This is a genomic window from Psychromonas sp. B3M02 (assembly GCF_003318165.1).
GTDB lineage: Bacteria > Pseudomonadota > Gammaproteobacteria > Enterobacterales > Psychromonadaceae > Psychromonas.
In genome coordinates this window covers 1-53,027 of record NZ_QOCB01000140.1, presented here as the reverse complement: position 1 = coordinate 53,027, position 53,027 = coordinate 1, and the positions used below count along the sequence as shown (strand labels likewise).

The window sequence follows — 53,027 nt, the reverse complement described above, 5'->3', positions numbered from 1 at the left end:
GTTGAATAATACCAATCATAGTAAGTAACTGATCTATTTTACTTGTTAAAACAACTTATTTTTTCGTTGTAAGTTTCGTATAGGGAACAACCATTTACATCAACTTACGCCTCAAACTAAGCCATTTTTCCGGCGCAAAATTTAGATCAGTTATTTAATACAATTGGTATTAGTTATTGAATAAACTAGCGAGTTCACAACAGGTTATATATCCAGACTAATATTATGTTTACAAGAGACTATAAGATGATGTGTTAACAAAAGTAGAATGGTAGGGAACTAAAAACAAAAAAGGCCAAATACATGGGTATTTGGCCTGTTGTTATAATTAGCCACTTAGTGAATGGCCATAACAAAAACTGTTATTGCAAATTAAGCTACGTTAGCTACTTTTGCTACTGGTGCTGGTGTTCTAATTAAGTGGTCAAATGCACTTAGACTTGCTTTAGAACCTTCACCCATTGCAATGATGATTTGCTTGTAAGGAACGGTTGTTACATCACCTGCAGCAAATACACCTGGTAGTGATGTTTCACCTTTTGCATTTACTTCGATTTCGCCACGTGGTGATAAAGTAACACCGCTGTCTTTTAAGAAATCACTGTTTGGCATTAGGCCGATTTGTACAAAGATACCTGAAAGTTCAATTTCACTTTCTTCATTACTTACACGGTCAAGGTATTTAAGTGAAGTAACACGTGTACCATCACCAATTACTTCAGTAGTTTGTGCGCTTTTAATGATATCGATATTAGCGATACTGTTTGCTTTATCTACTAGTACTTGGTCAGCACGTAGTGTGTCAGCGAACTCTAAAACAGTTACGTGAGCTACGATACCAGCTAAGTCTATTGCCGCTTCAATGCCTGAGTTACCACCACCAATTACCGCAACTTTTTTACCTTTGAATAATGGCCCGTCACAGTGAGGACAGTAAGCAACACCTTTGTTGCTGTACTCTTGCTCACCAGGTACGTTCATTTTTCTCCAACGAGCACCTGTTGATAAGATAACGCTACGGCTTTTTAATGTTGCACCGCTCTCTAAAGAAACGTGGATGTAACCATCTTCAGTTTTTTCTGCAGCAACGACTGAATCAGCACGCTGTTCGTTCATGATATCTACATCATATTCTTTTACGTGTTCTTCAAGAGCAGCAGCTAATTTAGGACCTTGCGTCTCTTTAACAGAGATAAAGTTTTCAATGGCCATTGTATCCATTACTTGTCCGCCGAAACGTTCAGCAACAACACCAGTACGGATACCTTTACGCGCTGCATAGATTGCTGCAGATGCACCCGCTGGGCCACCACCAACAACTAATACTTCATAGGGTTCTTTTTCGTTTAGTGCTGCAGCTTGTTTTTTCACAGCGCCAGTATCAACTTTACTTAAAATTTCAGTTAATGTGATACGACCTTGTGTGAAGACTTCACCGTTTAAATAAACGCTTGGTACCGCCATGATGTTACGATCTGCAACTTCATCTTGGAACGCACCACCATCAATCATAGTTGCTTTGATGCTTGGGTTAATCGCAGCCATCATATTTAATGCTTGTACAACATCTGGACAGTTCTGACAGCTTAAAGAGATGAACACTTCAAAGTTAAAATCACCTTCAAGGTTACGTACTTGTTCAATCACTTCAGCATCAATTTTCATTGGGTGACCACCAGTATGCAATAATGCTAATACTAATGATGTAAATTCGTGACCCATTGGTAAGCCAGCAAAACCGATAGCGGTATTTTTAGTTGGGTTAACCACTTGCATGATTGGTTTACGAGTACTTGCTGATTGATCTTCTACTACAGATACTTTATCATGCAGTGATGCAATATCAGTAGCTAGTGTTTTAAGCTTTTTAGCTGTTTCACTATCATCAAGACTAAGAACAAGTTTCACTTCTGTTTTTAAGTTATCTAAGTACGCTTTTAATTGCGCCTTCATATTTTGGTCTAACATAATTCCACCCTTTTAATTTTGATAGCTGTGTTTGTGCACGTTTAATAAAAAACGTGAATAAGCAAATTGGTTTAATTTAAAAATCGACTCTCTCGTCAATAATGCTTTATAAAAATCTATTTTTAAATGACCTCAGCCTTGCTGACTAAGGTCTATTTAGTGCTAAGCAATAATAAAATTGCTTAGCTTTTTAGACTTAGATTTTACCTACTAGGTCTAGAGAAGGAGCTAGTGTTTCTTCACCTTCTTTCCATTTAGCTGGACATACTTCACCTGGGTGAGCAGCTACGTATTGTGCAGCTTTAACTTTACGTAGTAGGTCTTCAGCATCACGGCCAATACCTTCAGCAGTGATTTCCATTGCTTGGATTGTACCTTCTGGATCGATTAGGAATGTAGCACGGTCTGCAAGGCCTTGACCTTCACGCATAACGTTGAAGTTATTTGTGATGTTACCTGATTGGTCACCAACCATGAAGTAGTTGATTTTACCGATAGTGTCTGAACTGTCGTGCCATGCTTTGTGAGTGAAGTGAGTATCAGTAGATACAGAGAAAACTTCAACACCACGTTTTTGTAGCTCTTCGTAGTGATCAGCAACGTCACCTAATTCAGTAGGACATACAAAAGTGAAGTCAGCAGGGTAGAAGAAAAAGATAGACCATTTACCTAGTACGTCTTGCTCTGAGATTTCTACGAACTCACCAGATTTAAAAGCACTTGCGTTGAATGGTTTCAATTTAGTATTGATCATTTTGATATTCCTATTAAGTTTGGGTTATTTACTATTTGAACTCGTTCCCCGAGTCCATGAGGTGCATTATGTGACAAAAGTCGCAATAGGTAAAATTGTTAGTTTCAATGAGTTTAATAGCCAATGACTATTTTTTGTTTCTTGCAGCCATATGACAGGTTTGTGACAATTGGCGTTAAATTATAAAATAAAAGTACCGTAAGTAAAAGTGGGTTTATAAGAAAGCGTGAACTTTCGACTATTTAACGAGTCTATTCTCTGTGACTAAAATTTAAACAAAAAATTGTTATAAATATGTTACACTAGATGCAATTACATATTTAAGACCTTTTTTTTTATGTAATTAATCTTTGAATCAACCTAGTAAGGCAGGACATAAAATAATGGCTCTCATGAGAAATTATCGTATATCAACAAACCTTCCCCCTCCAAGTTCCATCCGTTCCTAAAACACAATCTAACAATATTATTATCCGAATAGAGCTATGAAATTGCCGACATAACATAGTTATCTAAAGCAGTTAATCGCTTCTTACTCTTGCGATTAATCGTCTACATCAGAATAAAGAGTAATGCAGTAAAAAAGCTAAAAGAGAAAATATGAAAAATCATAAGTGGAATCGAATTGTATTAAAAGTTGGTAGTGCATTAATAGCCCCAGAAAGAAAAGGCTGTAGTTCTCGTTACCTATTACATATCGCCAAATTTATTTTACAATGTAGAGACAGAGGCACAGAGGTGATTCTGGTTTCTTCAGGCTCAGTAGCAGCAGGCGCTCACTTCTTTGGTAACATCGATAAGCCTTCATTACCTATTAAAAAGGCAATGGCCGCAGCCGGTCAAAACGAAATGATGGCTGCTTGGGATCGCTTCTTTGATTTCCCATCTGCACAAATTTTATTAACCCATGGTGATTTCCAAGATAGAGAGCGTTACGACAGTGTACGTGAAACAATCTTCGCATTACTTGACCATGGTATTTTACCGGTTGTAAACGAAAATGATGTAGTAACAACCGATGCATTAAAAGTAGGCGATAACGATAACCTATCTGCCATGGTAGCCGCAGCGGCGGATGCAGATGCGTTAATTATCTGTTCTGATATTGATGGCCTATACGACAAAAACCCGCACACCAATGACGATGCGGTAATGATTAAAAACGTAAATACTATCGACCAAAGTATTTTCGATATGGCCGGTGGCGCACACAGCAGTGTCGGCACGGGTGGTATGCAGACTAAAATTGAAGCTGCAGAAAAAGCAACATCACATGGTCTAACAACTTATATTATTAATGGCTTCAAAGAACACTCATTTGAGCAATTAATTTTAGGTAAAAACCCAGGTACTATTTTTGCCCCTTATGCAAAACCAATGGAAGAAGACTTACATTGGATGACACATACATCTAAAGCACAAGGTGAAGTAGTTATTGAAGATGGCTTTGAATATCCATTAGATGAACACTGTGATCAACTAACGAGTAATGAAATCCTTGAAGTTCATGGTGAGTTCTCTGCCGGTGATACAATTTTAATCCGCAGTGATGACGGTAAACATGTAGCTAAAGCGGAAGCTAACTACAGTAGTTGCTTACTTAACTATATTACTGAAGATGAAACTGATGCTCATCATCAAACAGGCCCACTAGTATCAGATAAAAATATCGCGGTATTAGAGCACGAAGCATCTGATTAATTACGCTTAATCAGAGTGATTAAAAAAAGGGGATAACGATTAAATCGTTATCCCCTTTTTAGTTTTAGCAATCTAGTTTATAGCGGTCATACTTAAGCGCTAGCTGCTTGTACATCTGCTTTATTTTTTAAGAAAGCGTAAGTGAAACCAGTCACTAGCGTCCCGGCTGCAATTGCAACTAGGTACATTAATACCGGCGTAATTGCGTTTGGAATAAGCAGAACAAACAATCCACCATGAGGTGCTAATAACTGCGCACCAAATAACATAGATAAACCGCCTGTGATTGCACCACCTAACATACAGCTTGGAATGACACGCATTGGATCTTTTGCTGCAAATGGGATCGCACCTTCAGAGATAAAACATAAGCCTAATACAAAAGAGGCTTTACCCGCTTCCTGCTCTGTTGCAATAAACTTTTGTTTAGCTAAGAAAGTCGCTAAGCCCATGCCTAATGCCGGTACCATACCTGCCGCCATAATCGCAGCCATTGGACCGTATGATTGAGATGCTAGTAAACCAACACCAAAGGTATATGCCGCTTTATTAACTGGACCACCAAGGTCAAAACACATCATACAACCTAACACTATTCCGAGTAACACGGCATTGGTTGATCCCATATTGGTTAGAAACTCTGTTAATGCCGCCATAATTGCTGCCACCGGACCACCTACAATGTAGATCATCACTAGACCGGTCACTAAACTCGCTAAAAACGGAATAATTAAAATAGGTTTTAATGCTTCCATTGATTGCGGTAGTGATACTTTGTCAGCAATAAACTTAGCTGCGTAACCCGCAATAAAACCAGCGGCAATCCCCCCAAGAAAACCAGCACCTAATTGACTTGCTAACATGCCGCCAATTAAACCAGGGGCTAACCCAGGTCGGTCTGCAATAGAAAAGGCAATGAATCCTGCTAAAACTGGAATCATTAACGCAAAGGCCGCACCACCACCGATATCCATTAAGGTGGCCGCTAAGGTGCCCTCCTCTTTAAAGGCTTCAATACCAAAAACAAAGGACAAGGCAATTAATAAACCACCTGCAATCACCACGGGTAACATATGTGATACACCCGTCATAAGGTGCTTATAAGCGCCCTTTTTCTCTTCACTAGGAGCGCTATTTATTTTTCCAGTTCCTTGATAAATACTCGCTTCAGCAAAGGCTTTGTCAATTTCTTTTTGGGTTTTCTTTAACGCAAGGCCTGTACTGGTTTTATATAAGCGTTTGCCATTAAAACGATCTAATGACACTTCAATGTCAGCAGCAATAATCACTAAATCAGCAGAACTAATATCTTGATCGGTTAATTGATTTTTTGCTCCCACTGAGCCACGAGTTTCCACTTTGATGGTATAACCTTGACGTTCAGCTTCCGCTTCTAATGCTTCCGCCGCCATAAAAGTATGCGCAACCCCAGTTGGGCAAGCAGTGATAGCAACAATATGCTTTTCATTACCAGCTTCAGAAGCTTTAGACAAAGATACCTCAGTCACTTGAGTTGCATCTAATACGGTTAGTTTAGTTAACGCTGTTTCTAACCACACTTTTGGGTCGCTAGTACATTCAGAGATATCACCTTGATATACTTTTTTACCAACAAAACGACTGTTATCGACTGCACCATTACTTACAATCAATACCGCATCAGCATCTGCAATTTGTTGCTCAGTTAACGTATCCACTGGTAATACACTTGATTGGCACTCAATAACGGCTTCTAGGTTTAAGGCTTGTGCTGCTTTTTTCAATAAACCAGCGGCAATAATGCTATTTGCAACACCGCTTGGGCAGGCAGTTACCATCACTATATTTTTCATAATCAATCCTTCACTCAATTTCTAAAACGATTAAAAAAGGTTATTCAGCGTTACTTTTTGTTGTAATTCAGTAACGCTTTCGAGACTCTCAACACCCACACCAACCTGCGATACAGCTAATGCTGAAAGTGCAGTGGCAAAGGATAAAATATGTTCAGCTTGCCAGCCTTGCATGTGACCCCAACATAAGCCAGCAACTAAGGTATCTCCAGCACCCACAGTACTAACTACTGTCATTTTAGGTGGTTGAGAGAAATACCATTGAGTTTGCTGTTGCTGATCTTTAGCTAGCCACATCACGCCTTTTTCGCCCAATGAGACCACCACATTATCGATCCCTTTCGCAGCTAAACCCTCTGCAGCTTGCTGGCAAGCCTGTGCGGAAGTCAGTTTTGTTCCAACGAGTTCAGATAACTCTTCATCATTAGGTTTAATTAACCAAGGCTGTGCAGTTAAGCCAGCGACTAACGCAGCACGGCTACTATCAAAAATGACTTTTTTGCCCATTTCATGTAGTTTTTTAATCCAACTTGCACACAATTCAGGCGTAATACCTGTTGGAAGGCTTCCAGCGAGTACAAAAAACTGATGTGTTTCAGCTAATGCCCACAACTTAGATTCAAAGGCTTTAATCGCTTGTTCAGAAACATGTACACCAGGGAAGTTGATATCGCTGACTTGGCCATTTTCTTCAACTAGCTTCACGTTGATTCGTGTTGCACCGTCCACGCGAATAAATTGATCATCAGCACTCATATCAGAAAAAAGTGTACTGAATAGTGCATCGTTATCTCGCCCTAAAAAGCCTGTTACTGTTACCTCCGCCCCTAAGTCAGAAAGTACTCTCGCAACATTTACCCCTTTACCTGCCGCATGCAAGGAACCTTCCTCTGCTAAATTGACTGAGCCTAAATTCAACTTTCCAACACTGCCGGTGAGGTCTAATGCAGGGTTTAAAGTGATAGTGACTACTTTATTATTTATATCTCTCATTTTTATCCCTCACTCAACCCAGAAACAATGGCTTCACTAATCGCAGCAAGCGCTTGTTTCGCATCGTCACCATCAGCAATAAACTGTAATCTATCGCCATACTTAACGCCTAAGCCGATCACTTTCATTAAGCTTTTAGCATTCACTGTTTTATCTTCTCCATCGAGGTTTTTAACCATAATGTTGGCGCTAAATGGCTTAATTGTTGCCACTAACATTGCACTCGGCCTTGCGTGTAAACCATGCGTATTATTAATTCTAAATGTCTCTGTTAAAGCTGAGTCACTGCTTATGTCGTCTTCTTCATGATTGGTAAAGTAAGCAATTAATTTATCTTTAGAAGCAATCAGCAACTCACCTTGTTGTTGTTCGAATATGCAATGGCTAAGAGTCTTAAGAAAACCATGGTGAGTATCATTACAAGCGGCAATCACAATCAGCCCCTTCACCACTTCCCCATTAAACTCACAATGTTCACTGGTAGTAACAAATGCCATCGCAGAACGATTCACTGCTTTGTCACCACTAATCAACCATAAGCCATTACCTAAATGCGTAGGTGCTTTAACGACTAATTCAGCAACAAATTGTTGCGCTACACAGTCTTGATTTTTTAAACAACCACCCGCTACGGCAGCCATTTGAATCATATCCGTCGCAGGGAAATTTAATTGCATCAGCTGCTGGTTAAAATCCGCTTCAAATTGCACATCACCATTTAATAGCGTGATAATGTCTTGTTCAGTGGTTGCTGCTTTTAACTTCTCTTCAACGCCATCCACAGACAAGACTTTAGTTAACTGCTTTAAAATACCTAAATGCTCATCTGACTTAGCGGCAATACCAATCGCCACATAGACGAGATTGTTATCCCCCCAGTTCACTCCATCAGGAAAGTGATGAATGACTACTCCAGTTTCATTAACCAAATCACGTGTATCTGTTGTACCGTGAGGAATAGCAATACCATTGCCTAAGTAGGTAGAGTTTTGTAATTCGCGATTAAGCATGCCAGTCACATATTCACTGGTGACTAAACCTCGCTCATTTAGTTGTTCTGCAATTGTGGTAATCGCCGCTATTTTATCTTTTGCGGCTTGTGCCATTGTGATGTCATCGTTGGTTAGTTTCAGCATCAACCTGAACCTCTTTATTAATAAAAATTAGCCTTTAACTTTAACAACTGAATCGATTCAGCTATTAAGTCAAAAAAATTCAGCCCCTCTATTTAGCCACTTTTAAAAGAATACCTATGAGTATTTATTAGGCTAATAACGTTACTGAATCGTTTCAGCTTTAATAGTGAATCGATTCAGCTTATAATGCAACCTGTAAGTAAAAGAGATCGTCATTAATATGATCTCATCGACAAAAAAGGATCTTTCAGCATGACATTAGATAAAATTGCACAGTTAGCCGGTGTATCAAAAACCACTGCAAGTTATGTTATTAACGGTAAAGCGAAAAAGTACCGCATTAGTGAAAAGACCCAATTAAAAGTGATGGCTGTGGTTAATGAGCATAATTATAGTCCTGACCATGCCGCTTCATCATTACGTGCTGGAAGTAGTCGTTCTTTTGGTTTAATTATTCCAGATCTTGAAAACAGCAGTTATACCAAACTTGCTAAGTTACTAGAGTCAAACTCACGTCAAGCGGGCTATCAAATATTAATAGGCTGTTCGGATGATGATCCAGAAACCGAAAGAAACTTGGTTAAAGCTTTATTAAGCCGCCGTATTGATGCGCTATTTGTAGCTAGCTCATTAACCGATAGCAGTGATTACTACCTGCCTATCCAGCAACAAGGTACGCCGATCATTGCCATTGACCGCGCTTTAGATGATGAACATTTTAGTTGTGTGATCAGTGAAGATTTTGATGGTGCTTATGAACTAACTGCGTCTTTAATTTCCGATCAGGTTAAATCTGTTGGTTTAATCGGTGCTCTGCCTAACCTTAATATTTCTCGGCAACGTCATGCAGGCTTTGAAGCCCAAGTAAAAGAACAAGGTTTAATCGCCATTAGTGATTATGGAGACAATTTTAATAGTGAGTCGGGAAAAGCGATTTTTAGTGCGTGGATAGCCGAAAATAAACTACCAGATGCCATTATTGTCACCTCCTATACTTTATTGGAAGGTATTTTGGATGTGTTAATTGAGCAACCTGCACTAATGGATAAACTGAAGCTAGGCACATTTGGTGATAATCGTTTGTTAGACTTTCTACCAATAAAGATAAACTCCCTACCACAACAGTTTGAGTTAATTGCAGACAGTGCATTAGCGCTCGCACTGAATGCATCAGCAAAACGCTATCAAACTGGTGTTGAGTTAATTCCAAGGAAAATAGTCATACGTCAAAACAGTCATGATCTTTAATAAAAGATACTGTTTATTGGTTTTCTTCCGCACTTAAAAAGTATCTTAAACGTTTATTTGCGTGCTGAGTCGTTAAGTTGGCAATGTTATCTACTGCGAGCGCTTTACCTTGGTCAACAAATATAAAATCAGATGCGACTGCACGAGCATCACCAATATGGTGTGTCACCATTAAGATGGTCACGCCTTCAGAGTCAGCTAAAGATTTAACATGCTCTAACATAGAAACACGTAATACAGGGTCTAACGCTGAAAATGGCTCATCTAATAATAATATAGGCTTGTGTTGAACAAAACAGCGCGCCAATGCAACACGTTGTTGCTCACCACCAGACAACTGCGATGGCAGACGGTCTAACAAATCCTCCACCCCTACTTGTAATGCAGCAGTTTGTAAACGCCTCTTATGTTTCTCATTGAGCTTTAACCCAGGGTGTAAACCTAGCCCAATATTATCAAAGGCAGACAAGTGGCTAAATAGGTTATTATTTTGAAATAAAATAGACAAAGGACGTTGATGTGGAGCACGGTTTAATACCGACTTTCCATGGATCTTAATATCCCCTTTGCTCGGGGTAATAAAACCCGTCAACAAATTCAATAAAGTGCTTTTCCCTGCACCGCTTGGCCCTAATATAGCAACGATACTGCCTTCTTCAACTTGTAAGTCAAAGGTAAAGTTTTGTTGATGATAGTGATATTGGACCTGTGAAAAATCAATCATGCTTTGCTCTTTTTATATGGGGTTGTGTTTCTTTAAATAGGCTTTCGATGACCATAAAAGTCCCCACACTTAATAATAATAAAACCAAGGAAACAACGGCAGCAGATTCTAACTGATAACTCCCAAGAAGTTGAAATAGATATAAAGGTAAAGTGCTAAAAGAATGGCTACCAAATAGCGCTATCGCACTTAAATCACCAATGGATAGAACAAAACTCAGAGACATAGCCTGCAAGATAGGCCTTTTTAATGATTTCCACTCCACCCAATAAATACGATGTAATGAAAAGATACCTAAACTATTGCACAGTAATTCATATTTTTGCGCATTTTGTAACATAGGCACAGCTAAACTTTTAAGTGTAAAAGGTAATGCCATCAAGGCATTCACAGCAATCACAATATATAAGGAGAGAGAAGACAAACTTGAGAACTCTCGTAATAGTAAAAACAACCCAGTGCTAATAACCAACCCTGGAGTCACTAAAATAATCGTGGCTAACATCTCTACTTTATCAGCTCTATTGTTTAACCCTACTAAACGCCATTGGCGACTGGCTAACAGAATAAAGAAGGCAAAAATAACCGCAATCATCCCAGCAAAAGCCGCAATCACAATTGAGTTCTTAAATGCCATCCAAAAACCAAGGTCGTTAAACACCATCCATAATTTATGATTAATACCAGAGAACACCACCATAGCTAAAGGAGGAACCACTAATAGGGTGATCATTGCTATCCAAAAGAGATCCCAACACTTAGACAAGAGCGTGTCATGAGGGAAGGTATTATCGATACCTTGAAAGTTGGTTGTTAATAAAGCCGGACGCGCTACCTTTTGAATTAAGATAGCTAAAATAGCACATAAACAGATTTGCCATAACGCTAGTAAAGCACCTGCCTGTAAATCAAAATCAAATTTAATTGCTTGATAGATAGCGAGTTCAATAGTGGTCGATTTGGGTCCACCACCTAATGCCATGACAGTGGCAAAGCTAGTAAAACACAGCATAAAGATTAACCCTGCTGTGTGAGGAATTTGCCCTGCAATATAAGGCCACTCAACAAACCGAAACTTATTCCAATGTTTTAAACCAAGATGACTGGCTAACTGATGCTGCTGCTCTGGAATCGAGCTTAAGCCTTGTAAAAAAAGACGGCAAGCAAAGGGAAGGTTAAAAAAGACATGCGCTAATAAAATGCCATTTAACCCAAAAATAGAAAAGGGTAATTTCATCTCAAAGTAAGCAAACAGGTTAGCAATCAAACCACTGTTACCATAGATAGCAAGCAAACCAAAAACAGCGACAAGCACGGGTAATACTAAGGTAGTGGCTAACAGCTTTAATAAAAAGCTTTTCCCCCAAAATGAACGTCTAGAGAGAGCATGACTAATAGGAATAGCCAGCAGCACACTTAACAGAGTAGACAAAAATGCCTGATATAAACTGAATTTAGTAATGTGCTGATAGTAAGGGTCTGACCAGACTACACTTATATCTAGATCAGATGAATGGGTTAATAGCGTCCCCACTGCCATCGATACAAACACAAAAATGCCAAGTGAGAGCAATAACCCAGGAATCTGAACTTTTTTAATTTGCTTAATTATCACTCTCACACCTTTTGTTAGGCGATTAATCCGTTAGAGAAGTTAACCACTCTCTAGTCCATGCTTTACGGTATTTATCTACTTCATTACTATCGCAGGTTAGCATTTTAACCGGCAAAGTAAGCTGTTCGAATTCATTAGGTAATAACACATTAGTCACCGGGTACATCCAGTTTCCTGTAGGGATCTCAGACTGGAAAGCATCACTTAACATAAAGTTCATAAAGGTAGTGGCTAGTTGCTTGTGTTTGCTATTTTTGACAATAGCAGCCACTTCCACTTGACGGTAATGACCTTCACTAAAACTAGCAGCAACATATTGTTGCTTACCTTCGGCAATCATATGGTATGCCGGAGAAGTGGTGTACGACAGTACCATGTCTGCTTCACCTTTTAAGAACATGCTATAGGATTCAGACCAGCCTTTGGTCACTGTTACGGTTTTTTCAGCTAGCTTTTTCCAAGCCTCTGGCGCTTGGTCACCATAAATTGTTTTCATCCACAGCATTAAACCTGAACCAGGGGTAGAGGTACGTGGATCTTGATAAATCACTTTCAGATCATCTCGCTCTTCCACTAACTCTTTCATACTCTTAGGAGGATTTTTTAATGTTTCGCTGTTGTAAATAAAGGCAAAATAACCGTAATCAAAAGGAACAAAGGTATCGTCCTTCCAGCCGTCTTCAACATTTACAGGCATCAAATCAATATTATGTTTTGCTAATAAACCTGTTTTTTTGGCGGTTGCCATCAAGCTATCATCTAAACCCAGTAAAATGTCAGCTTCACTACTATCACCTTCTAGGCGAAGACGGTTAAGAATTGTCACACCATCATCTAAGGCAATAAACTCTAAATCACAATCACAAAAGGCTTCAAATGATGCTTCAATCTTTGGGCCTGGTCCCCATTCAGAAGCAAATGAGCTATAGGTATAAATTGTTAATTTTTCTTGTTCGGCAGCAGCTAATGCCGGTGTTAACATCAAAATCCCTGAGATTAATAACCTTGTAAAATTCTTTTTCACTATGTCATCCATTTATAGTTGTTTAGAGGGTATCGATTATATCGAATAAAGAGGCTCTTATTTATCAAAAAGCCAATAGTCGTGCATTGTGATTGATTACTTTTCCTTGAGCAATCTAAAGATCGCTTTTCTTTTCTATAGAGTGAATCAATACGATCTAGCTTGTCACCTATCACCGTTCTACTTGTTGATCTGCTGGATTTCTTTATTACAAATAATATAACTATGATTATAGCAATTACATCAAATAAATGATCAACTTACTGAATTAAATCTAATATTTAGCAGAATAATTGAAGAGATTGTGAAGAATAAAAGCAGATAAGGGTTTAATAAGCGATGCTTTTATTTTTTAGGGATAGCGCACACACAGAAAATAACTTTACCTAATACTCGGGCACGAGGCACCCAGCCCATCTCTTCAGGCTGAACACTGGAGTCATTCTCACCGGTTAACCATAAAGAACCATTAGCGTTAATTTTTTGAACTCGTTTAATAATAGATTGATAAGTAGCGTGGTTAACCACTACAAGGTGACCTACCTTTAACCGTCTGTGAAAACGACTAACAAACACATAGTCCCCGTCTACTAAACGAGGAGCCATGCTCATACCTTTAACTTTAACCACGCTGAGCATTATTCTGTCCACTTAATAAAGTGCAACATATTTACCCTTTTAGATCCGGGTAAACAACTGGTAATGCAGGTGGGTAAGGGCAAGCTGCCGTGTAAGTTTGCACACCTTTTGTTAACCAGAATGCAGCAGCAAATTCATTAACTAGCTCAACTAATTTTTCGCCTTCTTCACGGGCAATGCTTTGCTTACATTTTGAAGCTTGTAACATAATGCTATGCGTTAGTTGATGCGCATTAGGTAGTTGTTCAAACTGAGGTGCTTTAAAGTAATCACCCCAGATGATACGTATGGCTTCCTTCACTTCTGTACTTGCAGACTCTTTTTCACTTACTAAACGCGCTACTTGAGCATAATCAGCGACACCTAACGTACCTTTATCTTCTACTTCTTTAATTAGGTCCATTAAGCGTACACAGCTTAATGCAGCAAGTTGTGCTGTTGCTGGATCATAAATTTTACATGGAATATCACAGTGTGCTTTTACTGTTTTAAAGTTAACTGCTTTATCGATAGATTTAATAAGACGATGAATCATGCCTGCTCTCCTTTTTTTGCTGTATTTTTACCACGACTTTTTTTATAAGCGACACCAACGACAACAACCGCTACAACAGCAAGCACTGTTAATAAATGAATAGAATTACTTGCCCAATGAGAATGATCGTGTCCAGGGTGAGCTTGTGCGACTTGGCTAACAGCCATAAGTGCACTTAACGCCATTGAGCTTTTTACTAGTTTTTTCATCTTTACTTCCTTTTTGGTAAACATAAAAGACCTCTATAGAGGCAGAGAGTTAGTGGTGGGTGATATGTTCAGCATAAGGCACATGGTTCACAAATGTGCTGAACGACTTTTGATCTTGTACAGATTGCTGTTGAGCTTGTTGTTCATTAAACATTTCCCATTCACAGCGAATGCGGGTGACCGTGTGCATCACTAAACAATAGTGTCGATCGTCAACATCTGCACGAGAAAGCACCGCCTGTAAAAAGTTAATGGCGTTCTCATAGTGGCTATTTGCTAATAATGAATTATTTAATGCGTTATAGGCATCAGCAAGATTCAAGAAGCTCACTGCAGCCGCTGATATATAGGATTCAGCATCAAGCAAAAAGTTATCATGGAAAGTGGTTTCTAACATGCTTAGTGCTTGTTGGTTTAAAAAAACTGCATCGGAGAAGTCATTGCTTGAATAAGCTTTATTTGCGCGTTTAGTTAAAATTTCCCAGCTATGCATTGATTCCCTCACTCAATCAACAATAAAGTAATAATAATCATTATCAACAAATAACTGGAAAATTCAACACATTTAATAATAATTATCATTAGCAAATTGAAAGTTGTAAAAATTGAGGCCGTTGAGAAAAGGGGCTAATACTAATTACAATAAATAAGAGCGCTAAAATTTGCGTAGGAAAAATAGCTTAGTTTAAAGCGCAATTAGAGCCTTTCGAAGTTTAACTTGGTTAATTAGTGTGATTGGTGTATCTACAAAATATAAGTCTTTTTAGCCCGTCATAGAATTTAATTAAACGATGAGTGACTATCAATCAGGGAATTTATCGAAGGATTTAGCCTTAAGGCCTTGCTCATACCACTCGGCTTTTTCTGAACAAAAAATATTATCTTGAGGAGTGATATTAGGTACGCCATTAAGGCAACCTACAGGAATGATTAAATCTTTTTTATTACGGGAAAGGTAAGGAACGGGAGCGCCACATTCTTCACAAAATGCAGTTGAAATTGCTCGCCCAGGGACATCAAAACGCTTAACTAGGCTTTCACCACTAAGCCATTTAATGTTGCTAGGCTGAGTGAAAATATTAGCCGCATGCGCTGAGCCAGTTACTTTTTGGCATTGAATACAATGGCATAAATGAAACTCATTAAAGTTATTGTCACTTTCAAAATAAACTTTACCACATAAACAGCTACCAGAAATACTCGACATTTCACCTCCTACATTAACAATTAAAGGCTATTTTACCTGAGAACCCATAGAGTAAACACGACGAATTTATTGGTATATTTCGCCTTTATGCTTTAACCAACCAGCCAGGTGTTTTCCTTTAGGATCTTTATGTGTCCAATGTACCACTCCCCCCTGTGCATTCCATTCATATTGCCCATAAAACTCAATACGGTCACCACGAGCAATAGTATTAATACGCGGCGCTAGGTCGATATTATGAGCAAATAAGATAGTTTGACCAGAGGTTAGCCTTAAAATGAACTTTTGATGGCGAGATCCTTCGTTGTCATCCTTTAATAACTTAACAACGATACCACTTCCTGTTACTTGGGTTTCACGTTTTTTAGCTTGAAAGGCTGTTTCAATATCATCACTCAAATCCGTTTTGACGGTAAGTTCAGCATTCTCTTTTTTATGTTGTGCAGTACTATTGTTTTTACTCTTTTGGCTTATCCATTGGTATAAACCAAAGGCCAAAAAGATCAGAATAATAATTATGTTTTTCATGGTTTTTACTCAATATAGTTCAATACAGTGCCATGATTAAAAGTAATTAATACCATGATCTGTCCCTGAAATTTATAGGTAGGTATGGTGGCGTGTAACGCTAAAACGATTCAGGATAAGATGCATAATATAAACAGCACTTAAACTCACTACGATAGCCACTGAAACAGAACTGAAACGGTATAGAGAGCTGTAAAAAAATGTCTTGTCTGGCCCTAAATACTGACCAAATAAAATACCCAGAGTCGTTAACACACCAAAACCAACACCTGGTGCCCCGCCTCCTACAATATGAAAACGAGCAAAGATAAAAGATAACAACCATAATATAAAAACAGAAAATAATAAAACATCAGCGTGATTATATAAAAGCAATTGCGACGCTATGGCGATATTACAACCAATAAAAGTCCCTATTGCTCTTCGCCAACTTGCCGTTCCAACCGCATTCCAACACAGGGAAAAAAGGATTAAAACTGATGAGGCCTGTGCAGAAATAGAATCATTTAAATCAAATATTTGAAAAGCAACAAATGATAATGTAGCCACACTTGAACATAATAAAACTTCGTGACGAATACTCTCTTTACTTTTACTCGGTAGACTCCTCGCCGCACGAGGGCTGACATCAGGAAAAATAACATGCATCATTAACCCTATCAACACGGTTAATGCAATAGCTATTATATTACTGACAATTAATGGATAAATGCTGCTTGTTTGATCAGCATAGCTAGAATAATGTAGTTGAATCGACAGACTCACTACGCCCAATGCGCCAAATAAAAAAGCCCGGCCATTACTCATTACAAAAAACAGCACACAAAAACTTAAAAAAGCGAGTCCGGTCATCACTATCGGTAAGTGAGAGAACAGCCCTTGCAACACTAATACAACAAAAGCACAGTATATAGATGAGCCAAAAAACTGCCCGATCACACTTTTGCTGATGGTTGGGACCAAACCAAGTATCAACATTGGATAAACCGTGAAAAAGATCCCGTAAGGCCATTCCATCAACTTACAAATAGTAAAGCCAATAGTACAACCACCAGCAACCCTTAATGCTTGACGTAACCCATTCCCATCTAACTCAGGTGGCTTTGCTTTAATTTCTTGTGTCATAATGCCTCCCCTTAATAGATGTAATGTAACCAACTAATTAAGCGAATTTGCAACGCACCAAACCACTGACCAATAAGGTTATCGGGTAATAATTGCACCGTTGCACGCGCACCACTTGGCATTAATGATAGGAATTGATTATCCCCAAGTACAGTAAAGTGAAGACGCTGACGCTGCGCATCTCTCACCCAACGTGTACTAGTCTCTGTTGTGCTCAGTAAACCATTCGCACTTAATTGACCACTGCTCACCCCTGCTTCAATACTACTTATCTTCGCTTCATACACTTCTCCGGGACGGCTATCAAATACTACGCGAGCTAAGGAATTTTTATGCATATTCATCAACGACTTCTCTCTAAAGTCTGCCACTAAATCCGCTTTTTTAGAGACCACTGCTAATAATGGTTGTCCTGCAGTCGCATAAGCCCCATCTAATAATTGTAGGTTAGTCACAACCCCATCACTCAAGGCACTTACTTTAGTATAAGATAAGTTGAGTTCAGCCTGTGATACTTGGTTAAGAGCGTGACGAATCGCTAGATTATCTTCACCCTTATCACCACGTGCTAGTACTGCTTCTGATAACTGTGCTTCTAAGGCAGCCTGATTAGCCTTACTCACTTCATAATTAGCAAGCAAGCTTTCTACATCCTGTTGGGATACGGTTCTCTGCTTAAATAGCTTTTCGCCTCTCTCCTTCAATAGCTTTTGCTGATGAAGCGTGGCCTTAGATGCAGCGATTTTAGCTTGGATTGCTTTGATATTACTGTCATAGCGTTTGTTCTGCAGACGCGCATCAGCCAGTGTTAACTGTGCTTGATGTAACGCTAATTGATAAGGTCCTGAATCAATCTCAAATAATGTATCCCCAGCTTTTACCATTTGGTTATTATCAACAGCAACATTCACAATTCGGCCGCTAATTTGTGGGGAAATTTGTACTACTGAATGGTATACACGCGCCTGTGGTGTAACAGGTAAAAATACATCAGCAATTAAGTAATAGATAAATACGCAGATAAACCCAATGACTGAATATCTAACGTAATGTGTAAACTTTTCTTCTGGTGTCATTTCTTAACCTTTCTTTTTCACTTGCTGTTTAATAGATGTTTGTGCATTTTGCTCTAACTTAATTAAAGTATGCGCCATGGCATCAAGCTGTTGCTGATTTAACCCACTGTAAATTTGTTGCGTTATCTCATCTACCTCCTCTTGCAAGGTGCTTAATATTTGGCGACCTTGCTCAGTGAAATAAATTTTTTTGCTACGTTTATCCTGCTCATCAACACAACGAATAATCAAGGATTGTTCTTCTAACTGCTTTAATGTACGAGTTAAAGATGGCATTTCAATAGATAAGCTATGTGCAATCTCTAACTGCGTCACCCCTTCTGATAACATTTTTATATGCATCAAAGTCGTCCAACGCGATTGCGTTAACCCTAAAGGTTCAACCGCGTGAGTCACAGCTTCACGGCATAAACGGTTTACCCGCCCCATACTACCGATCAGGGTTAAGTCGAGCGTTTCGTAAAAAGGAACTTCTTTATCCATCATTATCTCCAAATATACTTAGCCTGCTAACTAAAGGCGCGCACCTTAACATTAGTTAGCAGGCTAAGTAAATATTTTTTAACAACATATTTACTAAAAAATAACCGAAATAAAAATAGGTACTTAGTGAGCGCATTGAGAGTGAAAAAATAATTTAACTTTAATATCAATCCCTTAAATTTACATGCATAAGTGAATTAGATTTATTGATGTGAAAACAACTTGATTCGAAAGTTATTGTTATTATTTGAGGTAATGGGGGATGATATAAAATAACAAAGGTAAAAAGTAAGGTGGGTGATACATTCACAAGATTAATCCTGTCAAATGCATCACTAAGGTTTCAGCTCAAATAGCGCTGATTTAACTCCAAGGAAAGGTAATTAACCTTGACTAGTGATCGCTACCTTTATGCCAAAACCAATCAACACAGAGCCTACGACCTTTTCTATTTTTTGTTTGTGGACATTAAACTGACTCACCAAGGCTGGGTGACTAAAGAATACAGACACCATTGAAAACCAAACAATATGTGCTAAGCAAATAATCAGACCATATAATAATTGTATTGAAACAGGCGTAGAGGGGTTAACGACTTGAGTGAATAAACTGAGGAAGAATAAAGTCGTTTTCGGATTTAACGCATTAGTAATAAAGCCTAATTTTAACGCCGAAAAATTTGATAATGGTTTATTATCAGTTTGTTGTAGGTCATTAAGTTTGCTTTTAGCAGTCAAGGTTTTATAACCGATATAGATCAGGTAAGCCGCACCGAGATATTTAATCAATGAAAATAACAGAATAGATTTAGAGATAATAATCGCTAAACCAGCAATAGAATAGGCAACATGTATCCAGATTGCTAACCCTATCCCTAGTGCTGAATAAAGTCCGCTTTGCCTTCCATGAAATAAGCTATTACGGGTAATCATCACAAAGTCTGCACCTGGACTAATTGCCATAAAAATAGCAATAACAGTAACCGATAGTAGTTCGGGTAAGTAATTTACAATATCCATTTGCGTACCTTATTTGATGATTAAATAATAAATGGTGTTTTTTGCCAGTGGTATTCCATTTGCTGAGCCGTTTTTTCAGCTAAAGGTAAAGAGTCCAACTCAGACACTAACTGCAAACTCATATCAATACCAGCAGATATGCCTCCGGAAGTGATATATTTCCCTTGTGCAACCCACCGCTGACCAGTGATCACTTGCAATAAAGGGTATGCATCTCTTAAGTCATCAATATCTTCCCAATGCGTTGTCACCTTCAACCCATTTAACAACCCAGCCTCAGCTAGCAGGAATGCACCTGTACAAACAGATAATACCTTGGATGATTGACTAGCAATGCTAGCAACCCAGTTGATGACCTTGGTTTTTTTTACTTCTTCAGTGTGCACACCGCCAACAACAATCAAGAGATCAATACTTGGGTGATCCTCAAATGAATAATGCGCTTTTACCGGAAAACCACCACGTGCTTGTACTAAGTTATCGCTTTCAGAGACTAAAAAGATATTCCAATCCTTGTTCGCTAGTCGCTTTGCAGTGCTTAACACTTCAAAGGGACCAGAGAAATCGAGCACCTCGGCATTATCGTATAGGTATATCGCAATATTCATCATTTACCTTCCTGGTTAAGATCCATAAATTAACGTGATTGGTATTACTATAAAAACAATTCGATATTACAACAAAAAGATAAATTACATTATGATTAAATAAAGCATTAACAGGAGAAACAAGATGGCATCCCTACAAGAAGAAAATATCCACTGTCCCTATTGTGGAGAGAGTATAGTGATCCTATTAGACCCCTCAGATACTGATCAAGAATATATAGAAGATTGTCAGGTCTGCTGCCAGCCTATTAATTTCTTTGTCAGTGATGATGGGAGTGGCGAATTAAGTGTCACAGTCAGTAACGATAATTAATTTAGCGGCATAAAAAAACCGCAATGAATAACTTCACTGCGGTTTACAAATCTAGCTAACGTTGTAGATTATGCATCTAGCTGTTTTAACAGTTTCTCAGCCACCAGTTCTGAACTAGCTGGGTTTTGACCAGAGATAATTAAACCATCTTGCACGGCAAACGCACTCCAGTCCTCTGCTTTGTGGTAATCCGCACCACGTTTAATTAACTCGTCTTCTACTAAAAATGGAACGATATCAGTTAATTGAACAGCATCTTCTTCACTGTTAGTGAAACCTGCAACCGCTTTACCTTTGACAGCATACTCACCATTGCTATCTTTTACATCTAATAACACAGCGCTAGCATGACATACTGCACCAACTGGTTTATCTGCCGCTAAGAACGATTCAATTAATGCAATTGAGGTAGCATCTGTTGCTAAATCCCATAAAGGTCCGTGACCACCAGGGTAAAATACAGCATCAAAATCCGCTTGATTAACGGAAGACAGTGCGACTGTATTGGCTAAGTGCTCTTTAGTTTCTTGATCATTATCGAAACGCTTAGTCGCATCAGTCATAAAGTCATCCATCTCACTTGATGGATCAATCGGTGGTTGACCACCTAACGGTGAAGCTAATGTAATATCTAAACCAGCATCTTTAAATACGTAATAAGGGGCAGCAAACTCTTCAATCCAAAAACCCGTTTTTTTACCTGTATCACCTAGTTGATCGTGAGATGTAATAACCATTAAAATTTTCTTGTTCATCATAATAACCTCAATTGTGAATGTATTAAGTTGCTACTCATTTTAATTAAAATCTCTGTATCAGCAGCAGATGTGGTTATTATAGGCTTACCCTAAAACTAAACAATGCAGGCTTTATTAACATCATTGTATTAAAAATTGATACAATAAAAATTAATGCTCTTCACTAAAGTAATCGATTTATGGAACTCTCATTTGAACAATTAAAAAGTATGGTGGTCTTTGCACAAGTCATTGAGCAAGGGAATTTAAGTGCGGCAGCTAAGCATTTAAAGTTATCACGTGCCGTGGTGAGCTATCATTTAAAAAAACTCGAAACACAATTAGGTATTAAATTACTCAATCGTTCCACGCGAAGCATTGCCTTAACCGAAGCGGGCGAACAATATTATCAACGCTGTAAAGTGATTGTTGAAGCCGCTTTAGCTGCAAATCAACAAATGGAAAATCTTAAAGAATACCCAACAGGTCTGATTAAAATTAGTTGCCCAATGAGTGTTGGTTTACACGCGATTGTGCCGGCTTTAAACGCCTTTGCACAACATTACCCAAGCATACAACTTGAGGTAAGCCTAGGAGATGAAGTGGTTAACATTATTAAAGAAGGCTTTGATATTGCTATTCGCGGCGCGGCATTAACAGACTCTGGATTACAAGCCACCAAGTTATCTAGTTTAACCACTAACCTATATGCTTCGCCGGATTATATAGCCAAACATGGAAAGCCTAAAACACCGGCACAATTAGCTTCTCATCAGTGGGTTATTTATCAATTGGCAGGTAACTCTGTCACTCTGAAAAAAGGCAAACGTTCTTATACGGTAAAACTAAGTGGTAAAGTCAGCACCAATAATGCAGCAGCTCGAACTGCTTTTGTTGAAGGCGGACACGGTATTGGACGTATTCCTTACTATGATGCCCAGCCAAAATTAAAACAAGGCAGCTTGATACAGGTATTAGCAGACTACGAATTAAGTGATATTGATGTGTATGCAGTGTTTCCTCCGGGTGGAGCAGAGTCGAAAAAGTTAAGATTATTGATAGATTATCTAAAAGATCACTTTAAAAAGGATAAACTTGCATTAATCTAACAAAAAATGAAGTTATTTAATGATCAAGTAACAATATTTTTATAAGATCCACACAACTTTTACACAATGCACTTAAATAGCATTTCGCCCTACGCTTTTATCTACTGAGAAAATTTATGATGCCAAATAAACGTCCTTTATATATCCCCTTTGCTGGTCCAGCGCTGCTAGAAGCGCCGCTGCTAAATAAAGGAAGTGCTTTCTCATCAGAAGAGCGTGATAACTTTAACCTAACAGGGTTATTACCTCACACGATTGAAACAATCGAAGAGCAATCACTGCGTGCATACCAACAGTTATCTTCTTTCTCGAGTGATTTAGATAAGCACATTTACTTACGTAATATTCAAGATACCAATGAAACGCTATTTCATCATCTTATCGACCAACATATCGAAGAAGTAATGCCACTGATTTACACCCCTACAGTTGGTCAAGCCTGCGAGAAATTTTCAAAGATCTACCGCCGTAAACGTGGTCTATTTATTTCTTATCCAGAGCGCCATAAAATTGATGATATGCTGCAAAATGCAACTAAGCAAAATGTAAAAGTGATTGTAGTAACAGATGGTGAGCGAATCTTAGGGTTAGGCGACCAAGGCATCGGTGGAATGGGTATCCCTATTGGTAAATTAGCACTCTACACTGCTTGTGGTGGCATCAGTCCTGCTCACTGTTTGCCTATTTTATTAGATGTAGGTACTAACAATACGCAACTACTTGAAGATCCAATGTACATGGGATGGCGTAACCCGCGTATCACTGGTGAAGAATACAACGAATTTGTAGACTTATTTATTCAAGCCGTTAAACGCCGTTGGCCTGAAGTGTTATTACAATTTGAAGATTTTGCACAAACCAATGCAACTCCTTTATTAAATAAATACCGAGATCAATTATGCTGTTTCAACGATGATATTCAAGGTACAGCAGCCGTTTCAGTAGGTACATTAATCGCAGCTTGTTTGAATAAAGGGCAAAAACTCAGCGAACAAAATATTGCCTTTTTAGGTGCAGGCTCTGCGGGTTGTGGTATTGCCGAGCATATTATCCGTCAAATGCAGCGTGAAGGTTTGACCGAAGAGCAAGCACGTAAACAAGTATTCATGGTTGACCGTTATGGTTTATTAACTGACAACATGACAGAGTTACAACCTTTCCAAGTGCCGCTTGTACAAAAAGAAACTGATATTGAAAGCTGGGATAAGAGCCAAAAATTAGGGCTAGAGCAAGTCGTTAAACAAGCTAAAATCACTGTATTATTTGGAGTAAGTGGTCAGAAAGGTCTATTCACTCAACATGTGATTGAAGCTTTATGTGAAAACACTGAGAATCCAATTGTATTACCGCTTTCTAACCCAACCTCTCGCGTTGAAGCGACACCACAAGAGATCACTAACTGGAGTAAGGGTAAAGCGATTATTGCAACAGGTAGTCCTTTCCCGAACACTGTTTACAACGATGAGTCTTTTGAAGTGTCACAATGTAATAACAGTTACATTTTCCCTGGTATTGGTTTAGGTGTATTAGCAGCACGTGCGACAGGTATTAGTGACAATATGTTAATGGTCGCAAGCCAAGCATTAGCTGACGCTTCAATGGAATATGACAAAGCGCCTGGCGCTTTATTACCACCATTAAAAGTGATTCAGAAGATCAGTGAGAAAATTGCCTGTGCCGTTGCATTGCAAGCAATAGAAGATAACCTTGCATTACCTGTGACTAACGAGAATATGCACCGTCGTTTAGAAGCTAACTTCTGGCTACCTCAATACCGCGATTACCGCCGTACTTCTTTCTAAGGACTTTAAAAGTTTTCAACCTTCTAGGCTAATTACCTTAGCTTAGAAGGTTATTAATACTCTATACGCCGATTTAATTAATGCCCATCGCATAACGCATAACACGTGTTTTCAATTGTCCAGATTGCTGAGCAGCCCCTAGAAAGCCTTTTCTCAATACACGCACTACATTTGATTCTGACTTGCTCACTTTATAAAATATATCCATGCCAGTTTGCATCAATAAATTGGCAGGCTTACGTTTACATTGATAACGTTTCAATATTTCAGGTATCCCTAAATCACTACATTCAGTTAATAATTCCACCAAACATTGCACATCTTTAAAACCTAAATTAACGCCCTGCCCTGCTAATGGGTTAATGGTATGCGCAGCATCTCCCAATAATGCAACTCGGCCTTGATAATAATGTTGTGCATGACGACGTGTTAATGGGAAGCCGCCCTTAGCATCCACTTCAAACTCAAAGTCTAAAGCAGGAAATTCATCTTTAATAGCTTGCTTTAACTGTAGGTTATTAAGGCTTTGTAAATGTTTAATTTTTTGTGGGCTGTGGTACCAGACTAAGCTTGCATGATGGCCAGCTAAAGGCAAAAAAGCACAAGGCCCTGTTTCTCTAAACTCTTGCCAGGTAATATCTTGCTGAGCACTGTCGGTAGTGATATTAATTAATAAACAATGATGACGATAATCCCAACTGGTCATCGGCATTTGTAAATGATTACGCACTGCAGAATTGGCACCATCACAAGCTAATAATAATTCAGCTTCAATGACTTGTTGGTTTTGCAGCGTAACAGACACCTGTTTTGCATCTTGTTGAATGGCTATAACTTGCGTTTCTTGATATATATAAACGTTAGTTAAAGCTTGTAATGCTTGCCATAATACGGCTTGAATCCAACGGTTTTCAGCAATATAGCCCAATTGCTCAGCACCAATATCATCACTAGAGAAAACCAGTTTCTGACTGCCTTTCTCCCAGGTTTGTAAGCCCTTGTAAGGACATAGGCGATCTGCGGGAATATCTTTCCAAACATCAGCTTGTTCTAGTAATAGTTTACTCTGAGCACTAAATGCAGAAACGCGTAAATCAACGGGGTCGTCATGAGTTGGCATCTGAAAAACAGACTTTTCAATCAGGTGAACTGTGTTTCCTTGTTGTGCAAGTAATAGAGCTGATAGCGCACCTACCATCCCACCACCTACAATAATAACTTCTGTGTTTGCCATCAATGCCTCAACTTGTTCTTCACTAGAATCTGTAATTGTACGTAAAAGATTGCTATTTGGGTAAAATAACCTAGTTTTTTTAATAGCTTAAAAAGAAGTTTTTTATAACATTCGCGTTAAACGCAATGCTAGCAAACAAACAGTAGCATGATTGCTTTGAAGTGCGTAAAATGCGACCTCGTTTTAAGAAACACACTAATTTAGTCAGCATAATAGGCAGTAGATATGAGCATGAAATTACACGTTAAAACATGGGGTTGTCAGATGAATGAGTACGATTCATCAAAAATGGCGGACCTTTTAAATGCAAGTAACGGTTACACTTCCGTTGATGAAGCAGAAGATGCGGACGTAATTTTATTAAATACTTGTTCTATCCGTGAAAAAGCACAGGAAAAAGTATTCCATCAGCTTGGCCGTTGGAAAAAACTAAAAGACAAAAATCCTAACATCGTGATTGGTGTCGGTGGTTGTGTGGCATCACAGGAAGGTAAAGCGATTCGTCGCCGTGCTCCTTATGTGGATATCGTATTTGGCCCACAAACATTACATCGCCTACCAAAAATGATCCAAGAAGTGCAAGACAATAAAGGCACTGTGGTTGATGTTAGTTTCCCTGAAATTGAAAAATTTGATTCTATGCCAGAGCCAAAAGCAGAAGGTGCAACAGCCTTTGTGTCTATTATGGAAGGTTGTTCTAAGTACTGTACTTTCTGTGTTGTACCTTATACACGTGGTGAAGAAGTTAGCCGCCCATTAGATGATATTTTATTAGAAGTGGCGCAGCTTGCAGAACAAGGCGTACGTGAAATTAACCTATTAGGTCAAAACGTAAACTCTTACATTGGCGAAATGCACGATGGAGACGAGTGTACTTTCCCTGAATTATTACGCTATGTAGCTTCTATCGATGGTATCGACCGTTTACGTTACACAACCAGTAACCCAATCGACTTTACCGATGAGATTATTGATGTTTATCGTGATACACCTGAACTAGTTGATTTTTTACACCTGCCTGTACAAGCTGGCGCAGACCGCATATTAAACCTAATGAAACGTGGTCATAATGTAGCGCAATACAAAGAAAAAATTGCGGCATTAAAAGCTGTACGTCCAAACTTAACCATAAGCTCTGACTTCATTGTTGGTTTCCCCAATGAAACTGACCAAGACTTCCAAGAGACTATGGATTTAATTAACCATATTGGTTTTGATACAAGTTACAGCTTCATCTACAGCCAACGCCCTGGCACACCCGCTGCAGATATGCCTGACGATGTAGATTTAGAGACGAAAAAGAAACGCTTAGCTATCTTACAAGATCGTATTCACCAACATTCGCAATTAATTGGTCGTCGTATGGTTGGTTCTGTACAGCGAATTTTAGTCGAAGGGCCTTCTCGTAAAAATATTATGGAGCTATGCGGCCGTACTGAAAATAATCGTATCGTAAACTTTGAAGGTGATCATCGTTCTATCGGTGGTTTTGTTGATGTTGAAATCACAGAAGTCCATACTAACTCAATTCGTGGTAAGTTTATCCGCGGTGAGTCTGAAATGAACTTACGTGAATCGATTCGTCCAAGTGACATTGTAAATAAAAATACAAACAAACTTGGCGTTGAAACTTTTATCCCAGCATAAATAAGGTCTTTATACTTGAGCACAAAATTAACCACAATTCATCTTGATTTAGTTCCTGCCGACAAAGATCGCTTAGCGGTCTTATGTGGCTCATTTGACGATAATATTAAACAAATTGAACGCCGTTTAGGGGTTGAAGTCATCTATAAAGATGCACACTTCCAAATTGTAGGTGAGCATCGTTATGCGCAAGCTGGCAGTGAGTTAATTAACGACCTGTACATTGAAACACAACCCGTTAAAGGCAAAATTGGCCGCTTAACTGATGAAGATGTACACCTAGCATTACAAAACTTGATTAGTGAACATCGCTTATTGGAAGTGAAAGTCGAGTCTCAAGAAGTGGGTTTCAAAAGCCTCACCATCAAGACTAAACGTGGTGTGATTAAACCACGTGGTGAAAACCAAACTAAATATGTTAGCAATATCCTACGCAGCGATATCAGTTTTGGTGTTGGCCCTGCGGGTACCGGTAAAACCTATTTGGCTGTTGCTTGTGCTGTTGAAGCACTGGAACGTCAAGAAGTACGTCGTATCTTATTAACTCGCCCAGCTGTTGAAGCAGGTGAAAAACTCGGTTTCCTACCAGGTGATTTATCACAGAAAGTAGACCCTTACCTACGTCCACTTTACGATGCCCTGTTTGAAATGCTAGGTTTTGAAAAAGTAGAAAAGCTAATTGAAAAAAACATTATTGAAATTGCACCATTAGCTTATATGCGTGGTCGTACTTTAAATGATGCCTTTGTAATTTTGGATGAAAGCCAAAACACTACAACTGAACAAATGAAAATGTTCTTAACACGTATTGGTTTCAACTCAACAGCGGTTATTACGGGTGATATCACTCAAATCGATTTACCGCGCCATCAAAAATCTGGTTTACGCCATGCGATTGAAGTACTGGGTGAAGTAGATGAAGGCATTAGCTTTAACTTCTTCTTAGCCGATGATGTAGTACGTCACCCTGTTGTTGCTCGTATTGTTAAAGCATACGATGCTTTTGACAGAAAAGCTGAAATCGCAGAAAGTGAAGCGAGAGACGCTTAATGGAATTGTATGTCGATTTACAGCTTGCTAGTGAAGACCAGCAAGCCTTACCTGATTTAGCACAGATGGAAAAATGGGTAAGTGTAGCTATCCTCAAAGCAAGCGCTAAAAAACGAGACCTTGCTGAATTGACAGTTCGTATTGTAGACTGCGAAGAAAGTCAGCAATTAAACGCTGATTACCGAGGAAAAGATAAGCCAACAAATGTCTTATCTTTTCCTTTTCAGAATCCGCCAGGTATCACCTTACCCTTATTAGGTGACTTGGTGATCTGTAAAACAGTAGTTGAACAGGAAGCGACGGAACAACAAAAGCCGTTAATTTCACATTGGGCACATATGCTGATTCACGGCACGCTCCATCTTTTAGGTTACGACCATATTGAAGATGAAGAAGCAGAAGTGATGGAAGGCATTGAAACCGAACTTATGATTGAGTTAGGTTATTGTGACCCTTATATAAGCGAAAAAGAGTAAATAAAATTAATGTCCGAAGATTATCATTCTAGTAACGAGCAACCTAAAGAAGGATTGCTCGATAAAATAGGTAACCTATTTCAAGGTGAACCTAAAAGCCAAGATGAATTATTAGACGTGATCGATAGCGCAAAAGACCGCCAAGTGATCGATCAAAAAACCAAAGAAATGATAAAGGGCGTTATTGATGTCTCTAAACTACGTGTTAGAGATATTATGATCCCACGCTCACAAATGGTAACGCTTGGGTTAAACAAACCTGTTGAAGAGTTATTACCTGAAATTATCAATTCAGCTCACTCTCGTTTCCCTGTGATCACTGAAGATAAAGACCACATTGTCGGTCTATTATTAGCTAAAGATCTACTGCAATACGGTTTTAGTTCTAACCCTGACGACTTTAAAATAGACGACATCCTGCGTGAAGCGGTTGTTGTTCCTGAAAGTAAACGCTTAGATACCCTGTTAAAAGAGTTCCGAAGCCAACGTTACCATATGGCTATCGTTGTTGATGAATATGGTGGTGTATCAGGCTTGGTAACCATCGAAGACATTCTAGAAGTGATTGTCGGTGAAATCGAAGATGAATTCGACTACGAAGAAGCAGATGAAATTCGCAAAATCGGTAAACGTAGTTTTGCTGTAAGTGCGCTTACCACATTAGCCGACTTCAATGAGTTTTTTGAAACCGATTATAATCTAGAAATCCAAGACACTATTGGTGGTTTTATTTTGCATGAGTTTGGACATTTACCAAGCCGTGGTGAAAAGATAACCATTGGAGAGCACAAGTATAAAGTCACACATGCTGATAACCGTCGCTTAATACAACTGCAAGTACGAGTACCTCGAGAACTAAAAAAAGAACTTAAAAAAGATTGAGTAAACCTATGCTAACTAAAATTACCTCTTCTCTGTATGGCCAATTAATTGTGGCTGCATTGTTAGGGACAATTCAAGTATTTGCATTTGCTCCATTTCAACAATGGTGGGTGTTATATCCCTCCTTTGTTGGGATTTTCTTACTATTAAAGCAAGCCCAACGTCACCATAAAAAGCTATTTCTAGTTAGCTTTATTTTTAACCTTTCCATGTTTATTGCCACCTTACACTGGATCTATGTGAGTATGGATCGGTTTGGCGGTATGCCTATTATCGCAAGCGCTTTATTAATTGTTCTCTTATGTGCTTACTTAGCCCTATTCCCGAGTGCCGCTCTTTGGCTAAGTTATCGTATCCCCACTCGATCTAACCTAGTGCGTTTATTACTTATCATCCCAAGTTTGTGGCTAATAATGGATTGGGCTCGCGGTTGGTTTTTAACAGGTTTTCCTTGGGCTTATTTAGGCTATAGCCATGCAGATACCCCGCTAGCCGGATTTGCACCAATTTTAGGGGTGCAAGGTATTACCTTAGCCATCGTAGTAATTTGTGCTTGTTTAACTTTATTACTATTAAAACAGTCTCAGAAATTTGCTTTACTTTTAATGCTAGCCATCGTCATGAGTGGTTATAGTTTAAAACAGTTGTCATTTACTGAATTACAAAAACCAATCAAAGTAGCACTAGTACAGGGCAATATAGACCAAAAGCTAAAATGGGAACCGGATCATCTGTACCCTTCTATTTTAAAATATCTCGGTTTATCAGGCATTCAAAATGATATCACTTCTACAGATTCAGTAACTGAGAGTGTAGATAAACAACAACCCGAGCTACTTATTTGGCCAGAATCAGCTATTGCGGCTTTAGAAATTGATATGCAACGTTTTTTACAATCCTTATCTCGTAAACTTGAAGAGGAAAATAAAGCGTTACTCACTGGTATTATTAATTACGATATTAATAAAGATGAGTATTTTAATAGCATCATCATGTTAGGAGAATTACCTCCTAATCAAGGTTATTCACAAACCAGCCCAAACCGTTACGCAAAACATCAATTGTTACCGATCGGAGAGTTTGTTCCATTTGAAAACTTATTACGCCCGCTAGCTCCCTATTTTAATTTGCCTATGTCTAGCTTTCAACGTGGCGGTGCACATCAAGCGAATTTAAAATTTGCAGATACCACACTGGCAGCAGCACTCTGTTATGAAATTGCTTTTCCTGAACTATTACGTGAAAACATACATGAAAAAACGGGGCTGCTACTTACCCTCAGTAATGATGCATGGTTTGGAGATTCAATAGGTCCAGCACAACATTTACAGATTGCTCGAATGCGTGCCATTGAATTAGGTAGGCCTTTATTACGCAGTACTAACAATGGTATTACCGCTATTTATGACGGCATGGGAAAAGAAGTAGGTCGTCTCCCTGCTGATGTGGATGCCGTATTACGTAAAGAAATACAACCTGCTTATGGTTTCACACCTTATCAGCGTGTTGGTCAAACACCGCTCTTTATCTTCTGTTTACTAGCCTTACTGAGTGCTTTTTTATTAATTAAAAGACCTTTAAAAGTAAAATATTAGATAACAGTAGCAACCCATATTAGCTGCAATGATTTACTCAAGCTAATTAAGTTGCCATCTCCCTAGGAACTTTTTTATAGAGTCTGACTCCAATGCTATTCATGCGTCATCGAATTACAACCAATAAAGTTTATTATGACGCACTTTAAACTTTATTGATGATACCTACGTATTCAATGTGGCGATCATAAATTTATAGCAAATTCACTAAGGTTAATTAGACAACATATGTTTTTGAAATCTCTTTTTTGATACTTATTACATCAAAATTAATCACACTACTTTATGTGTAATTTGGTTGTAAATACCTGTAATAAATCCCCCTTAGCAAGTATTTAATAGGTACTGGATTTAGTGAGTAAAGGTTGCCTTATGTTCGAAAATATTAATGGTCATCAAATAAGCTAAATAAAGGTTAATAAACAAAAAATTCAGAGAGTTTACTATCAATTTATAACTGATATTTATGTGTCAAACTGATACCATATTTTTATTTTTTCACCAGTACTAGAGGAATCTTCATGCTTTTAAAGAGAACGGCCATCATTACACTTTCAACCCTATTTTTGACCGTTGGATGTATCTCTATTTCAACCGATGAAGAAACACAAAAAGTTGAAACAACCCTGCAAGCGCAAGAAACTAAAATTACTGAATTAGAAGCAGCGTTAACAGAATCAAAAGTGGATGCTGAGCAGAAGCAACTTGAGTTAGCTGAAGCCAAAAGTAATTTAGAACGACTCAAGCGAGAGAAACAAACACTTGATGAAGAACTTCAACAGAAGATCTTAATCGAAAGATCAAGAGCCAAAAGCAGCAAACAAGTTGCTAAAGAAACAGTAAACCCTCAATACCAAGATAAAACCGTATTAGGTCAGGCTGAATGGATTTATGTTACTAAAGCAAAACAAAATTTTAAAGCTCGCATTGATACAGGCGCGACTACTTCTTCGATCAATGCCGTTGATATACAAGAGTTTGAACGTGATGGAAAAGATTGGGTAAAGTTTAATATTACCCACAGCAAAGATGGCGACAAAAAAATCATTGAAGCGCCAGTGGTTCGTTACGTCAAAATCTTACAATCAAGTGAACCAGGTGAATACGATCGTCGTCCTGTAGTGGAATTGCATGTTCGTATTGGTGGTGTTGCACATAAATCAGAATTCACCCTAACTGATCGTCTACATATGGATTATCCAGTCCTGATCGGCCGTAGTTTTATACAAGATGTTATTTTAGTTGATGTAAGCCAAGATTATATCCACCCAAAATACCAACCTCAGGATAAATAGTAAGGAACACCATGAACGCACGTATTTTCTTTTACACCTTAGTGGCTGGTTTGTTTATATTAGGTATAACACAAACTATCCAACGCCATATGGCCTTTGATATCCCTTGGATGCCAGGGGAAACAAGAACGGTTTGGAATATTGATGCAAAGGTCGAGTTTGATGCTACTGATAAGGCGATATTAGCTTCATTAACAACGCCTTATACACAAGCAGGTTTTACTCAAATTAGTCAAAATGCGGCGTCTCCTGGTTATGGTTTATCGTTTTTATACGAAGATAGTCACCCGCAGGCACAGTGGACAATTCGCCAAGCTGATGGCCCACAGACCCTGTATTACAATATTCAGCTGTTAGTTGATGATGAAAGTAAAGATCAAGCGATAGACAAAATGCCTGAGCTTGTGGAGACAGAATACGGCGGTGCTGGTGTTGCAGCTGACCTAGCAGCAAGCTCAGATATCATCCAAGACTCTCTAAAAACCAGTGCCGATGCCTTCAGTTTTACGCGAGAGTTGTTAAAGCAGTTAAATGCTGAAGATCCTAATCAAAATGTGAGTTTAGTACTATCTGGTAAAGCGACCAAAACTGATGTATTAATGGCGTTATTAAACGAAGCTAAGATACCCAACAAACGTATTGGTGCATTAGTGCTTGAAGATGGACGACGTCGCCAACATTTACAGCCACTGGTTCAAGTGTTCCAAGAGAAAGATGGTGAAATTGAGTCTCGTTTATTTAATGCATCAACGATCAAAGCCGTAGACCGTACTAATCTTTTATTATGGGATCAAAGTGGTAAAGCCCTACTTGAGTTAATCGGTGGTGTGAACTCAAGAGTTAGCTTTTCTATGATTCAACAGGATCAACCTGCACTCGCAGCTATTTTGCAGAAAACCGATAATGAGCACCTATTTAACTTTTCAATACATAGCTTACCTATAGAAGATCAATCTTTATTTAAAGGCATCTTAATGATCCCATTAGGTGTATTAATCGTGGTCATTATGCGTGTCCTAATCGGTCTAAAAACATCAGGTACTTTTATGCCGGTATTAATTGCAATGGCCTTTATACAGACTAGCTTAGTAACCGGTTTAATTGGCTTTATTCTATTAGTTGCGGTCGGTCTATTTATCCGATCCTATCTATCCCACTTAAATTTATTATTGGTTTCCCGAATATCCACGGTGATTATCATGGTTATTCTATTGATTGCACTATTCGGTGTCCTTTCTTACAAGCTTGGATTAACGGAAGGTTTAAAAATCACCTTCTTCCCAATGATTATTTTATCTTGGACCATTGAACGTATGTCAGTGCTATGGGAAGAAGAAGGCCCTAAAGAAGTATTTACTCAAGGTGGTGGTAGTTTAGTGGTTGCTGTATTAGCTTACTTTATTATGAGTAATGAGATGGCCCGTCACTTAATGTTTAACTTTATCGGTTTACAGTTTGTTGTGATGTCACTTGTATTGATCTTAGGTAGTTACACTGGCTACCGTTTATTAGAGTTACGCCGTTTCAAACCTTTGGCGGATAAGGAGTAAACAATGTTTTTCTCTAGTCCTTTTAAACTTAGAAAAAAAGGCATTATGGGCATGAACCAACGTAACAGTGGTTACGTTGGTCGCTATAACCCACGCCGTCTATATCCTTTGGTTGATAACAAATTAAAGACCAAGATCATTGCCCGTGAAGCGAATGTCACCACACCCGCACTATTAGGTGTAATCTCAATGCAAGCAGAAGTTGAGAAAGTGGCTAGCTTCATTGAAAACACACCAGGCTTTGTTATCAAGCCTGCAAAAGGTAGTGGTGGTAAAGGGATCCTAGTGATCACCAAGATTGAAAATGGTCGTTATTACAAGCCAAACGGGAATGAAGAGACCTTAGCTGAAATTAAACGCCACGTTACTGATATCCTAGCTGGACTATTTAGTCTTGGTGGTAGTGCAGATGTTGCTGTTGTAGAAGGTTTAATTCAATTTGATAGTGCCTTTGATGGCTTTAGTTTTGAAGGTGTACCTGATGTGCGTGTGATTGTCTTTAAAGGCTTTCCTGTGATGGCTATGATGCGTTTGTCTACCGCTGCCTCTGATGGTAAAGCCAATCTTCACCAAGGTGCAGTTGGCGTAGGCATTGATATCGGTACGGGTAAAGCAATTAATGCCGTACAATTTGATATGCCCGTTGAACGTCATCCTGATACGGGCAAAGAGTTAAAACTGCTTAATGTACCTCGTTGGGAACGCTTAATATATTTAGCAGCTAGCTGTTATGAGATGTCAGGTATGGGTTACTTAGGGACTGATATGGTACTGGATAGAGATTTAGGGCCTATGTTATTAGAACTTAATGCTCGCCCAGGGTTAGCGATTCAAATCGCTAACGGTACTGGTATCCTGCCTCGCTTAAAGTTAATTGAAAGCCTTAAAGACGCCGATAAAATGAGTGTTGAGGAGCGCGTCGCTTTTGCTAAAAAACACTTTGCTGAAACACCACTGGTGGAAATAGCATAACGTCATTGATCAGTTCAATTAATGTAATACCAATTGTATTAAATAAGTAATCTAAATTTTGCGCAGGAAAAATGACTTAGTTCGAGGTGTAATTTAAGCCTTTCGACGATTAACTTTGTTAATAGTCTATCGGAGAATTAACTAAAAGATGTTAATTCTTTAATAGTTATTCCATTTACGAGAATGACAACGAAGCAATAAGTTATTTTAACAACAGTTACTTAGTGTGATTGGTATAATAGAGCCGAGTTTTAACTCGGCTTTTTTGTCCTCATTTTTCTAACATTTTTCATCACGCATAAAAAAACCGAGCAATGCTCGGCTTTGTATTTGTGCATTTAAGCTACTTAGCTACTTAACAACGGTCAAGGTAGGTTTTTTACCTGATGGTTTAGGCTTTTCTTCTACTTTAACTTGTTTCTCTGTGCTATCCAAACCAAGCTCTAAATCGTTATAAGCTTCCTCTTCAGGAAAGATAGTACCAGCACCATTTTCACGGGCATAGATACCTTCAATCGCATATAAAGGCACATAAACTTGAGTCGGTTGACCTGAGAACCGAGCATTAAATGATAATGCATTATCGTCTAATGAAAAACCTAGTACCGAGCGAGGACCAATGTTCAGTACTATTTTTCCATTTTCAACAAACTGTTGCGGTACATCAACATGTGGTTTTGTTGCATCAACAATTACATGAGGCGTACATTCACTATCAACTATCCAGTCATAGAAGGCACGCATTAAATAAGGGCGTTGTATTAACATATCCGACATTTTAAATACCTACAAAATCTAAAGATTAACCACCAACGCGGATTTCACGTTCAGTTTCAGTCATTGAAGCTTGGAAAGATTCACGTTCAAAGATCTTAACCATGTAACTCTTAAGGCCTGTTACATTATCATAGCCTAGGTCAATTTTCAGTTCAGGTAAACGCCACAGTAGCGGTGCCATGTAACAATCTACGATAGTGAACTCTTCAGACATAAAGTATGCAAAGTGATCAAATACAGGTGCAACTTCAAGAATCTTAGCACGTAATGTTGCACGCGCCGCGTCTGCTTTAGTTGCATCTCCTGATAAAATAACTGGTACTAATGGGTACCATTCGTTTTCAATACGTTGCATTAAAGAACGACTTTTTGCACGTTCAACCGGGTAAACAGGCATAAGTGGTGGATGAGGGAAACGCTCATCTAAATATTCCATGATGATGCGTGAGTTATATAACACTAATTCGCGGTCTACCAATGTTGGTAAATCATTGTTTGGTGTTATTTCAGCTAGCTCTTCAGATGGGTTTTCTTGGTCAACATAAGTAATGTCAACATTAACGCCTTTTTCAGCCAACACGATACGTGTTTGGTGACTATATAAATCAGATGGTCCTGAGAACAACGTCATTACAGAACGTTTATTTACAGCTACAGCCATGGAATACCCCTAGTAGTTAAAATTGAGTGTTTAAAAAACACAAACGGCAATGACATCAAAGTGACACCATTGCCGAGAAATAAAAAAGAAGCACTTGACGTTCAATAAAGATCGCGCCAATATACTTTCTTAGATAAGTAGCTCAGTGCAAGTAAGGTAATATTAAAAACAATAACTTATAGGTACTATTTTTAGTATTTAGATTTTATTTGATTACCTGAGTAGACTAAGAAGTATACCAGATTAGATGTGGTTTGGTCATACTCATCCGATGAGATACAAAAAAGCATGGCTCATAGACCATGCTTATATCGTCATCAATTTTTTAAATATAAAGAAAGCTATTTAAAAAACTTAGACATTATTATCCATGATGGATGTCGCGCCTGTTTTTGCAATTTCAGCCAAATCTTTATCGATCCAATATAATGCTTTACCGTCTTCACCTACTAATGAAATTTTATCTAAAATCCCTTTAAATAACTTCTCTTCTTCATGCTGCTCTGCAACATACCATTGTAGGAAATTAAACGTTGAATAATCATGTGTAGAGAAAGCTACGTGAGTTAACTCATTAATCTCTTTAGTAATAAGGCATTCATGCTTATACGTTTCTTCAAACACTTCTTTTAAAGAGTTGAATTCAAAAGGAGGAGCATCAATAGAGCCTAAAATCGGTAATGCGCCAGTTTCACTCACGTAAGTGAATAAACGGTTCATATGCTCCATCTCTTCAGTTGCATGAGTACGTAACATAGTCGCTGCGCCTTCATAGCCTTTATCTTCACACCATGCACTCATTTGTAAATACAGGTTTGAAGAGTAAAACTCTAAGTTAATTTGTTCATTTAATTTTTGAACCATGGTTTCGTTCAACATGATCTTCTCCTAATAGGGTTAGTACACTAACCTTAAAGTGCAGCTTGTTAAAAAACAAGTAAAAAAAAGCCCAGTAAAAACTGGGCTTTTTTGCAATTCGTAAAACGATATTAACGTTTAGAGAACTGTGGACGTTTACGTGCTTTATGTAAACCGACTTTCTTACGTTCAACTTTACGAGCATCACGTGTAACGAAGCCAGCACCACGTAATTCAGAACGTAGTGTTTCATCAAACTGCATTAATGCACGAGTAATGCCTAAACGGATTGCACCAGATTGACCAGTAGTACCACCACCTTTAACAGTGATGTTTAGGTCGAATTTTTCAGCAGCGTCTACTAACACTAATGGTTGACGAACAACCATACATGCAGTTTCACGACCGAAGTATTCATCTAGGTTACGTTTGTTGATAGTGATTTGACCACTACCTGCTTTTAAAAACACACGAGCTGTAGAGCTTTTGCGACGACCTGTGCCGTAGTATTGATTTGCCATTGTTTTATATTCCTATTAGATGTCTAAAACTTGTGGTTGCTGTGCAGAATGTTGATGCTCAGAACCAGCATAAACTTTCAATTTACGGTACATTGCGCGACCTAGTGGGCCACGTGGAAGCATACCATTTACAGCTTTTTCAATAACACGCTCAGGAGCACGTTCGATTAAGTCTTCAAAGCTAATTGCTTTAATGCCACCGATGAAACCTGTGTGGTGGTAGTAAATTTTACCTTTAGCTTTATTGCCTGTTACAGCAACTTTCTCTGCGTTGATAACGATAATGTAATCGCCAGTGTCAACGTGCGGAGTGTATTCAGCTTTATGTTTACCGCGTAAACGTAAAGCGATTTCAGTAGCTAAACGACCTAGTGTTTTACCTTCAGCGTCAACTACGAACCAGTCGCGTTTTACTTCAGCTGGTTTTGCAACAAAAGTTTTCATTAAGTTATACCCAAATTAATGATTTAAAAAAAGTAAGACTACAAATTTGTAATCTAAAATGTATTTTTTCGCCTTTTCGTATCCCTTCGAATACGTCTAGCGTAAACAGATCCACCATAAAATAGGGGAGGTGGATAACGTGGGCGGCCATATTGTATAGAAAAGTACACTGGAGATCACCTGTTTATTGCATATTTATGAACAAGTTTTTCACAAGAGTTCATTCACAAATTGTTTATTAACTAAACAGGTAATCTAAGTGCCTAAATTTATGATTAAATATCAAGATGATGAGCTTTACTGAGGTAGGTTTTACTTTGCATTTCCAATAAACGAGAAACACAACGTTGAAACTCAAAAGCCAGTCGAGTGCCTTTGTAGAGATCAATGACTTTCACTTCTGCAGACATGATTAATACAACATTACGGTCATAAAACTCATCCACCATCGCAATAAAACGACGAGTCACGTCATTATGCTGGTCATTCATTTGCGGGATATTCGACACCAGAACAGTGCGGTACAAAATAGCTAACTCAATATAATCGCGAACACTGCGTGGTCCATCGCACAACTCACTAAACTCAATGCTCAATGTATCGTGACTTTTGGCAATGGTCGTTAAAGGTCGATCATTAATAGTGATCTCCAAATTATAATGATGCTTACCACTAGCAAAGGTTTCAAAGCTAGTTTTTATCTGCTTATCTGCCTCGCGTGTTAACGGGTAGTAGTAGACCTCGGCTTCAATTAAACGTCCTAAACGATAATCCACTCCACCATCCAAATTAAAAATTTCACAATGAGTTTTAATCAAATCAATAGCAGGGAGAAAACGGGCGCGCTGTAATCCATTACGATAAAGGTGATCTGGGTGGATATTAGAGGTCGCCACTAAAATAACCCCTTCTGCAAATAAGGCCTCGAACATACCCGCTAAAATCATTGCATCGGTAATATCTTCAACAAAGAACTCATCAAAACAGATGATGTCAGTTTCACTGGCAAACTGTTTTGCAATCTCTTTTAATGGATTAGCTTGTCCTTGTAATTGGGTCAGCTTTTTATGAACTTGCAACATGAAGTGGTGGAAGTGTAGACGCTTTTTACGAGGGCTTTCGATGTTATCGTAAAACAGATCAACAAGATAAGTTTTACCCCGCCCTACTCCGCCATAAAAATACAAACCTTTAATCTCTTTTACCGTGTCACTCTTACTATTAAATAAACGTTGTAAAAAAGAGGTTTTGACAGCAGGCTTTGTCTCTTTAGTGTATAAATCATCGTATAAACGTTGCAGCATAGTAATCGCTTGCAGTTGCGCAGAGTCTGCAAAAAAGGAGGGTTTTAATAAATCTTCTTGGTATCGAGCAAGTGGTGTCACAATAATGTCTTAATGATTCAGTAAAATTAATCTTTGTATAGCATATTTAGTGGGCATTTAAACAGTACCATCTGCTATGTTTCATAAATTTTTGCGGGATATCACGCGAAATGTACTTTAAATAAACTTATATGATTCATTATCACATTAAAGGCCATTGCTTTGCTCTGTTCTCAATATTCTTTTATAGTAAACTTTTTAAACCTATTTTCCCCATGGTTAAAAAGTAAGGAACTACAATGAATATGCCACTTCGACTTCTATTACTTATTGTTATGCTTTGCACAAGTACTTCAAATTACGCTGCATTACCACTCACACTTGATGGCGAAAATGTACCGAGTCTTGCCCCTTTAATTAAAAAAGTCAGCCCTGCAGTAGTTGATATTTCCGTCACTGGCGCAAATAAACTATTACCAAAAGATGCTCAAGATCTTTTAAAATTTTTAGGTCCAGAGGCCCCTACCCAAGCTTTTTCTGGATTAGGCTCGGGTGTGATTGTAGATGCTGAACAGGGGTATATCATCACCAACTACCATGTCATTAAAAATGCCAATAGGATATTAATTAAACTTATTTCAGGTCACCAGTATCAAGCTAAAGTCGTTGGGCAAGATATACAAAGTGACATTGCCCTACTACAAATCGACAGCAAGCAACCTTTAGTGGCCATGACCTTTGCTGATTCCGATAAATTACAAGTCGGTGATTTTACTATTGCTATCGGTAATCCCTTTGGCTTAGGGCAAACAGTCACTTCTGGTATTGTTAGTGCACTGGGTCGTAGTGGTTTGAACCTACAAAATTTAGAAAACTATATACAAACCGACGCGGCGATTAACAGCGGTAACTCTGGTGGTGCCTTAATTAACTTAAAAGGTGAATTAATCGGCATCAACACCGCTATTTTAGGGCCTAATGGAGGCAACATTGGTATTGCCTTTGCGATTCCAGCCAATATGGTTAAAAACTTAATGCAACAGTTGCTAGAGTTTGGCGAAATTCGTCGTGGCATATTAGGTATTAAAGGTGGGGAAGTAACACCAGAACTTGCTCAAAGCTTTGATTTAGATGTCAACTATGGTGCCTTCATTTACCAGGTCACACCTGATTCAGCAGCCGATAAAGCAGGCTTAAAAGCCGGTGACGTGATCACTGCTATCAATGGTTCTAATATTAAATCCTTTGCTGCATTACGCGCCAAAATTGGCTCTCTCAGTGCGGGTAAAGAGATAACGTTAAAAGTATTACAAGAACAAAAAGTTAAAACCATTAGCGTTATATTAGGTGGCGAAGGTGATAACTTACAGGCCAAAGCCCCTATTGTGATTTTTGAAGGTGCAACCTTAAAAGATGCAGAAGAGGGACAAATGACACCTGGAGTTAATGTATTAGCTATTGAGAAAGAGTCTGAAGCGGAACGTATAGGTTTACTTAAAAACGATGTCATTATCGCCGTTAATCGCACTCCGGTTAAAAATCAGCAACAACTTCTGTCTGCATTAACCGAATCAACTAAGGTCAGAGCCCTGAATATTATGCGAAATAACCGTCCAATATATATAATTCTTAACTAAGATCACAAAAAAATGTAATAAATTTACATAAACAGCATTTATTAGCGCTTTATTGATTATAAATAATTTTTTCTTCAATAAATTCTTGTAAAATATGCAACATAATTAAAAAGATAAAATTGAATAGAAACAGTAAATAAAAGTAAGTAAAAAAGCACAATCACTCTTGGAGAAAAGACGGTGAGAAAAACGAAAATTGTATGTACGATAGGCCCAAAATCAGAATCTAAAGAAATGTTAGCAAAACTAGTTGAGAACGGTATGAACGTTATGCGTCTTAACTTCTCACACGGTGATTTTGATGAGCATGGTGCTCGTATCACACGTATCCGTGAAGTATGTGAAGAAACAGGTAAAAATGTTGCTGTTCTTCTAGATACTAAAGGTCCTGAAATACGTACAGTAAAATTAGAAGATGGTAACGATGTTCTACTAACAGCGGGTCAAGAATTCACCCTGTCTACAGACCAAACAATTATTGGTAACAACACTATCGTTGCAGTGACATACGAAGATCTAACAAAAGATCTTGTTGTTGGTAACACAGTATTATTAGATGACGGTTTAATCGAAATGACAGTAAAAAGTATCACTGATACTAATGTTGTTTGTACTGTTATCAATACCGGTGAACTAGGCGAAAACAAAGGTGTTAACCTACCAGGTGTTAAAGTTCAATTACCTGCTTTATCGACAAAAGATAAAGGTGACTTAATCTTCGGTTGTGAGCAAGGTGTTGATTTTATCGCAGCTTCATTCATCCGTAAGAAAGAAGACGTATTAGAGATTCGTGAGCTATTAAAAGCAAACGGTGGAGAAAAGATCCAAATCATCTCTAAAATCGAAAACCAAGAAGGTGTTGATAACTTTGACGAAATACTAGCAGTTTCTGATGCAATCATGGTTGCACGTGGTGACCTAGGTGTTGAAATCGCAGTTGAAGAAGTAATTTTTGCTCAAAAAATGATGATTGAGAAAGCTAACAAAGCACGTAAGCCAGTTATCACTGCAACGCAAATGCTTGACTCTATGATCAAAAACCCTCGTCCAACTCGTGCTGAAGCGGGTGACGTAGCCAATGCAATCATCGATGGTACAGATGCAGTAATGCTTTCTGGTGAGTCTGCTAAAGGTAAATACCCAGCAGAAGCAGTAGAGATCATGGCGACTATTTGTTCACGTACAGACAGCATTCTTCCTCCTAAATTAGACGAGAAAGAAACTGACATACGTATTACTGAAGCAATCTGTAGCGGTGCGGTTAAAAATGCTGAGCAACTAGATGCTAAATTAATCATTGTTGCAACTGGCGCTGGTAAGTCTGCACGTTCTCTACGTAAATACTTCCCAACAATGCCAATTTTAGCGTTAACAAGTAATCCTAAAACACGTCAGCAATTAGCACTAACTAAAGGTGTTTCTGCTAAAGTGATTGAGCAACAAGATTCAATGGAAAGCTTCTACAAGCTAGGTATGGACTTTGCTAAAGAGCAAGGTTTAGTGGTAGCTGGTGATAAAGTAGTAATGGTTGCTGGTGCACTAGTTGACTCTATAACAAATACTTCATCTGTACACGTTATCGCTTAATAGACTAACCATAAAGATTGCTTTTATTGTTTATCAATAACAGTTTTTAATTTAGCCTTCCAAAACATCGCCTTCGGGCGATGTTTTTTATTGTCCTATCGCATTAATAAAAAGTATTTTTCTCCTGCCTCAACTTTTCTATATACTGAACCTCCATTTTTATATTAACTATTAATTATTACAAGATATGAAGCTAAAGCACTTTTCAAATTATCTCGTGAAACCTATTCTGTGGGGATTGTTTCTTGCGGCTGTGATTATTTATAGCCCAACTATACTGAAACATTTCACCAATAATGAGGTTCAGTTACCTGATATCATCAGCTATTCTGACGCCGTCAAAAAATCAGCGCCTTCTGTGGTAAATATTTACTCACAGCAATATATTGATTCCAGCCTTGGCACTAAACAACAATTACAGCCTACTGGCTTAGGCTCGGGGATCATACTGGATGCTGGGGGATATATTTTAACTAACCACCACGTAATTGCTCAAGCAGATCAAATTCTGATCGCCTTGCAGGATGGTCGTTTATTTACTGCTAATATTATTGGTAGCGATGTGATCACAGATCTCGCCGTATTACAGATAGATGGCGAAGATTTACCAGTTATGCCACAAAATGCCGACTACACACCAGAAATAGGCGATCTGGTATTAGCCATTGGTAATCCTTATAACCTAGGACAAACCATTACCCAGGGAGTGATCAGCGCAACGGGCCGTGGTGGAATGAGTAGTACTGGTCGTCAAGACTTTATTCAGACCGATGCCGCGATTAATGAGGGTAACTCTGGTGGTGCTTTAATTAATAGCCGAGGCGAACTGGTGGGTATTAATACCTCAGAGTTTTATACCGGCAATAGTAATGTCACCTACGGAATTAGTTTTGCTATTCCTTATCGATTAGCCAGTCGCGTGATGCAAGGGATTATTAAAGACGGTCGTGTGATCCGTGGTTCCCTAGGTATTGAAGCCGAAAACCTAGATCCACTGGTAGCTCGCTTATGGGGCTTAGAGGCTAAAAACAGTATTATTGTTAAGAAGATCACTGAAGGTGGACCAGCACAAAAAGCCGGTATGTTAAAAAATGATATTATCTTAAAAATCGATAATAAAGATGCGGTTAACCTACTCCTTACAATGGATAAGATAGCGAACATCAAGCCAGGCACAGAAACCGAAATCACCATTATCAGACAAGGTAAAGAGCGCGTATTAAATGTGCGTATCGGAGAGTTGCAACAATAACCTGTTATTAATGCTTTATTGATACCTGATTGCACAAACAAAAAAAGAAAGCCGAGGCTTTCTTTTTTTAGAGAATAACACTATTTAATAATAGGTTAGCATTCTACACGGCGCATTTTTGCACCTAATGGAATTAACTTATCTTCAATGGCTTCATAACCACGATCGATATGATAAATTTCATCAACAGTTGTTTCACCTTGTGCAATTAAACCTGCAATAACCAAGCTCGCTGAAGCACGTAGGTCCGTTGCCATTACCGTTGCTCCACTTAACTTATCATTGTCACCACAAATCGCTAAGTTACCATCTAGCTCAATGTTAGCACCCATACGAATTAATTCAGGCACATGCATAAAGCGGTTTTCAAAGATGTTCTCTTTAATACGACCTGTACCCGGTGCTACTGTATTCAATAAAGTAAATTGCGCTTGCATATCGGTTGGGAAAGCCGGATGCGGCGCTGTTGTAATATTCACTGATTTTAAAGTACGACCAGTCATATCAGCTTCTATCCAATCATCACCTGTTGTTACTAGCGCACCAGCTTCTTCTAATTTAGATATTACTGCCGTTAGTAGATGCGGGTCAGTTTTAACACAACGCACTTTACCACCACTTACTACTCCAGCAACTAAGAAAGTACCTGTTTCAATGCGATCAGGTTGTACTTGGTAAGCGCAATCACCTAACTTCTCAACACCTTCAATCACGATAGTATCTGTACCAGCACCAGTGATTTTACCACCCATGCCATTAATAAAGTTAGCGAGATCTACAATCTCAGGCTCTTTTGCTGCATTCTCAATGGTGGTTACACCTTCAGCTAATGCTGCTGCCATCATCAGGTTACCCGTACCGGTAACACTCACTAGGTCCATGTATAAGTGACAACCTTTTAAACGGCCATCAACACGCGCTTTGATAAAACCATCTTCTACTTTAATTGTTGCTCCCATTTGCTCTAAACCGTGAATATGTAAGTTCACAGGGCGAGCACCAATAGCGCAACCACCAGGTAATGAAATATCAGCTTCACCGAAACGAGCAACTAATGGACCTAGTGCTAAGATAGAAGCACGCATACTTCTTACTAGCTCGTATGAAGCAGTATAATTTTTAACATCTTTTGCGTTAATATGTACTAGGTGCTTATCTTGACTTGCCGTCGCGCCCAACTCTTGTAATAACTCAAGTGTGGTCGAAATATCTTTTAATAGCGGAACATTACTTAAATTGATGTCCCCTTCAGATAATAAAGTAGCAAATAAGATTGGTAATGCGGCGTTTTTTGCCCCAGAAATAGTAACCTCGCCATTCAATTGGCAGCCACCTTGAATAATAAATTGACCCATGAAAATCCCTATTAACGAACTAAATAAAATGTTTTTGTTTTTGCCACTCATCTGGCGTTAACGCTTTAATCGTTAAGGCATGGATTGCATTACTTGCAATCTCTTCAGATAAATGAGCATAAATGGTTTGTTGCTTTTTAACGCGATTCATATCAATAAACATGTCGCTCACAGCAATCACTTGAAAAGTGCCACTTTCACCTTTAACAATACAAACATCTAATGTAAGGGCTTTTTCTAATTTTTCTTTAATTATCTCTGTATTCATATACAACCACTATTTTTCAAAAAGGTTTTCAACACCGTAAAGCTCAGCTAATACCTGTAGTTTAGCTGAAGCATTAACCATTAGAAGCGCTGGAAATTGTGTTTTAATTTGCACTAAATATGCGACGCCTGCTGAGTCAACATTCTCTAAATGCGATAGTTCAAGATGCTTTACACTGTGGTAAGTTGCTATCTTGGGATAAGCTTGCTGGCTTAAACCAGCAAGTAATAAATCTCGTTCAAGGACAAAGCGACTACTCATGATTCAAACTCATCATTTTTTTCTAGTAGCAGCTTAATCACTTCATCAATACCTTGTTTCTGTATTAATGAACCAAACTCCGTTCGTTTGGTATCTAACATACTGATACCTTCCGCAATCACATCATAAACCTTCCATTCACCGTTTTTTTTGTTTTTACGTAACTTGAAGCTCAACTGTGTTACTTGACCATTGTTGTCGCGCATTCTAACAGGAATGTTGACGATTTTCTTACCCTTAAAATTATTATTATCGAGTATAGTGATCGTCTGCTCGTCATATTTAATTAATATATGACCATAGGCATTAACTAAGTAAGTACGGAATGCATCAACAAAGTTGTTACGCTGTTCAGCAGTCGTGTTTTTTAAATTAGCGCCTACCACACTGTATGCCGCATACTTGTAATCGAAATAAGGAAGTAGTTCCTCATTAATAATGACTTTAATATATTCAGGGTGTTCTGCTAGTTTAGTTCTTTCACTCTCTAAACGTGCAAAAGTCTGTTTTGATAAGGTTTTTAATGTTTGATTTGGATCTGTTAAAGCAGTATCCGTTTCAGCAGCAAATACTGAAAATGATAATGAATAAACAAGAGCAATAATAGAAATAAATAAACGCATGTTAGTCGTCCTTATTAATAGAATAGATAAACTGACCAATCAGGTCTTCTAATACTAATGCTGATTTAGTATCTTCAATGGCATCACCATCACCTAGCATCTCAATACCTTCATCAATAAAACCAGGTTTAATGCCTATGTATTGCTCTCCCAATAAACCAGAGGTTAAGATTGCAAGTGATGAAGTTTCAGGAAAGTAACCTTGATCTTCATACATAGATAATTTAACTAATGGAGTATAAGTGTCTTTATCCAAGGAGATAGACTCAACACGTCCTACTACCACACCACCTAACTTAACAGGAGCACGAGGTTTTAGACCGCCTACATTACTAAAGTTCGCTTCAAGCGTGTAACTATTGCCTTCGCCTTTAAAAGACAAGCCAGCCACACTAAAGGACAAAATAGCAAACGCTGCAATCGCAGCAACAACGAATAAACCAACCCAAATTTCTAATTTTCTCTGTGACATTCTAGCCCCCAAACATAATAACAGTCAGTAAAAAGTCCATTCCTAAAACAAGTAACGAAGCTAGTACTACAGTTTTTGTTGTTGCTCTACTAATTCCCTGTGCATTTGGCACAGTGTGGAAACCATTATATAAAGCAACCCAAGTAACAATTAACGCAAAGATAAGACTTTTGATCATACCATTGCCAACATCAGGAATGAAATTAACACTGCCTTCCATTACTGACCAAAAAGCACCGCCATCAATGCCCATCCAACTCACACCGATTAAATAACCGCCCCATATTGCCACGACATTAAATAATAATGTTAATAAAGGTAGTGCGATAATGCCGGCAATTAAACGCGGTGCGATGACACGTTTCAAAGGAGAAACCGCCATCATTTCCATACTGGCAATTTGCTCAGTACTTTGCATCAAGCCAATTTCAGCAGTTAATGCAGACCCTGCTCGCCCAGCAAATAGTAAAGCAGCAACAACGGGCCCAAGTTCACGTAGTAGTGATAATGCCACCATGCTACCTAAACTCTCTTCCGCCGCATAATCCACTAAAACATAATACCCTTGTAAACTCAGTACCATGCCGATAAATAAACCTGCCGTCACAATAATAGGTAAGGATAAAATACCGAGATGGAATACCTGAGCGACAGTAAGATGAAATAACTTAGGATGAGGCTTAGTGAACAAAGTACGGTAAAACATTAATGCAGATTTACCCGCACGTTGAATTAACTGTATCGTATAAGCCCCAATCGATTGTAAAAATGAACCCATTATTGATTGGCCTCTTTTAAGTCTACTAGGTAATCACTTGCAGGAAGGTGGAAAGGCACAGGTCCTTGCACAGCACCGGCTAAAAATTGTTGCAACAACGCATTATCTTTTTGTGCTAAGACTTCTTGCACAGAGCCCTGCGCAATAATTTTATGCTCAGCAAAGACATACACGTTATCAGCAATAGACAGCACCTCATTAACATCATGAGAAACAATAATAGAGGTTAAGCCTAATGTATCATTTAATTGCTTCACTAATTTCAATAATACATTCATTGAAATAGGATCTTGGCCTGTAAAGGGTTCATCATACATAACCACTTCAGGGTCTAAAGCAATAGCACGCGCCAATGCTACACGTCTTGCCATACCACCAGAAAGTTGTGATGGATAAAGATCTTTAGCACCACGTAAACCAACTGCCTGTAGTTTCATTAATACTAGGGTAGATAATAATTTTTCATCTAACTGTGTATGTTCTCTAAGTGGAAAAGCGACATTTTCAAATACTGTTAGGTCATTAAACAACGCCCCACTTTGAAATAGCATGCCCATTTTTTTGCGCGCTTCATATAACGCTTTTTCAGAACAATTGTGAATAGAAGTGCCATTAAACAGTACTTCACCACCATCAGCAGGAATTTGTCCACCAATCAATTTTAACAGGGTCGTTTTACCGATACCACTTGGTCCTAGCACCGCAGTAATTTTCCCCTGCTCAAACTGCATATCTATATTCTCAAATATGCTTTTTTCTTGTCGCTTGAAGCTAAGTTGGTTAATTACAATATGTTGTATTGACATAAATACCTTTTCTCTATGAAAAAGAAAGTTTAGTCTGATCGATAAGCCAATGATAGAACTTAAACAATCAGTCAGAATCGAGATAAATAACGATTTGAGTTGGATTTTACCTTTAAAATAATAAATAAGCGAAACTTAGCAGGTGCAATTCCATTTTTTCAATATTACAGACAAATTATATCCCTGTAAGTTTCGGTGATGTTCAGATTAATAGTAACATTAATAGCGTTTAATCTATGTAATATGAGACACTCTTGTTATGATTGGCACATATTTTGATTTCATAAATTGATTACCATAAACAATGCTCGCGATCCTTTGCGGACTTTGATATTTTGATAATAGATTTGCTGTATTTAATAAAAGAGTCGATAAATGATAGATACCCCCTATGGAAAAATCAGCCAAGATAACTTTCAACGCGCACAAAAAATAAAACTGTTTGTTTGCGATGTTGATGGTGTTTTTTCAGATGGTCGCATTTACCTAGGTAATGACAGAGAAGAGTTAAAAGCCTTCCATACAAAAGATGGCTTTGGGCTTAAGGCGATTATGCAACAAGGTATTGAAGTCGCGATTATTACAGGTCGTCAATCGAACATTGTCAGTAATAGAATGTCTGCCTTAGGTGTACAACATATTTTTCAAGGTAAAGACGATAAACTTACCGTGTACAAAACACTATTAGCGCAATTAGATTTAACGCCAGAGCAAACAGCTTATATCGGTGATGATGTGGTTGATCTGCCGGTGATGCAATTATCTGGCTTAGGTATTGCGGTCAATGACGCACATCCTCTGGTACTACAAAAAGCAGATTTAATCACTACAGTAAAAGGTGGATTTGGCGCAGTGCGTGAAGTGTGTGATCTATTTTTACAATGTCATGGACAACTTGCTATGACACAAGGTAAAAGCGAATAAATGAACAAACGACAGAGCATCCCTTTTATTGTCCTGTTTATCGCCTGTGCGGTTTGGGTCTACTTTACAACGGACACTGAATACCCTGCGTTACCAGATCATCACCCAAGTTATATAGCAGATGACTTACAGAGTAATCATTATGACCAAACTGGTTTTAATGATTATCGCGTCTTTGCTGATAAAGCCACTAACTACCCAGAAGATGATTCAACCTTGTTTGAACATCCTAAAGTAGTTATCTACCATAAAGACAAAGAGACGGGTGTGGTCACTATTTGGCAACTCACCAGTATCAAAGGCACATTAAAAGAAAAAAATAACCTATTATTATCAGGCAATGTGTTTATTAAGAACCTAACAGAAGATCAAATAGTGCAGACGATGTCCACTGCACAAGCAACAATAATGCTGGATACTAAAGTGATCACCAGTGACTTAAAAGTGACTTGGACAGGGCCACAACTGAAACATGAAGGTGTTGGTATGTGGGCGTCGATAGAAGGCGAAGAGATGAAACTTAATTCGAATATAAAAGCGGTGTACTTTAATGAACCTAAATAAATTAGCATGCTTACTAAGCATTTCATTGTTTAATGCCAATGTGATTGCATTAGAGTCTGATTATAACCAACCTATTCATGTTTCTTCAGTAAAGCAACATGCTAGCTTAAAAACCAACACGATCACTTTCACTGATGAAGTTTTATTAACTCAAGGTTCGATTAAGATCACAGCTGATAAATTGACGGTTATTCGAGGTGAAAAACCTAATCATGAATTGATGATTGCAGAAGGTAAAACCTCCGTTTTCCATCAAATACAAGACGATGGTAAACCATTAGATGCAGAGGCGAATAAAATTACCTATGATGTAGCAGCAGGTAAGATCACATTAACCGATAATGCACAAGTAAAACAATTAGATAGCCAAGTAAATGGTGCTGAAATAGAATACTTCTTAGCCACTCAAGAACTTAATGTAAGCACCGATCAGAATACTAAAGAGCGCGTAAAAACCATCTTTTTGCCTTCGCAATTTGAAAAAGATAAAAACAGTGACTCAACCTCAAATACAGGCGGTTAATTAATATGGCAGAGTTATGCGCAACAGGCTTAGTTAAGAGCTATAAAGGGCGTACCGTAGTAAATGGTGTTGGCCTTACAGTCAAAACCGGCGAAATTGTAGGGTTACTTGGCCCTAATGGTGCTGGTAAAACCACCTCTTTTTATATGGTTGTTGGTTTGGTTAAACAAGATCAAGGCACCATTGTTATTGATGATGAAGATATCTCTAGCAACCCGATGCATATTCGAGCACAAAAAGGCATTGGTTATTTACCACAAGAAGCGTCCATTTTTAGACGTTTAACGGTAACAGAAAATATCATGGGTATTTTACAGACCCGTAAAGAATTGACACAAAAACAACGCGAAGAGAAACTGAATACTCTTTTAGAAGAGTTTCATATTACTCATATTCGTGATAATAAAGGGATGAGTTTATCGGGTGGTGAGCGCCGTCGTGTAGAGATTGCACGCGCATTAGCCACAGAACCAAAATTTATTCTACTTGATGAACCTTTCGCTGGTGTTGACCCGATTTCGGTAATTGATATAAAAAATATTATTCAACAATTACGTGATCGTGGCTTAGGTGTATTAATCACCGACCATAATGTTAGAGAAACGTTAGATGTTTGTGAACATTCCTATATAGTAAGCCACGGAGAAATTATTGCTGTGGGTACACAGGATGAGATTCTGGCAAATGATCATGTGAAACGCGTTTATCTAGGTGAAGAGTTTAAACTTTAAATAATTGCCATACGTTCAGGAAGATATGTTTTGATGAAACAGGGTTTACAATTGAAAATGGGTCAGCAATTAGCGATGACCCCTCAATTACAACAAGCAATAAAACTATTGCAGCTTTCAACATTAGATCTGCAACAGGAGATCCAAAACGCTTTGGACTCTAACCCTCTTCTTGAACAAGACGACCAAACAGGATCTGAAGATACTGTTAAAGAAGCAGATAGCAGCGCATTAGATACCACTGAAGCGATTACTCAGCAAGAGTTCTCCGATGACCTACCTGCAGAAAAAGAGTGGGAAGAATCATACAACTCAACGCCGATCACTGGTACTAGCTCTAATGCAGTAGCCTATGAAGGTGAGAACACTTTATATCAAGGTGAGTCATCTACCTCATTACAAGACCATCTATTATGGCAAATGCAACTTACCCCTTTTACTGAAACAGACCAAATTATCGCGATGGCGATCATCGATTCCATTGATGAATCAGGTTATCTCACCACAGACTGTGAAAGCATATTAGAAAGCCTACAAACTGACTTAGAAGAGTTAGAGTTGGATGAAGTGGAAGTGGTACTAAAACGCATTCAACATTTTGACCCATTAGGTGTTGCGGCGCGCACCACTCAAGAATGTTTACAAATACAATTACGTCAACTTTCAGAAACAACACCTTGGCGTGATGAAGCTATCCAAATACTGGAACAGTATATGGATCTACTTGGAAACAGAGATTACCGCACACTGGCAAGAAAAAGTAAGTTAAAAGAATCTCAATTAGCTGAGATAATGCGTTTAATTCAAAGTTTAGAGCCACGCCCTGGTAATCGTGTAGAAACCAGTGAAACACAATATATCGTGCCAGACGTTTACGTTAAAAAAATTAATGGGCAATGGCGTGTTTCCCTTAATCAAGATTGTGACCCGAATTTATCGATTAACCAACAATACGCAAGTATGTGTACGGGTAATATCAGTAAAAATGATTCACAATTTATAAAGGGTCATTTACAAGAAGCGAAATGGTTTATTAAAAGTTTAGAAAACCGCAATGAAACCTTATTAAAGGTAGCTAACTGTATTGTGCAACAACAACAGGCCTTCTTTGAATATGGCGATGAGTCTATGAAACCCATGGTACTTAATGACGTTGCCTTCGAAGTAGAAATGCATGAGTCGACCATTTCACGTGTTACGACTCAAAAATTTATGCATACTCCTCGTGGTATTTATGAGTTGAAGTTTTTCTTCTCTAGCCATGTAGCAACCAATGGGGGCGGCGAATGCTCATCAACCGCTATACGAGCTTTAATTAAAAAATTGGTCTCTGCAGAAATCACCACCAAACCTTTAAGCGACAATAAAATCACCCAGTTATTAGAAGAAAAAGGGATCAAGGTAGCTAGACGTACTATTGCTAAATATCGTGAGTCCTTAGGAATTCCACCTTCTAATCAACGTAAACAATTACTTTGAACCAAGAAGTAATGCAAATAAATAAGGATTAACTATAGTCATTTAATGCGAACCTGATAAACTCGCGCGTCCATTAAATACAGTTAACTATTATT

Annotated in this window: 55 protein-coding genes; 21 read left to right on the top strand and 34 right to left on the bottom strand. The window is 38.4% G+C overall.

Features of this window, described 5'->3' with window-relative positions; genetic code table 11:
- Positions 1-372: 372 nt before the first annotated feature.
- On the bottom strand, positions 373-1,968 hold the full coding sequence (gene ahpF / locus DS885_RS15630; protein WP_113820343.1) for an alkyl hydroperoxide reductase subunit F: 1,596 nt from the start codon (positions 1,966-1,968) through the stop codon (positions 373-375).
- A 196-nt stretch (positions 1,969-2,164) separates the two neighbouring features.
- Positions 2,165-2,722 (bottom strand): alkyl hydroperoxide reductase subunit C, encoded by a 558-nt coding sequence (gene ahpC / locus DS885_RS15625; protein WP_113820342.1) that lies wholly within the window; start codon positions 2,720-2,722, stop codon positions 2,165-2,167.
- Positions 2,723-3,322: 600 nt separating this feature from the next.
- Here ahpC and proB point away from each other — a divergent pair.
- On the top strand, positions 3,323-4,423 hold the full coding sequence (gene proB, locus DS885_RS15620; RefSeq protein WP_113820341.1) for a glutamate 5-kinase: 1,101 nt from the start codon (positions 3,323-3,325) through the stop codon (positions 4,421-4,423).
- Positions 4,424-4,515: 92 nt separating this feature from the next.
- On the opposite strand, the gene fruA is transcribed toward proB, so the two are convergent.
- The 3 genes from fruA to fruB are packed head-to-tail and all read right to left on the bottom strand — an operon-like array spanning position 4,516 to position 8,384.
- Entirely contained in the window at positions 4,516-6,255 is a 1,740-nt protein-coding gene (gene fruA / locus DS885_RS15615; protein ID WP_113820340.1) for a PTS fructose transporter subunit IIBC, read from the bottom strand.
- 30 nt (positions 6,256-6,285) lie between these two features.
- Complete coding sequence (gene pfkB, locus DS885_RS15610) at positions 6,286-7,248, bottom strand: 1-phosphofructokinase (protein WP_113820339.1); 963 nt, start codon at positions 7,246-7,248, stop codon at positions 6,286-6,288.
- A 2-nt stretch (positions 7,249-7,250) separates the two neighbouring features.
- The gene (fruB, locus tag DS885_RS15605; protein ID WP_113820338.1) at positions 7,251-8,384 is read right to left on the bottom strand and encodes a fused PTS fructose transporter subunit IIA/HPr protein; all 1,134 of its coding nucleotides are present in this window, start codon (positions 8,382-8,384) and stop codon (positions 7,251-7,253) included.
- Between the two features lie 252 nt (positions 8,385-8,636).
- Here fruB and cra point away from each other — a divergent pair, with 252 nt between their 5' ends.
- The gene (gene cra, locus DS885_RS15600; protein WP_113820337.1) at positions 8,637-9,632 is read left to right on the top strand and encodes a catabolite repressor/activator; all 996 of its coding nucleotides are present in this window, start codon (positions 8,637-8,639) and stop codon (positions 9,630-9,632) included.
- 13 nt (positions 9,633-9,645) lie between these two features.
- Here the strand turns inward: cra and thiQ are convergent, their stop codons facing one another.
- The 14 genes from thiQ to DS885_RS15530 form a co-directional block, all read right to left on the bottom strand.
- Positions 9,646-10,356 (bottom strand): thiamine ABC transporter ATP-binding protein, encoded by a 711-nt coding sequence (gene thiQ / locus DS885_RS15595; protein WP_113820336.1) that lies wholly within the window; start codon positions 10,354-10,356, stop codon positions 9,646-9,648.
- Complete coding sequence (gene thiP / locus DS885_RS15590; protein WP_258546929.1) at positions 10,349-11,971, bottom strand: thiamine/thiamine pyrophosphate ABC transporter permease; 1,623 nt, start codon at positions 11,969-11,971, stop codon at positions 10,349-10,351. Before thiP ends, thiQ begins: the two co-directional genes overlap by 8 nt.
- Before the next feature lie 22 nt (positions 11,972-11,993).
- Entirely contained in the window at positions 11,994-12,995 is a 1,002-nt protein-coding gene (thiB, locus tag DS885_RS15585) for a thiamine ABC transporter substrate binding subunit (protein WP_258546928.1), read from the bottom strand.
- A 345-nt stretch (positions 12,996-13,340) separates the two neighbouring features.
- On the bottom strand, positions 13,341-13,634 hold the full coding sequence (gene sodX / locus DS885_RS15580; protein ID WP_113820334.1) for a nickel-type superoxide dismutase maturation protease: 294 nt from the start codon (positions 13,632-13,634) through the stop codon (positions 13,341-13,343).
- Between the two features lie 31 nt (positions 13,635-13,665).
- Positions 13,666-14,169, bottom strand: a complete 504-nt coding sequence (sodN, locus tag DS885_RS15575; RefSeq protein WP_113820333.1) for a superoxide dismutase, Ni — start codon at positions 14,167-14,169, stop codon at positions 13,666-13,668.
- Positions 14,166-14,378: a hypothetical protein gene (locus DS885_RS15570; protein WP_113820332.1), complete on the bottom strand. Its 213-nt coding sequence runs from the start codon at positions 14,376-14,378 to the stop codon at positions 14,166-14,168. The genes sodN and DS885_RS15570 overlap by 4 nt, the downstream gene beginning before the upstream one ends.
- A gap of 49 nt (positions 14,379-14,427) precedes the next feature.
- The gene (locus DS885_RS15565; RefSeq protein ID WP_113820331.1) at positions 14,428-14,871 is read right to left on the bottom strand and encodes a tetratricopeptide repeat protein; all 444 of its coding nucleotides are present in this window, start codon (positions 14,869-14,871) and stop codon (positions 14,428-14,430) included.
- 309 nt (positions 14,872-15,180) lie between these two features.
- Positions 15,181-15,585, bottom strand: coding sequence for a GFA family protein (locus DS885_RS15560; RefSeq protein ID WP_113820330.1), 405 nt, complete (start codon positions 15,583-15,585; stop codon positions 15,181-15,183).
- Positions 15,586-15,651: 66 nt separating this feature from the next.
- Positions 15,652-16,113 carry a DUF3465 domain-containing protein gene (locus DS885_RS15555; RefSeq protein ID WP_113820329.1) on the bottom strand — a complete coding sequence of 154 codons (462 nt, stop codon included), beginning with the start codon at positions 16,111-16,113 and terminating at the stop codon, positions 15,652-15,654.
- Between the two features lie 72 nt (positions 16,114-16,185).
- Positions 16,186-17,238 carry a DUF2955 domain-containing protein gene (locus tag DS885_RS15550; RefSeq protein ID WP_113820328.1) on the bottom strand — a complete coding sequence of 351 codons (1,053 nt, stop codon included), beginning with the start codon at positions 17,236-17,238 and terminating at the stop codon, positions 16,186-16,188.
- Between the two features lie 11 nt (positions 17,239-17,249).
- Complete coding sequence (locus DS885_RS15545; protein WP_113820327.1) at positions 17,250-18,314, bottom strand: HlyD family secretion protein; 1,065 nt, start codon at positions 18,312-18,314, stop codon at positions 17,250-17,252.
- Between the two features lie 3 nt (positions 18,315-18,317).
- Positions 18,318-18,797, bottom strand: coding sequence for a MarR family transcriptional regulator (locus tag DS885_RS15540; protein ID WP_113820326.1), 480 nt, complete (start codon positions 18,795-18,797; stop codon positions 18,318-18,320).
- A gap of 383 nt (positions 18,798-19,180) precedes the next feature.
- Positions 19,181-19,816, bottom strand: a complete 636-nt coding sequence (locus DS885_RS15535; protein ID WP_113820325.1) for a LysE family translocator — start codon at positions 19,814-19,816, stop codon at positions 19,181-19,183.
- Positions 19,817-19,836: 20 nt separating this feature from the next.
- Positions 19,837-20,424 (bottom strand): DJ-1/PfpI family protein, encoded by a 588-nt coding sequence (locus DS885_RS15530; RefSeq protein ID WP_113820346.1) that lies wholly within the window; start codon positions 20,422-20,424, stop codon positions 19,837-19,839.
- 124 nt (positions 20,425-20,548) lie between these two features.
- Here DS885_RS15530 and DS885_RS15525 point away from each other — a divergent pair, with 124 nt between their 5' ends.
- Positions 20,549-20,737: a CPXCG motif-containing cysteine-rich protein gene (locus DS885_RS15525; protein WP_113820324.1), complete on the top strand. Its 189-nt coding sequence runs from the start codon at positions 20,549-20,551 to the stop codon at positions 20,735-20,737.
- A gap of 68 nt (positions 20,738-20,805) precedes the next feature.
- On the opposite strand, the gene DS885_RS15520 is transcribed toward DS885_RS15525, so the two are convergent.
- A complete protein-coding gene (locus DS885_RS15520; RefSeq protein ID WP_220149718.1) occupies positions 20,806-21,492 on the bottom strand; it encodes a type 1 glutamine amidotransferase domain-containing protein in 687 nt (228 codons plus the stop codon).
- Positions 21,493-21,674: 182 nt separating this feature from the next.
- On the opposite strand from DS885_RS15520, the gene DS885_RS15515 reads away from it, so the two are divergent.
- Positions 21,675-22,583 (top strand): LysR family transcriptional regulator, encoded by a 909-nt coding sequence (locus DS885_RS15515; RefSeq protein WP_113820322.1) that lies wholly within the window; start codon positions 21,675-21,677, stop codon positions 22,581-22,583.
- A 116-nt stretch (positions 22,584-22,699) separates the two neighbouring features.
- The gene (locus DS885_RS15510; protein ID WP_220149717.1) at positions 22,700-24,385 is read left to right on the top strand and encodes an NAD-dependent malic enzyme; all 1,686 of its coding nucleotides are present in this window, start codon (positions 22,700-22,702) and stop codon (positions 24,383-24,385) included.
- Between the two features lie 73 nt (positions 24,386-24,458).
- Here the strand turns inward: DS885_RS15510 and DS885_RS15505 are convergent, their stop codons facing one another.
- Positions 24,459-25,619, bottom strand: coding sequence for an FAD-dependent monooxygenase (locus DS885_RS15505; protein ID WP_113820321.1), 1,161 nt, complete (start codon positions 25,617-25,619; stop codon positions 24,459-24,461).
- A gap of 225 nt (positions 25,620-25,844) precedes the next feature.
- Here DS885_RS15505 and miaB point away from each other — a divergent pair, with 225 nt between their 5' ends.
- From miaB to DS885_RS15465, 8 genes are all read left to right on the top strand, one after another.
- Positions 25,845-27,266: a tRNA (N6-isopentenyl adenosine(37)-C2)-methylthiotransferase MiaB gene (miaB, locus tag DS885_RS15500; RefSeq protein WP_113820320.1), complete on the top strand. Its 1,422-nt coding sequence runs from the start codon at positions 25,845-25,847 to the stop codon at positions 27,264-27,266.
- A gap of 15 nt (positions 27,267-27,281) precedes the next feature.
- On the top strand, positions 27,282-28,316 hold the full coding sequence (locus DS885_RS15495) for a PhoH family protein (RefSeq protein ID WP_113820319.1): 1,035 nt from the start codon (positions 27,282-27,284) through the stop codon (positions 28,314-28,316).
- The gene (gene ybeY, locus DS885_RS15490; protein WP_113820318.1) at positions 28,316-28,792 is read left to right on the top strand and encodes an rRNA maturation RNase YbeY; all 477 of its coding nucleotides are present in this window, start codon (positions 28,316-28,318) and stop codon (positions 28,790-28,792) included. Before DS885_RS15495 ends, ybeY begins: the two co-directional genes overlap by 1 nt.
- A 9-nt stretch (positions 28,793-28,801) precedes the next feature.
- A complete protein-coding gene (locus tag DS885_RS15485) occupies positions 28,802-29,674 on the top strand; it encodes an HlyC/CorC family transporter (RefSeq protein ID WP_113820317.1) in 873 nt (290 codons plus the stop codon).
- A gap of 8 nt (positions 29,675-29,682) precedes the next feature.
- A complete protein-coding gene (gene lnt / locus DS885_RS15480; protein ID WP_113820316.1) occupies positions 29,683-31,269 on the top strand; it encodes an apolipoprotein N-acyltransferase in 1,587 nt (528 codons plus the stop codon).
- A 521-nt stretch (positions 31,270-31,790) separates the two neighbouring features.
- Complete coding sequence (locus DS885_RS15475; RefSeq protein WP_113820315.1) at positions 31,791-32,564, top strand: putative ATP-dependent zinc protease; 774 nt, start codon at positions 31,791-31,793, stop codon at positions 32,562-32,564.
- A gap of 11 nt (positions 32,565-32,575) precedes the next feature.
- Positions 32,576-34,114 carry an inactive transglutaminase family protein gene (locus tag DS885_RS15470; protein WP_113820314.1) on the top strand — a complete coding sequence of 513 codons (1,539 nt, stop codon included), beginning with the start codon at positions 32,576-32,578 and terminating at the stop codon, positions 34,112-34,114.
- 3 nt (positions 34,115-34,117) lie between these two features.
- Positions 34,118-35,086 carry an alpha-L-glutamate ligase-like protein gene (locus DS885_RS15465; RefSeq protein WP_113820313.1) on the top strand — a complete coding sequence of 323 codons (969 nt, stop codon included), beginning with the start codon at positions 34,118-34,120 and terminating at the stop codon, positions 35,084-35,086.
- A gap of 351 nt (positions 35,087-35,437) precedes the next feature.
- On the opposite strand, the gene DS885_RS15460 is transcribed toward DS885_RS15465, so the two are convergent.
- The 6 genes from DS885_RS15460 to zapE form a co-directional block, all read right to left on the bottom strand.
- Positions 35,438-35,854 (bottom strand): ClpXP protease specificity-enhancing factor, encoded by a 417-nt coding sequence (locus DS885_RS15460; protein WP_113820344.1) that lies wholly within the window; start codon positions 35,852-35,854, stop codon positions 35,438-35,440.
- A 34-nt stretch (positions 35,855-35,888) separates the two neighbouring features.
- The gene (gene sspA, locus DS885_RS15455; RefSeq protein ID WP_113820312.1) at positions 35,889-36,524 is read right to left on the bottom strand and encodes a stringent starvation protein SspA; all 636 of its coding nucleotides are present in this window, start codon (positions 36,522-36,524) and stop codon (positions 35,889-35,891) included.
- Between the two features lie 354 nt (positions 36,525-36,878).
- Positions 36,879-37,403 (bottom strand): non-heme ferritin, encoded by a 525-nt coding sequence (gene ftnA, locus DS885_RS15450; protein WP_113820311.1) that lies wholly within the window; start codon positions 37,401-37,403, stop codon positions 36,879-36,881.
- A 110-nt stretch (positions 37,404-37,513) separates the two neighbouring features.
- Positions 37,514-37,903 (bottom strand): 30S ribosomal protein S9, encoded by a 390-nt coding sequence (rpsI, locus tag DS885_RS15445; RefSeq protein ID WP_113820310.1) that lies wholly within the window; start codon positions 37,901-37,903, stop codon positions 37,514-37,516.
- Between the two features lie 15 nt (positions 37,904-37,918).
- Positions 37,919-38,347: a 50S ribosomal protein L13 gene (gene rplM / locus DS885_RS15440; RefSeq protein ID WP_113820309.1), complete on the bottom strand. Its 429-nt coding sequence runs from the start codon at positions 38,345-38,347 to the stop codon at positions 37,919-37,921.
- A 275-nt stretch (positions 38,348-38,622) separates the two neighbouring features.
- On the bottom strand, positions 38,623-39,732 hold the full coding sequence (gene zapE, locus DS885_RS15435) for a cell division protein ZapE (protein ID WP_113820308.1): 1,110 nt from the start codon (positions 39,730-39,732) through the stop codon (positions 38,623-38,625).
- Positions 39,733-39,971: 239 nt separating this feature from the next.
- Between zapE and DS885_RS15430 the strand changes: the two genes are divergently transcribed.
- The 3 genes from DS885_RS15430 (at position 39,972) to degS (ending at position 44,148) form a co-directional block, all read left to right on the top strand.
- Positions 39,972-41,309 carry a DegQ family serine endoprotease gene (locus DS885_RS15430; RefSeq protein WP_113820307.1) on the top strand — a complete coding sequence of 446 codons (1,338 nt, stop codon included), beginning with the start codon at positions 39,972-39,974 and terminating at the stop codon, positions 41,307-41,309.
- 180 nt (positions 41,310-41,489) lie between these two features.
- Positions 41,490-42,896: a pyruvate kinase PykF gene (gene pykF, locus DS885_RS15425; RefSeq protein WP_113820306.1), complete on the top strand. Its 1,407-nt coding sequence runs from the start codon at positions 41,490-41,492 to the stop codon at positions 42,894-42,896.
- A gap of 187 nt (positions 42,897-43,083) precedes the next feature.
- Entirely contained in the window at positions 43,084-44,148 is a 1,065-nt protein-coding gene (gene degS / locus DS885_RS15420; protein WP_113820305.1) for an outer membrane-stress sensor serine endopeptidase DegS, read from the top strand.
- Between the two features lie 95 nt (positions 44,149-44,243).
- Here the strand turns inward: degS and murA are convergent, their stop codons facing one another.
- The 7 genes from murA to DS885_RS15385 are packed head-to-tail and all read right to left on the bottom strand — an operon-like array spanning position 44,244 to position 48,711.
- Complete coding sequence (murA, locus tag DS885_RS15415) at positions 44,244-45,503, bottom strand: UDP-N-acetylglucosamine 1-carboxyvinyltransferase (protein WP_113820304.1); 1,260 nt, start codon at positions 45,501-45,503, stop codon at positions 44,244-44,246.
- 19 nt (positions 45,504-45,522) lie between these two features.
- A complete protein-coding gene (locus tag DS885_RS15410) occupies positions 45,523-45,771 on the bottom strand; it encodes a BolA family protein (protein ID WP_113820303.1) in 249 nt (82 codons plus the stop codon).
- Positions 45,772-45,780: 9 nt separating this feature from the next.
- A complete protein-coding gene (locus DS885_RS15405; RefSeq protein WP_113820302.1) occupies positions 45,781-46,032 on the bottom strand; it encodes a hypothetical protein in 252 nt (83 codons plus the stop codon).
- Positions 46,029-46,655: an MlaC/ttg2D family ABC transporter substrate-binding protein gene (locus tag DS885_RS15400; RefSeq protein ID WP_113820301.1), complete on the bottom strand. Its 627-nt coding sequence runs from the start codon at positions 46,653-46,655 to the stop codon at positions 46,029-46,031. Before DS885_RS15400 ends, DS885_RS15405 begins: the two co-directional genes overlap by 4 nt.
- A 1-nt stretch (position 46,656) precedes the next feature.
- Positions 46,657-47,127, bottom strand: a complete 471-nt coding sequence (mlaD, locus tag DS885_RS15395; RefSeq protein WP_113820300.1) for an outer membrane lipid asymmetry maintenance protein MlaD — start codon at positions 47,125-47,127, stop codon at positions 46,657-46,659.
- Between the two features lies 1 nt (position 47,128).
- Positions 47,129-47,905, bottom strand: coding sequence for a lipid asymmetry maintenance ABC transporter permease subunit MlaE (gene mlaE, locus DS885_RS15390; protein WP_113820299.1), 777 nt, complete (start codon positions 47,903-47,905; stop codon positions 47,129-47,131).
- Positions 47,905-48,711 (bottom strand): ATP-binding cassette domain-containing protein, encoded by an 807-nt coding sequence (locus tag DS885_RS15385; RefSeq protein ID WP_113820298.1) that lies wholly within the window; start codon positions 48,709-48,711, stop codon positions 47,905-47,907. Before DS885_RS15385 ends, mlaE begins: the two co-directional genes overlap by 1 nt.
- Before the next feature lie 375 nt (positions 48,712-49,086).
- On the opposite strand from DS885_RS15385, the gene kdsC reads away from it, so the two are divergent.
- Genes kdsC through DS885_RS15360 form a run of 5 tightly spaced genes read left to right on the top strand, consistent with a single transcriptional unit; the run spans position 49,087 to position 52,932 of the window.
- Positions 49,087-49,635 carry a 3-deoxy-manno-octulosonate-8-phosphatase KdsC gene (kdsC, locus tag DS885_RS15380; RefSeq protein ID WP_113820297.1) on the top strand — a complete coding sequence of 183 codons (549 nt, stop codon included), beginning with the start codon at positions 49,087-49,089 and terminating at the stop codon, positions 49,633-49,635.
- Positions 49,636-50,199, top strand: a complete 564-nt coding sequence (gene lptC, locus DS885_RS15375) for an LPS export ABC transporter periplasmic protein LptC (protein WP_113820296.1) — start codon at positions 49,636-49,638, stop codon at positions 50,197-50,199. It abuts the gene before it with no gap.
- Positions 50,186-50,722, top strand: coding sequence for a lipopolysaccharide transport periplasmic protein LptA (lptA, locus tag DS885_RS15370; protein WP_113820295.1), 537 nt, complete (start codon positions 50,186-50,188; stop codon positions 50,720-50,722). Before lptC ends, lptA begins: the two co-directional genes overlap by 14 nt.
- Before the next feature lie 5 nt (positions 50,723-50,727).
- The gene (lptB, locus tag DS885_RS15365) at positions 50,728-51,453 is read left to right on the top strand and encodes an LPS export ABC transporter ATP-binding protein (protein WP_113820294.1); all 726 of its coding nucleotides are present in this window, start codon (positions 50,728-50,730) and stop codon (positions 51,451-51,453) included.
- A 33-nt stretch (positions 51,454-51,486) separates the two neighbouring features.
- Positions 51,487-52,932, top strand: a complete 1,446-nt coding sequence (locus DS885_RS15360; protein WP_113820293.1) for an RNA polymerase factor sigma-54 — start codon at positions 51,487-51,489, stop codon at positions 52,930-52,932.
- The last annotated feature ends 95 nt before the right edge of the window (positions 52,933-53,027 follow it).

Excerpts from the sequence above, each read along its gene's own strand:
- ahpF (WP_113820343.1), bottom strand. The coding sequence starts at position 1,968 with ATGTTAGACCAAAATATGAAGGCGCAATTAAAAGCGTACTTAGATAAC.
- ahpC (WP_113820342.1), bottom strand. The coding sequence starts at position 2,722 with ATGATCAATACTAAATTGAAACCATTCAACGCAAGTGCTTTTAAATCT.
- proB (WP_113820341.1), top strand. The coding sequence starts at position 3,323 with ATGAAAAATCATAAGTGGAATCGAATTGTATTAAAAGTTGGTAGTGCA.
- fruA (WP_113820340.1), bottom strand. The coding sequence starts at position 6,255 with ATGAAAAATATAGTGATGGTAACTGCCTGCCCAAGCGGTGTTGCAAAT.
- pfkB (WP_113820339.1), bottom strand. The coding sequence starts at position 7,248 with ATGAGAGATATAAATAATAAAGTAGTCACTATCACTTTAAACCCTGCA.
- fruB (WP_113820338.1), bottom strand. The coding sequence starts at position 8,384 with ATGCTGAAACTAACCAACGATGACATCACAATGGCACAAGCCGCAAAA.
- cra (WP_113820337.1), top strand. The coding sequence starts at position 8,637 with ATGACATTAGATAAAATTGCACAGTTAGCCGGTGTATCAAAAACCACT.
- thiQ (WP_113820336.1), bottom strand. The coding sequence starts at position 10,356 with ATGATTGATTTTTCACAGGTCCAATATCACTATCATCAACAAAACTTT.
- sodX (WP_113820334.1), bottom strand. The coding sequence starts at position 13,634 with ATGCTCAGCGTGGTTAAAGTTAAAGGTATGAGCATGGCTCCTCGTTTA.
- sodN (WP_113820333.1), bottom strand. The coding sequence starts at position 14,169 with ATGATTCATCGTCTTATTAAATCTATCGATAAAGCAGTTAACTTTAAA.
- DS885_RS15570 (WP_113820332.1), bottom strand. The coding sequence starts at position 14,378 with ATGAAAAAACTAGTAAAAAGCTCAATGGCGTTAAGTGCACTTATGGCT.
- DS885_RS15565 (WP_113820331.1), bottom strand. The coding sequence starts at position 14,871 with ATGCATAGCTGGGAAATTTTAACTAAACGCGCAAATAAAGCTTATTCA.
- DS885_RS15560 (WP_113820330.1), bottom strand. The coding sequence starts at position 15,585 with ATGTCGAGTATTTCTGGTAGCTGTTTATGTGGTAAAGTTTATTTTGAA.
- DS885_RS15555 (WP_113820329.1), bottom strand. The coding sequence starts at position 16,113 with ATGAAAAACATAATTATTATTCTGATCTTTTTGGCCTTTGGTTTATAC.
- DS885_RS15550 (WP_113820328.1), bottom strand. The coding sequence starts at position 17,238 with ATGACACAAGAAATTAAAGCAAAGCCACCTGAGTTAGATGGGAATGGG.
- DS885_RS15545 (WP_113820327.1), bottom strand. The coding sequence starts at position 18,314 with ATGACACCAGAAGAAAAGTTTACACATTACGTTAGATATTCAGTCATT.
- DS885_RS15540 (WP_113820326.1), bottom strand. The coding sequence starts at position 18,797 with ATGGATAAAGAAGTTCCTTTTTACGAAACGCTCGACTTAACCCTGATC.
- DS885_RS15535 (WP_113820325.1), bottom strand. The coding sequence starts at position 19,816 with ATGGATATTGTAAATTACTTACCCGAACTACTATCGGTTACTGTTATT.
- DS885_RS15530 (WP_113820346.1), bottom strand. The coding sequence starts at position 20,424 with ATGAATATTGCGATATACCTATACGATAATGCCGAGGTGCTCGATTTC.
- DS885_RS15525 (WP_113820324.1), top strand. The coding sequence starts at position 20,549 with ATGGCATCCCTACAAGAAGAAAATATCCACTGTCCCTATTGTGGAGAG.
- DS885_RS15520 (WP_220149718.1), bottom strand. The coding sequence starts at position 21,492 with ATGAACAAGAAAATTTTAATGGTTATTACATCTCACGATCAACTAGGT.
- DS885_RS15515 (WP_113820322.1), top strand. The coding sequence starts at position 21,675 with ATGGAACTCTCATTTGAACAATTAAAAAGTATGGTGGTCTTTGCACAA.
- DS885_RS15510 (WP_220149717.1), top strand. The coding sequence starts at position 22,700 with ATGATGCCAAATAAACGTCCTTTATATATCCCCTTTGCTGGTCCAGCG.
- DS885_RS15505 (WP_113820321.1), bottom strand. The coding sequence starts at position 25,619 with ATGGCAAACACAGAAGTTATTATTGTAGGTGGTGGGATGGTAGGTGCG.
- miaB (WP_113820320.1), top strand. The coding sequence starts at position 25,845 with ATGAGCATGAAATTACACGTTAAAACATGGGGTTGTCAGATGAATGAG.
- ybeY (WP_113820318.1), top strand. The coding sequence starts at position 28,316 with ATGGAATTGTATGTCGATTTACAGCTTGCTAGTGAAGACCAGCAAGCC.
- DS885_RS15485 (WP_113820317.1), top strand. The coding sequence starts at position 28,802 with ATGTCCGAAGATTATCATTCTAGTAACGAGCAACCTAAAGAAGGATTG.
- lnt (WP_113820316.1), top strand. The coding sequence starts at position 29,683 with ATGCTAACTAAAATTACCTCTTCTCTGTATGGCCAATTAATTGTGGCT.
- DS885_RS15475 (WP_113820315.1), top strand. The coding sequence starts at position 31,791 with ATGCTTTTAAAGAGAACGGCCATCATTACACTTTCAACCCTATTTTTG.
- DS885_RS15470 (WP_113820314.1), top strand. The coding sequence starts at position 32,576 with ATGAACGCACGTATTTTCTTTTACACCTTAGTGGCTGGTTTGTTTATA.
- DS885_RS15465 (WP_113820313.1), top strand. The coding sequence starts at position 34,118 with ATGTTTTTCTCTAGTCCTTTTAAACTTAGAAAAAAAGGCATTATGGGC.
- DS885_RS15460 (WP_113820344.1), bottom strand. The coding sequence starts at position 35,854 with ATGTTAATACAACGCCCTTATTTAATGCGTGCCTTCTATGACTGGATA.
- sspA (WP_113820312.1), bottom strand. The coding sequence starts at position 36,524 with ATGGCTGTAGCTGTAAATAAACGTTCTGTAATGACGTTGTTCTCAGGA.
- ftnA (WP_113820311.1), bottom strand. The coding sequence starts at position 37,403 with ATGTTGAACGAAACCATGGTTCAAAAATTAAATGAACAAATTAACTTA.
- rpsI (WP_113820310.1), bottom strand. The coding sequence starts at position 37,903 with ATGGCAAATCAATACTACGGCACAGGTCGTCGCAAAAGCTCTACAGCT.
- rplM (WP_113820309.1), bottom strand. The coding sequence starts at position 38,347 with ATGAAAACTTTTGTTGCAAAACCAGCTGAAGTAAAACGCGACTGGTTC.
- DS885_RS15430 (WP_113820307.1), top strand. The coding sequence starts at position 39,972 with ATGAATATGCCACTTCGACTTCTATTACTTATTGTTATGCTTTGCACA.
- degS (WP_113820305.1), top strand. The coding sequence starts at position 43,084 with ATGAAGCTAAAGCACTTTTCAAATTATCTCGTGAAACCTATTCTGTGG.
- murA (WP_113820304.1), bottom strand. The coding sequence starts at position 45,503 with ATGGGTCAATTTATTATTCAAGGTGGCTGCCAATTGAATGGCGAGGTT.
- DS885_RS15410 (WP_113820303.1), bottom strand. The coding sequence starts at position 45,771 with ATGAATACAGAGATAATTAAAGAAAAATTAGAAAAAGCCCTTACATTA.
- DS885_RS15405 (WP_113820302.1), bottom strand. The coding sequence starts at position 46,032 with ATGAGTAGTCGCTTTGTCCTTGAACGAGATTTATTACTTGCTGGTTTA.
- DS885_RS15400 (WP_113820301.1), bottom strand. The coding sequence starts at position 46,655 with ATGCGTTTATTTATTTCTATTATTGCTCTTGTTTATTCATTATCATTT.
- mlaD (WP_113820300.1), bottom strand. The coding sequence starts at position 47,127 with ATGTCACAGAGAAAATTAGAAATTTGGGTTGGTTTATTCGTTGTTGCT.
- mlaE (WP_113820299.1), bottom strand. The coding sequence starts at position 47,905 with ATGGGTTCATTTTTACAATCGATTGGGGCTTATACGATACAGTTAATT.
- DS885_RS15385 (WP_113820298.1), bottom strand. The coding sequence starts at position 48,711 with ATGTCAATACAACATATTGTAATTAACCAACTTAGCTTCAAGCGACAA.
- kdsC (WP_113820297.1), top strand. The coding sequence starts at position 49,087 with ATGATAGATACCCCCTATGGAAAAATCAGCCAAGATAACTTTCAACGC.
- lptC (WP_113820296.1), top strand. The coding sequence starts at position 49,636 with ATGAACAAACGACAGAGCATCCCTTTTATTGTCCTGTTTATCGCCTGT.
- lptA (WP_113820295.1), top strand. The coding sequence starts at position 50,186 with ATGAACCTAAATAAATTAGCATGCTTACTAAGCATTTCATTGTTTAAT.
- lptB (WP_113820294.1), top strand. The coding sequence starts at position 50,728 with ATGGCAGAGTTATGCGCAACAGGCTTAGTTAAGAGCTATAAAGGGCGT.
- DS885_RS15360 (WP_113820293.1), top strand. The coding sequence starts at position 51,487 with ATGAAACAGGGTTTACAATTGAAAATGGGTCAGCAATTAGCGATGACC.